Raw genomic sequence first — 57,671 nt, 5'->3', positions numbered from 1 at the left:
CTTCATAATAGGCTTCGTATCAGGCTCACACCACCCCTGACTCGCTTAAACTACGTCCTACTACTACTCGTCCTTTCATAGTCGTTTTGTTGTCACATCTCTGAAACATTTTATTAATGATTATTCTATACAAAAAATAAAGAAAGTCAACAAAAAGTTTTAAAATATTTTTCAATTCTTTATTTTACGGCTTTATTGATTGTTGTTAATTTAACATCTTTACTTTTTCTGCCTCGTCAATCCAAAAAATGTTTCACTGACCGAAACTAACGTATACACAATAATTAATGTGATCGTTCGGAATATAGAATCCGCAGTATTTCTTATTATTTTCATTTTCTTTATAATTCCTTTCAGTTTACTTGCAATTTCATGATATACTATAGCATTCAAGCAGTTTGTTTTTACTTAAAACAAACATAGTCATTTATCCAGAATATTTTTCTAAAACATTGGCTATTATTAAATAAGATTTTTTATATAACGGAGTGATCATATGAGTAAAACGAAAGCAAAACCGAAAAAAGGTGTAGGACAAGGTACAGGAAGTAAAGGATGGAACCGTTGGCAATCAAGTGCAAAGAAAAAGGCAGCTGCCAAACCCTACAAAAGTAAAGGTACAAAGAAGTAATTTAAATAACATTTGATTTCTTTACTTTGTACAAAACAAAATATAATTATTACAACAAAAAAGCTATGCCCTCATAAATTTGAAGGCATAGCTTTTTTATATTAAATCATTAAAATATCTCGAATTTCTTCCTCTGTGATTGAGGACAATTTCTCTTCTCCCGGCTCAATCACTTCAGCGATTAAATTTTTCTTACTTTCTTGCAGTTCATGCATTTTCTCCTCAATTGTTCCCTGAGCTACTAGCTTTATAACTTGCACTGTATTTTTTTGTCCCATTCGATACGCCCTATCGGCCGCTTGTTGTTCAACAGCTGGATTCCACCATAAATCATATAATATTACTGTATCTGCACCAGTTAAATTAAGTCCGGTACCACCAGCTTTTAAAGAAATGAGAAATAGATCTCCTTCTCCTTCGTTAAACCGATCGCACAGCTCTACACGATCCTGCGCTGGTGTACTCCCGTCTAAATAAAAGTATGGAATTGCTTGTCGATTTAACTCACGACCAATAATGGAAAGCATCTTCGTAAATTGAGAAAAAATTAATATTCTCTTCCCTGTACTTCTACATTCCTCTAAAATCTCTAACAGTTGTTCAAATTTAGCTGAACTTCCTTTGTAATCATCAACAAATAAAGCGGGATGACAACAAATTTGTCGCAATCTCGTTAAACCAGCTAAAATTCTAATTTTATTTTTACGTAACGTGTCTTTGTCTAAATGCTTTAACGTTTCTTCCCTTAACTTCGCTAAATAAGCAGCATAGAGACTCTTTTGATCGGGTAATAACTCCGATGATTGTAAGTGCTCTATTTTCTCTGGCAACTCATTTAATACGTCCCCTTTTAATCGTCTTAATACGAATGGTTTCACTCGCTTCGCTATATCTTCACGCCTTAAATCACCGAACTCTTTTCTTCCTGGTAATAATTCCGGGAAGACGACATGGAAGATAGACCATAGCTCTTCTAATGAATTTTCTACAGGTGTACCAGTTAGTCCGAAACGGTATTCAGCTTGAATTGTTTTCACAGCTCTTGCCGTTTGCGTTGTAGGGTTTTTAAACGCCTGTGCTTCATCAAGAAATAGTGTATGAAATGGTCTGGCATATAATCTTATATCTCTTCTCAGTAATGGATATGACGTGATTACGACATCAAATTCCGTTATATCTTTCAAAATTTTCCGGCGCTCTGCTTGGTTTCCATCTGCAATAACTGCTCTAATATGCGGGGCGAATTTTTTCAATTCACTAAACCAATTATAAACAAGAGATGATGGTGAAACGACTAATATTGGCAGTTTCTTTTCTCGAATCTCAGTCAAAACAGAATCTATAAAAGCAATGCTTTGCAACGTTTTTCCAAGTCCCATATCATCTGCTAAAATACCGCCAAAACGGTAATGAGCAAGTGTTTTCATCCATTCGAACCCATATACTTGATACTTTCTCATTTCTGCATTTAAAGTATTTGGCACAGCAAACTTTAATTTTTTCGGGTTTTGAATGTTTTCTACTAACTCTTGAACAGAATCATCCAAACTTAAAACATTGCCTTCATGAAGTCCGTTCATCCATTTTACACTTCGAATAAGCGGAACATTTACCTCTTCTCCATGTAAAAATTCTTTCCGAATACCTGATTCTTTTATAAACTGATTAATTTCATTAAACTCTTTACTCTCTAGCGATAAAAACGAACCATTCGCCAATCGATAATATTTACGTTTCTCTTCAAGGGCCGCTAATACACCTTTAATTTCTGCTTCTGGTATTCCTTTTATATCAAAACGAAATGACAACCAATCAATTCTTTCTTTTCTTCTCACTCTAATAAGAGGAACTGCATCCCCTTTACTAATTCGCAATTTGATTGCTGTCGTCGCATAAATATCAACTAAACCTTTTAATGTTGGCACGACGTGATATAAAAAATTATACTCAGCTTCTTCATTATGCATAAAGTAACCGCCTTCTGTTTTTGCAAAAGCACTTTCACTCATAATGTCTAAAATCTCTTTTTCCTTTTTCTCATCACGATTAAAAACAGACGGCTGTCCATCCTCTTCTAGCGGATTAATCATGACGTTCCCATAGTGAAATTCAAGACCTGCTAATAAGCGATTTTTCACGCGGTCTAAATACAATTTCGCTTTTAGCGAAGGTGTTTCAACACGATCCGATATTACTTCATCAATGTGTACAGTTCCGAGCTTCATTAATCCTGGTACAACTTTCGCGACGAAATGTTCCATCTTACTTTCTGGAATATAAAACTGATTACTATTTGAGCGACTCATCATCTTTTGTAATTCAATAAGTCGCATACAATCTTCAATGTGTAAGTGATATAATTTCCCATCGTAAAGTGCATTGTTATACATATCCATAACTTGTACACGATTTAAACCCTCTATATGAAGTGTAAATCCGCCATTATTTCCCTTCGTAAATTCAAAGTGTAACGGCAACAACCCTTTTGAAACTTGTAATCCCTGAAACAGTTGTTCATTTTGTTTCAGCTGTACATATTCAGCTTTAGAAAGTGAAAAGAGCATATCTTTCCATGAAGCTGGTGGTATAAATATCATACTTTCATCTTGTTTCGCGTGTACTTCTAGCGTATCTTCATACATTTTTTCGTTATGATACATTTTAATGAGCTGCTGAATAATCGCATCCGTTTCTTGTTTAAAACTATGTACATCTGGTGTATATGTAAATTCATTTGAACAATGAAAAGACTCTCTTTTCTCCACCTTAGAAAGAAATTCTCTAATATGATTTATGAAATACACTTTGGCAAGTTTCAATTGAATTCCAAGAAGAGCCCCACCACTTCTCGTAGCAACTGGTGTACATATAAACTCAATATCTAATATTTCACGTGTATCAAAACGGTGTTGTTTACTTTTTGGCCTCAGTGGTTTGTCTGCAAACAGCTGAAACATACCACTTGTCAATTGATCATTTCTGCTACTAGTGGAGCTCATTCCACCTGTTTGTTGATTATAGTTTATTTGTATTAATACTGCTGCAACATGTTGACAGTACGTTTGAAAAGACGCTAATGAAGGACAACTACATTTTGCAACAACATCACCCTTTTTGGCTTTTGCTACTGTAACATGGAAATCCTCGTTCCCTTTTACTGTCGCCTCACAAATTTCTTTATTTTCATCGTAATGATCTATTATCACTTTATTTGATTTATAATAGGCTTCACCTCTTTTATATGAGGTCTCTCCGCACACTTCTTTAATAATCGATTTATTCAATGTGAAACTCATCGCTTTGACACTTCCTTAATATAAAACCATTTTCTCTTACTTAACATTTTACATGCTCCACGAGAAAATATAAAATGTTGATTTAACAAAAGAAGATGCTTATTTATAAGCATCTTCTTCACTCTATCTCCATCAACCTCTTCGCCTCAAAATACAACACTTGAATAAACTTCTTCGTATTAATTCGCGTATGACCAGAAGATGCGAGTTCATCTTTCGTCATTTCTGTCATCCGTTTTCTAACTACGGTAAAATCGAAAAATTTTGGAGCATAGCTTTCAAATTTTGGATTTGAAAAGTCTGTTAATCCTAAAGAAGCCAAATGATTTAACGACTGATAAATAGCTCGACGTACTCTTTGTTCAGACGCTTTTTTCTCTTTATCAATATCCGCCTCTAAAGCTAGATCCCCTAATTTCCTTATCGTAATATGATGAAAAATTTCTTTTAACGCAGGAAAGCCAAACTCAAATGTCTGTGCCTTTTCTTGACCATATAAATATTCCAGCATACTAAGTAAATCTTTACTTCCATTCTCTCCCGCAATACCGAGTTCTGATAGTAAAAAGCGTCCTAAATCCCCTATCTTTTTTCCTTCTTGCACTGGTTCAGTACGCAATTGCGGCTTTTCCCACTGAAACACGTTATTCAATGATTTTTGAATATCATGTATAGAACGCTCCAATCTAATACGCTCCATCACTTTGCGTACAACAGATACAACTTCGATTTTGTTTAATGGTTTTGTAATATAATATTCTACACCAAGTGTATATGCCTCACCTATAAGCTGCTTCGATTCCACTTGAGAAATCATAATGATTTTCCCCGTGAAAGTTGACGCAATGTGACGAACTGTTTCAATTCCGTCCCTCATCGGCATCAACAAATCAATAAATAAAATATCTACTTTTTTAAAATTTAGTTGATCCGCTTCAATAAAAGCTCCGTCATCCGCCTCACCAATTACTTCTCCAAGATCTCCATCTTCAATAATTTGCGAAAGCATCGAACGGAAAACTTCATCATCGTCTACGATATAATAAAACAAATCTATTCCCCTTCCTGCTTTAAACTATCCTCTGGTAAACAAACGATAAACTTACATCCTCTTTTATTTTCTCGGTCTTCTAATTTCACTTCTCCGCCTAGCTCTGTTACCATTTCATTTATGTAAGAAAGCCCAATACCAGTTGACGGTGTTCCCGTTTGATCATACTTGGAAGTAAATCCTGGCTTAAATACTAATTTCTTATACTTTTGTGTAATACCAGGCCCATCGTCAATTACTTCAAAAAATATATGCTGATTTCTTTTATATAGCTTAATAATAACGAAACCTTTATCTTCAATTGCTTCAACTGCATTTGCAACTAAGTTATTAAAAATTGATAGCACTGTATACACGTGGTATGCAGCATGCTCACCTTCTATATGTTTAGAAAAACGTATATCCTTTTCTAGCATTTCAGCATACTTCTCGTTTATTCTAACAATCATCTCTGCTAACTCATGTCCTTCTACATATTCAGCCACATTTTTATCTAATAACAGTTTAGATAATCCTGCAAATATCCTTTGATTATCCTTTTTTATTTCATGCACTTCCCCCGCTATTTTCAATGCTGTTTTACTACTTGAATCAGCGCTTACTTGTAAATTTCGATATAGTTGATATGCTTCTTGTGTAATTAACTCCGCATTTTGTAACGTCTTTTTCAAATGAACAGATTCCACATATAAATTAGAAAGATGCATTAACATATTTTCATTTTCTTTTCGAACTTGCGATTCTTTTAATTTCGTTTCATATAAATTCATCATATTTAAAAAACCAAGTGCAAAGAAACTACGAAAAATAGCAATAATAATAAGTTTATTCACTTCAGAAATCGTTATTGTTGTACCTAGTACTAACATGTGATAAAACGCAAGTTCTGACATACTTGCAACAATTTCAATTGAAATTCCAAGGCATCCAATAATGATTGGTTTCTGATGGAACTTATTTACCCTACAAAGCGAAAAAAAACTGCCATAAATAAAATAATAGAAGAACACAGGATAACGCAAATAAAATGATTCTGTCATATGAAATGAACCTTGCATGATCCAGTCAAGACATACTCGGAATAAGACTACAGATATACCAACAAGAATACCTGCAACTCCTGCTGGTACTCTTCTTAAAAATAATAATAAAAAGAAGAATAGCGGTGTACCGAAGCTAACTCGAAACGTATCATTAAAGGGATGAAAGTTCAGCTCCCCAGCAATCGGAACAACGACCATTAATATAATTAAAAGGGACATATCTTTCTTCCATAATTGATTCCAATTCAAAGGTGACACTTCCTATACTTTTATTCAGTAGTAAAAGCGAAAGCCCGCTTATTGTTATAAACGGGCTTTTTTTCTATATTCTAACCTTTTCTACCGCTTTTATTTGGCGATACTCTGGCTTCCACATTGCTTCTTGCACTGCCATCTTGATATCGTTATCACTTAAGTTCACTCTTGCAACACCTTCTGCAACTGCAACTTTCGCTACTTCAATTGCAACCATTTCTGAGATATTACGTAATTCTTCGACCTCTGGTAAAATAGGTGCTCCTGGCTGACTTGTATCTACCATACTTGCAACTGCTTCAGCAGCCGCTGCGAACATTCCATCCGTCATGACGCTTGCTCGTACTACAATTGTTCCAAGACCAAGCCCTGGGAAAATAAGTGCATTATTTGATTGTCCAATCACATACGTTACACCGTTATATGTAACTGGTTCAAATGGACTTCCTGTTGCAACTAACGCTCTTCCTTCTGTCCACTCGATTAAATCTGCTGGTTTTGCTTCAGCAAGTGGCGTCGGATTCGACATTGGTAAAATGATTGGTCTTTCTACGTGAGAAGCCATTTCTTTAATAATCTCTTCTTTAAATGCACCTGCAACAGTAGATGTACCAATTAAAATTGTCGGTTTTACATGTTTCACAACTTCAGCAAGTCCGATCACATCATTTTCTTTCCACTCACTTACTTCTGCTTCTTTTCTTGCGTACGGAATTTGGAAATCAAGAAGATCTTCCATATTATCTGTAACTAACCCGTTACGATCAATACACCAGAAACGCTTATATGATTCTTCTTCAGATACACCTACGCGGACCATCGCATCTCTAACTTGATCTGCGATACCGATTCCAGCCGTACCAGCACCAAATACAACAACGCGGTGTTCACTTAGCGGTACACCAGAAGCTTTCACTGCCGATAATACTGCCGCAAGTGAAACTGCACCTGTACCTTGAATATCATCATTAAACGTACAAACGTCATGACGGTATTTATCTAAAATTTTTCGTGCGTTACGAGAGCTAAAGTCTTCCCAATGTAAAAGTGCTTTCGGGAATTGTTTATTTACCGCTTGTACAAACGTATCAATAAATTCATCGTAAGCTTCACCTGTTATACGAGGGTGACGATTTCCAATATAAAATGGATTGTTTAATAGTTCCTCACGGTTTGTACCTACATCTAAAATTACCGGTAATACGCGGCTAGGATCGATTCCAACTGCAGCAGTGTAAACAGCTAATTTTCCGATTGCGATGTTAATACCACCAACGCCCCAGTCACCAATTCCTAATATGCCTTCTCCATCTGTTACAACGACTAAATCAATGTTCTCAGCTGTTGCACCGATATTGGTAAATGCTTCTTCGATACCTGATGAATCGTTAATTGATAAATAAACGCCACGTGGTTTACGATATTCATGACTATATCTTTGAATTGCTACACCGACAGTTGGTGTATATACAATCGGTAACATTTCACGTAAATGATCTGTTAATATACGATAAAATAATACTTCATTTCGATCATGTAACGCAGTTAAGTATACATTCTTTAATAAATCATCCGGCTGAGAACTAAATTGTTCGTATGCTCGGCGTGCCTGTTCTTCTAACGTTAAAACCGCTGGCGGTAATAACCCTTTTAAACCTAACTCTTCTCTTTCATTTTGTGTGAAAGCTACCCCTTTATTTAAAAGTGGTGTTGATAATACTTCTGCTCCTCTTAATGTTGTTTCTAATGCACCATTAGAAGCTACTGTAAACTTGCTCATAACATCCCTACCTCTATTCATATATAGCATTTCTATATTGTAAACAAAAAAGAGGGGCTTGTCCCCCCTCTTCTTTTAATTTTTCTTTAAAAGAGTTGCTCCTGCAATCCCTGGATGTGTCATTTCGAATGGATCTAGAATTAACTCTAAGTCTTCTTGTGACAATACACCATTTTTCACACAAAGTTCTCGAACGGATTGGCCTGTTGCAATTGCTTCTTTCGCAACGCGAGCTGCTGCTTCATAACCGATATGAGGGTTCACGGCTGTAATAATTCCTACACTCTTCTCAACATACTCTTTTAAGCGATCTTCATTCGCTTCAATTCCTTTTAAGCAATTATCTGTAAAGGCACGGAAACCGTTATTCATAATGCTAATTGATTGAAGTAAGTTGAAAACAAGTACTGGTTCCATCACGTTTAATTCTAATTGTCCTGCTTCTGAAGCAAGGCAAATTGTATGGTCATTACCAATTACTTGGAACGCAATTTGATTAATAACTTCTGGCATAACAGGGTTTACTTTCCCTGGCATAATAGAAGAACCAGGTTGACGAGCTGGTAGCATAATTTCCGCTAAACCAACGCGTGGACCTGATGCCATTAAGCGAAGGTCATTCGCAATTTTAGACATATTCATCATACATACTTTAAGTGCTGCAGATACTTCTGTGTATGCATCTGTATTTTGCGTTGCATCTACTAAGTCTTCTGCACCAACTAGTGGTAGTTCACTAATTGCAGCTAAATGTTTTACAACTGCTTCAATATATTCTGGGTCTGCATTTAAGCCTGTACCAACTGCAGTTGCTCCCATGTTCACTTCATATAAGTGTTGACGTGATTGTTGAATTCGTTTCATATCACGTTCAAGTACGCGAGAGTATGCTTTAAACTCTTGTCCAAGACGAATTGGCACAGCATCTTGTAAATGTGTACGACCCATTTTAATCACATGATCGAACTGTTCTGCTTTTAATTCAAATACATCATGCATATAACCCATCGTTTGTAATAAGCCTTCTAATGCATTTAACGTTGCGATATGAATCGCCGTTGGGAATGCATCATTTGTTGATTGCGCCATGTTTACATGACTATTTGGACTAATATAGTGATAGTCTCCCTTTTCCATTCCTAATAATTCAAGAGCACGATTGGCAATGACTTCATTTGCATTCATGTTCATTGAAGTACCTGCTCCGCCTTGAATTGGATCTACGATGAAATGATCATGCCATTTTCCATCAAGAATTTCTTGAGCAGCTTCTGCAATCACGCCACCCTTGTTCAATTCCAATCTTCCTACATCTGTATTCGCAAGTGCTGCTGCTTTTTTTACAATTGCGAACGCTCTAATTAAGCCTTCATGGATTTTGTATCCTGTAATTGGGAAATTTTCAACTGCACGCATTGTTTGTACGCCGTAGTATGCATAGTTTGGTACTTCTTTTTCACCTAAAAAATCTTTTTCAATTCGAACACCATTTTTAACTTCAGTTAATGTTGCCATGATTATTCACTCCTTAACGATTTCTTATGCTGCTTTTGTTTCTTTGACTGTTTCTACATATTGTTTTGCTTTCTCATTATCGAATTCGCCTTCCCACTTCGACATAACAATGGCCGCTAATGCATTTCCTAATACATTGACAGATGAGCGAATCATATCTAAAATGCGGTCAATTCCCGCAATTAACGCGATACCTTCTAGTGGTAGCCCCATTGAACCTAACGTTGCTAATACAACAACGAACGATGCACCTGGAACTCCCGCCATACCTTTGGATGTTAACATGAGAACGAATAATAACGTTATTTGCTCCGTTAGTGACATGTGCACACCGTACATTTGTGCAACAAACAATGCCGCTAATGCTTGATAAATAGCCGATCCAGTCAAGTTAAATGTATAACCTGTCGGAATTACGAAAGAGGCAACTGCCTTTGGACAACCGAACTCTTCCATTTTTCTCATTATATTAGGTAAAACAGCTTCTGAACTTGCTGTCGTAAACGAAAGAATCAATTCTTCTTTTAAAATTTTCATTAATGTAAAAATGTTTACTCCAACCATTCGTGCATTAATACCTAATACAATCACAACGAATAGTATAACAGTTACGTATACAGCTAGCACTAGTTTTCCTAGCGGAAGTAATGTCGCTACACCAAATTTTGCAACCGTAACGGCAATTAATGCGAATACACCAAATGGTGCAAATTTCATAACTTGATTTGTAACCCAAAACATCGCTTCGAGTACGCCTTCAAAAAAGTTAAAAACAGGCTTTCCTTTTTCCCCAATTGCCGCAACTCCTAAGCCGAACAATACTGAGAAGAATATAATCGGTAATAGGTCACCTTGTGCAATCGATTCAAATACGTTTTTCGGTACAATGTGAACAATTGTCTCAGCAAAACCTTTCTTCTCTGTTGCATCTGCAGTTTGTTTATAAGAAGAAATATCACTTTGCTGTAAATTACTCATATCAACGCCAGTACCTGGTTGGAATATATTCGCTGCAAGTAATCCCATTAAAATAGCAATCGTCGTAATAATTTCGAAATAAAGAATTGTCTTACCGCCTAGTTTCCCAAGCTTTTTCATATCTCCTACACCAGCTACTGCAACAATTAATGCTGAAATAACAATTGGTACTACAATCATCTTAATTAAGTGAATAAATATATCCCCAATTGGTGTGATATAAGAAATCGCCGTTTTATTGCCATAAAAGACTGCCCCTACTACAATCCCTAAAACAAGCGCGACAAAAATTTGTGTTGCCAATCCGAATTTTTTCATTTATGTTCATCCCCTTCATGCGAACGCTTTCAATTTGAATTTATAAAAGCTACTCACACATCTTATAAGCGAACCTACAAAATCATACAAAAACCTACAAGTTCGTCACAAAAAATTCAAATATTTTTCTTCTTTTTTTCATTGACACCATTTTGTTAAAAAACGATAAAATAAACTTGATAAGCAATCAGATTATTGCGTATAATCAAAAAGATATATACTTACAACAAATCAAAATGAAAAGGAGTGGATGTTATGAAAAACTATACAAAGCAATTCGTTCTATCTTCTTCTTTTCTTTTTCATTTTCTTAAAAAGGAACAAAGGCATTCGCCTTTGTTCCTTTTTTATTGCGATCTATATAGGGGGAATTGTTATGAGACCATATAAACGTGTTTTAATTAAATTAAGCGGCGGTGCACTTGCCGATCAAACTGGAAATAGCTTTAACTCCAAACGATTAGAACATATCGCAAACGAAATTTTATCCATTGTTGATTTAGGTATAGAAGTATCCATCGTCATCGGTGGCGGTAACATTTTTAGGGGGCATCTAGCTGAAGAATGGGGAATCGATCGAGTAGAAGCTGATAATATCGGTACGTTAGGTACAATCATTAACAGCTTAATGCTTCGCGGTGTTTTAACAAGTAAAACAAATAGAGAAGTACGCGTTATGACTTCCATTCCATTTAATGCAGTAGCTGAACCATACATTCGCTTGCGTGCAGTCCACCATTTAGATAACGGTTATATCGTTATCTTTGGAGGCGGAAACGGCCAACCGTTCGTGACGACAGATTATCCAAGTGTACAAAGAGCCATCGAGATGAATAGTGATGCCATATTAGTCGCAAAACAAGGGGTCGATGGCGTCTTTACAAGTGATCCAAAGCATAATAAATCAGCAAAAATGTACAGCAAACTAAACTATAATGATGTCGTTAGACAAAATATACAAGTCATGGATCAAGCGGCATTACTGCTTGCCCGGGACTACAATTTACCAGCACACGTCTTTAACTTTGATGAGCCTGGTGTCATGAAGAAAATATGTTTAGGCGAACATGTGGGGACGTTGATTAATGATGATGTTACGATGCTGGTGCATGAAAAATAATGATTTCCCACCAAAAAAGGGTGCCTTTTGTAGGCACCCTTTCCTAATTCATCCTCACAAATAGAAGTCAACCAATCCCGCCACTTTCTCCTTACAACGCTCCCAAAAAGATAACTTTTCAAAAAACTCTTTCGTCATTTCTTTCGAATCATGAAAATCCTCTGTTAACGCCTTATTAACTTGTCCTACAATAGGACCACCATAAATATAAAAATTCATTTCATCATTTATATTGAAGCTACGCGAAGTAAAGTTTGTTGTACCAATAACGGTTAATTCATTATCAATAAGCATTAATTTACCATGGAACATTCCTTTTTTATAACCATATACAGTAATCCCATTATTAACAGCTTGACGTATGTATGGATACGCCGCTTCTTTTATAAGAGGTAGATCCGGTTTATATGACCAAAGTATTTTTACTGTAACACCACGCTTTTGCGCCGCGATTAAAGCATTCATAGATTCTTTATTTTTCGCTATAAAATACGGTGTTGCAATTACAATGGAGTGCTGAGCTTGTTTTATGAGCTCTATATATTTTTCAGCAACGTAATGCCCATTGTAACTAGTCATAGTATGTAATGTATTCCCTTTACTAGCTTTATTCGTACTTCTCTTTATCTCTTCTTTCGTATCTCGTTTCCAGTCTAAAGCGAATTGCTGTTCTAAATCTTTTGCTCCTTCTCCTTTAAGTCGTACATGATAATCACGCCAATATCCAAATCGCTTATCTTTCCCTAAGTACTCATCTCCTATATTAAATCCGCCTGTATAGCCAATCTCCCCATCAATCGTCGTAATACGGCGATGATTACGATGATGAAGAGAATAAAAGCCGAATGGTAATTCAGGTTTTCTACTATATGTAAAATGCACACCATTTTCCTGCAATTCATTTTTCATCTTTCTTTCAAATGATAAATCATTAATGCGATCAACGGATAAATAGACGTTTACCCCTTCTTTTGCCTTCTCTTTTAATAAGTTTAAAAAAGTATGGCTACTTTTATCATCCGACAAAATGAAGAAATACGTGTAAATGGAGCTTTTCGCTTCTCTTATATCAGTAAATAATTGTTTATAAAAAGACTTCCCTTCTACATATAATTGAAAGTCACTATAATGAGGCGCATACTCTGTCGGCATGTTTTTCCCGGCTTCCATTTTTCTTCCGAGTGTAACGTCAATATGAACCCAAATTAAAATAAAAACGAAAATAGCAATAGCAATAGAAGTAACTCGCAATATTTTTTTAATCATTTTGATTTCCTTCCGATCATTTTCTTTCCACCTTTCTATTTTGTCATTCAAATTTAGATTTCATGCTTCATACAAAAAAGGATGTGACTTAACGTCACATCCTTTTCACATTAAACAAAATTTCTCGCATCATTATTTCTTCCAAACTTATAAATCGCAATTAAGAAGAATGCAATTGCGAAAGCGAATAAAATTAAAATGTTTAAATACAACTCCGAGAATGGTATTCCTTGTTGTAGTTTCGATACTGTGTCTAACAACCAGCGCTGTGGAAGAAAATTAGCTACTTTTTGTACTGCACTTGGCATAATGTCATATGGGAAATAACAACCCGCTAGTAAGCATGTTGGTACAATGACCATGTTTTGCATCGCATTTGCCGATGATGAGTTTTTTGAAAAAGCAACAATTACTAACGACATTCCAATCGCTATTAAAGCAAATATCATCAGTACACCAACCGTAACGATGAAGGGCATATTGATATTCGTATGAAAAACATTCGTTAAGAATAGGATTGTAATCATAATTTGTACTGTTAATATAATCATATTTACCCCGACGTTAGATAATATAAATTTCTTTCCATCTATCGGCGTGGATAATAATCTAAAGTACGTTCTATTCTCTTTTTCTTTTAAAATATAGCCTGATAAGTTCACTGCTGAAAATAACATAAACATAATAAGATAACCCATGGTTTGGTTCGTCATATCTTTATTTTTCGAAGTATCTTCTAACGTCTCAGTCTTCACTTTAAATGAACTTTTTTGATATCCTGCGTACATCGTATCAAATGCACTTTGATCTGTTCCTGCTACTTTACTTATCGCTGCTACATTATCAATATAATTGTACAAATATGACTTAATAAACGCTGTTACTTGATCACCTTTAATCGATGAAATTTCAATATTGCTTGATTTTCCTTCTCGGACACTTTCTGAAAAACCAGACTGTAACGTAATCACTCCATCAAGTTTTTTTGAAGTGAGTTTATCTTCTACTTCAGATTCTTTCACTTTACTTACTTTTACATGATTGATTTCTTCTAAAAATTTCACCGTATCATTTGCTATCGACTCATTTTCTTTATTTATAACTCCGATATTTAACGTCCCTTGCCCCGCATTTCCATATATTGAAAAGGAGATTAACGTTCCTATTATCGGCAAGCTAATAATAATGAGTAACCCTTTTTTATTTTTCAAAAGGACTGATAATGTTTTTTGCATAAGCCATAAAATATCTTTCATACTATAGCCCCTCCCGTCTGCGTAATGCGATAATCGATATGAATAAAAAGAGTGCTGAGATTCCGATATTTAAAGAGATGACTGGTAGTGCCGCCCCTACATCATTTGCATAAATAATTTTCATAACGGCAGTGTTTGCCCACGTTAATGGTGATAAATTCGTAATGAAATTTTCTTCTACTACGAAGTATGCCCCGCCAAAAATAGAAGCTAGTTGTACGATAACTAAAATAATTGCTCTAGATGCTTCACCTGTTTTTGTAATATATCCGATGCCGAGGCCGAAGCTAGTTGCTAAAAGGACTTCTGTTAGTAAAATAAGTAAGACAACTCCAAGATGATCGCCCCAGTTAGCTTGAAAAACAAATTTACTAAATAAAACGACAAGTAGTATGCACAGTGCATTCGCCACCATATTACCCAATATTTTCCCGATAAAAATTTCCGCTTTCGTTATAGGTGCAGCAATGAGACGATCTCCTGTTTTACGTATTCGTTCGCCTCTAATTAAATTACTTGCTCCCATCGCACCATACAAAGCAACCATCGTTGTCATTACAATTGCATAGTAATCCATAGAACCTGGTTTTTTAGTCGCTTGTAATGCCGTTTCTTTAATATACTCATTACGTTCTCCATTCGGAATTATTGTGCTAATTTTACTAGGGTCTACTTTCTCAATCTCAACTACTACATTGTACTTATCAACAAATGTAGTCATCATTCCTTCAACTATGCTACTTTCAATACTACTTCTATCACTTCCGTAAAACTTTACCCCGTCCTTATTCAATTCTACATACGCAGCGTATTTGTTTTGTTTTACTTTTTCTTTTCCATCTATCTCTTCAGAAACTTTCTTAAAGTGAATACCAGATTTACTTACTTCTTTTGCAAATGCTTCAAATGATTGAGAAAACGTACCATTTGCTTCATCTTTGTATATCACTTGTATATCTTTAATAGTATGACTATCGCTATTAAATGCATTACTTAACGCTGTTCCTAACACAAGCATAAGTACAATCGGAAATGCTAACATAAAAACTAAAGTTCTTACGTCTCTAAATTCTCTTTTAATGTGCATAATTGCAATATTGAAGATGTTCAATTGATGAACCTCCCTTTACCTTTTCTTCATTTACCTTTTATTTATCTCGTAAGTTTCTTCCGGTTAAGGTAAGAAATACTGTTTCTAAGTTGGGAGCCTGCTCCTCTAATGAACGAATTTCAATATCATGATTGATACAGTGTTGAATGATTTTATTTAAATTATTTAATCCCGCATCAGAATTCACTTTAATTACGTTTTCTTCAATTTGAACTGCTTTCACACCGTTTATCTCTTTTAATTTTTCTACATCTAAATTCTCTACCGATTTCACTTCAATCCAAATATCTTTCGTGTCAGTAATAATTGCTTTTAACTGTTCTTTCGTACCTTCTGCAATTACTTTACCGTGATCTACTATCGCTATTTTCGTACAAATCTCTTCTACCTCTTCCATGTAGTGACTCGTATAAATAATTGTACTTCCCATTTCATTTAATTTACGTACTGACTGCAAAATGTAGTTTCTTGACTGTGGATCAATTCCAACTGTCGGCTCATCCATAATAATTAACTTCGGTCTATGAGCAATTGCACAAGCGATATTCAGTCTTCGCTTCATCCCACCAGAAAAGTTCTTCGGATAGCTTTTCTGTTTATCACTAAGTCCTACAAATTTAAGAGCTTCCTCTACCCTAGCTTTTAATTCGGCTCCTCGTAACCCGTACAATCCAGCAAAGAATTTCACATTTTCATAGGCAGTTAACTCTTCATAAATCGCAATATCTTGCGGAACAATACCGATATTCATTTTCGCAAATCGATTATGTTTCTTTATATTTTTTCCTAGTATGCTAATCTCACCTTCATTACTTCTTAACAAACCAGCAATCATATTTATCGTTGTACTCTTACCAGCACCATTTGATCCTAAAAAGCCAAATATTTCTCCTTCTTTAATAGATAAAGACATATTATCAACTGCGATGAAATCACCAAATTTTTTCGTTAAATTTTTAATTTCTAATGTATTCATCATTTTCACCCCTATTTCGGTTTCTCTGCTTTTAGTATAAACAAAAAGAATGAACCTGCTCAGTGCAGAAGTTCATTCTTTTCACATGAGAATATTCACTTTTTTCATATGAGATGGTTCATCCTCGTACCATTCTCTTTATATTGGCAACAACATCGTTACTGAAAAACCACTTGTCCCATCTACAATAATTTTTCCGTTTACAGACGCCGTTCGCTCCTCCATCCCCATAATACCGAGACCTTTTTTAACAAGAGCTACCCCTTTTCCGTTATCCTTCACTTGCACCTTAACCATCTTGTTAAGCACATGAATATCTATAGAAATAACTGTCGCATCAGCATATTTCATTGCATTTGTTAGTGCTTCTGTAACATTCTCACCGATAATTTTCCACTGAATGGGAGAAATCATATCTAAGTTCCCTTTGTATACAAAAGGAATATTCACATCATTCTTACCGGCAAATTCCTCTATGAATAATTTCATACGATGAATGCCAATTTGCTCAGTTGGAGGCTTCATATTTTTTAATGTAATGCGAATACTTTCAATTCCATCTTTTGAAATGTGAATTGCATTTTGTAATAACTCCGCAGATTTTTCTTTATCTATTTCCATTAACCTTTTTGCTGCTTCCATTTGAATAAGTGCACCCGTCATCGAGTGACCAATTTTATCATGAATTTCTTGCGATAACCGATTTCTCTCTTCTAGCTTAAATGTGTATTCAGATTGTCTTATGTACTCTTTATTTTCATGTAAGCTTTTCGTAAGTCGTTGCATATCTTTTCGCATCTTATCATTTTGCGATTCAAGCTTTACTACACGCGATATATATCGATCTGCTATAGTTAAAACGAGAAAAGAAAATGCAACAATTAATCCATAAGTCATTCGAATACTTTCATCTGCAATCGTAATTGGGAGCATCATAACAACAAAGCGTGGCCAATTCTTTTCTATGTAATGGAATGTAATTTCGTATAAGTTCAAAGGTAAAAACAAAATAAAAAATGGATGAACCCTCCATGTAAATAACATAATTATGCCAATTGACATACAGATTAATAATTTTTTATACGTATCTTTTTTAAATATAGAAATCATTACGTTTACAGAGAGGTAAATAAGTAAAGTAAATATAACCCAAGGTAAATTTACTACATTTGCGTAAATATAACTAAACACAATATATAAAAAGACAATTAATTTACTTACAGTTAGCCAAAATTCCATATCACTAATCTACTTTCCCTGTTAAGTAATAAATCGCAATTTGTGTGCGATGTTCAAGTCCAGTTTTCCCTAAAACTGACGTAATATAATTTGCAATTGTTCCTTCAGATATAAAAAGCTGTTTCGAAATTTCTTTATTCGAGAAACCTTTTGCAATTAATGCGATAATACTAAGCTCCCTTTCTGTGAAAAGGCTCTTATCAATTTTACATTCTTCCTCTTTACTTTCCATTAAATTAGACTTAATTTTATCGAGGACAACATCTTGCATAACAGTTTGACCGTTATATACTCCTTTTATCGCATCACGAATACGCTCCGGATCGTTATTTTTTAACAAATAACCTTTCGCTCCGTTTTTTACTGCATCCAAAATATATTCATCATCATCAAACGTCGTTAAAATAAGCGGTTTTGTTTTCGTCTCTTCACAAATGAACTTCGTCGCCTCTACCCCGTTCATATTTGGCATGCGAACATCTAAAAGAGCAATATCAACTTCATGCTTTTTACAATATGCTACAGCTTCTTCCCCATCATTTACAGTATCTACTACTTCGAACTCTTCGTATGTATTTAAAATAATTTTCATGCCCTCTCTAATAAAAGAGTTATCATCCGCTATTAATATTTTAATTTTCATGTTTGTTAGTATGGCCCTTCCCCTACTAACATTCACATCCTTTCTCCGTGTAACATTTCCTACTTGCTCATTATATACTTCTCTTTACCATTTTTTCACACCTTTTTTCATCTAGCTCTCCTGCAAAAAATATATTATTCTTTTTTTACAATATGTGTAGGGTGACTTATCATTCTTTACGTCTATATAATAGAATGCGTCAAAAAGGAGGGAGAGACCCATTGAGGAAAAACAATTAATTGAAAAAGCACAGCAAGGAAGCGAGCATGCTTTTCGTATCCTTGTACAAACATATCGTCATTATATTTTTCAAGTTATCTTTTCTATTTTAAGACATGAAGAAGATGCGAAAGATGTTACACAAGAAGTATTCGTAAAAATTCACACCTCTCTCCCAAATTATCAATTTCGCGGATTAAAAACGTGGATGGCGCGTATTGCCACCAATCACGCTATTGATTATAAGAGGAAGAAAGCTAGAGAAAGTGAAGAACTCTCCTTATGTAAAGAAGCTGAGGAAAATATAAAGTCCTCTCATAATATTGAGGCTTTATTATTGACGAAAGAGCAGAAATTACTCATTGCTCAAAAACTGAGAGAACTTCCCGAAAATTACCGTGACGTCGTTCTCGCACATTACTTAGAAGAAAAAAGTTATCAAGAAATTGCTTTACAGGAAAACATCGAAGTAAAAACAGTCGAAATGAAACTGTATCGGGCACGAAAATGGATTAAAAAACATTGGAAGGAGGAAGAGTTTCTATGATGCATTATTCAAAAGAAGATTGGCGCAATTATACATTAGATTTTATAGAAAGCAATGAACGTGAATCTATGGAAGAACATCTTTATGAATGTGATGATTGTTTAGCACTTTATATGGAAAGTATTGATGAACAACATGAAAACCTTCCAATGATAAATGATGATTCATTTACGAACGAAGTTATGACGCAAATTAATTTTGAAACACTACAGTCTAATAAAAATATAAAAACAAACTCACTAAAGCGCACAATCATTCATTACATAATTGCGACTGCGGCTACAATTATTTTTATGGTAAGTGGTTTATTCCAATATATTTTTACAGCGACATCAAATTTCGAGAAATCTTCAAAACATAACGAGTCTTCTATTTCACAACAAATTGTAAACAAATCGGTAGACACATCCAAAAAGGACGGAGGTTCAAAGCATGAATAAAAATCCCTTTTTAGCACTTGTATTAGGGCTAATTCCTGGGCTTGGACATTTATACTTAAAAAAGCTAGGACGGTTTATTTTATATAGCGGAGGATCTTTATTTCTATTCTCCTTTGCAGTATTTTGTACCATAGTAGTAAGAGAACGTGATATTGCTTTTCTTTCTCTATTTTTACTAGCCGTTCTATGGGCAATTAACTTACTAGATTTAGTTATCACCATTATAAAACAAACGAAAAAACAAGAAGCTGGAGAATTGATAAATTCCTCTAAAGAGAGCGAACGATTTTATATCATTCTCCTATCTATCATCCCTGGACTTGGCCATTTCCAATTAGGACTTATGCAACGCGGTCTTACGTTTTTAGTCGCTTGCGCTGGCTTAGGCAGCATGATTATATTTGTGACTTTATTAACATCTCAAGGAAGTTTCCTTATCTTCCTTATTACGTTACCTGTTTTATGGATTTATAATTTCTTTGACGTTGTTCAGCAACTACAGAAAAAAGAACGCGACGAGCAATTAATTGACCGTACTATTTTCGAAGATTTTGAAGAACATCAAGAGCAGGGAAAGAAAAGTAAAACATTTGCTTCTATTTTAGCGATGTTCCCTGGAGCAGGTCATATGTATTTAGGCTTACAACGCCGTGGTCTTCAGCTTATGGCAGCCTTCTTACTATCTATTTATTTACTCGACTTATTAAGACTTTCTGCATTTTTATTTTTAGTACCAATCATTTGGTTCTATAGCTTTTTTGATGCGTTACAGCAAACAGCAAAATACGGAAAAGAACGAGTTCAAGACGAACCCATTATCGATTATTTTATAAATCATCAAAGATGGATCGGTATCGGATTAATTACACTCGGTGGTTATTATTTATTAAATCAAACAGTCCTTCCTATTTTGAATGATTATTTTGCAACTATATTTAATATTCATCTTAGTGAACTATATTATCGCTATTTCCAAACATCTATCGTTGCGCTCCTTTTAATTGGCGGCGGCTTTAAATTGTTACTTGGAAATAAAGAAAACAAAGGTGGGACAAGCGAATGAGGACTTGGCGTGTTGGAACATTCTCAATGGGGCTTTCTATTATATCGTTAGGATGCTTTTTACTATTTTCAGTCGTAAAAGGAATTCAAGTATTAGATACACTAACTGCATGGTGGCCAGTTTTACTTATCATACTTGGAGCCGAAGTTTTACTATACCTTCTATTTTCTAAGAAGGAACAATCATTTATTAAATATGATATTTTTAGTATTTTCTTTATCGGTGTTTTAGGAAGCGTCGGAATTGCTTTTTACTGTTTATTATCAACTGGATTACTAGAAGAAGTTCGTCACTCTATTAACACAACGAGGCAAACGAGTAATATTCCAGATGGACAATTTGATATACCTGAATCTATCAAAAAAATCGTAGTAGATGCAGGACATCAACCTCTAACGATAGAGGGAAATAATACAAATCAAATTCATCTTTTGGGAACTTATGAAATGACAACGAAAGCAAATGAAAAACTCAATTTAAAACGAGATGATTTCCTTTCAGTTCAAACGGCTGGAGAAACGATGTATATCACTTTAAAATCATTACCTGTTCAGCATACGTTATTTAATTCAGCACCACAGGTGAAACCAACGCTTGTTCTTCCACAAAATAAAAATGTGGAAATCCGTGCTTCAAATAACGAACTATCTCTTTATCCAGGTCAATTACAAAATAATTGGTTTGTACAGGAAAGCTCAAGAGTGTCTGTCCATCTTGCAAAAGAAAGTGATGTATCTTTAACAGCAGTAACGAATCAAAAAGAAACACATGGAAGTACACCTTGGGAACAAGTAGAAGATTTAACGAAAAACGAAAATACTTCTTCAGAAGAACATCCAGAATTAAACAACCAAGAACATTGGTATAAAAATTCGATTAAAACTGGAAATGGGACGTACAAGTTAAATATTGAGAAAGCTTATAATTTGAATATGAGTGTTCTCGAAAAATAAAAAACCTTCCGCAATTGCGGAAGGTTTTTCTCATATAATCGCTTTAATTCCTTCTAACACTAATCCAATCATAAATCCGCAAACAGCCCCGTTTACTCGGATCCACTGTAAATCTTTACCGACGTTATTTTCAATCATTTCGATTAACGTCTTATCATCTAACTTATCAAGGTTTTCTTGTACAAGCTTACCAATTTTCGAATGGTTCTTCTCAACAAGACTTACAACTTGTTTTTGTAACCAATCTTCTATTTTTTGAACTGTCTGTTCATCTTCTTTTATTTTATTCATTTGTTTTTGTAAAAATGGAATAACATATTTATCAGCAAATTCTTCATTATTTACAAAAGCAACTGCTCTTTGCTGTACTTGCTCTAGCATCTCTTTTATTTTGTCAGTAGCATTCCAATTGGCAATCCATTTTTCTTTCCAATTTTCTAATTCTTGTAGTAACGCTTCATTTTCTTTTACATTTATAATTTCTTGACGAATTTTCACTAATATAAGTTGTCTCGTACTATTATCTGCATCTTGTAAGCTGTTAATATTGCTAATAATAAACTTCTGCAAAATGCCGCCAATTTTATCTTCATCTACAATATTCATAAACGATTTCAATGTAAACTGTAAGAATCCATCTACTTTTATATTTTCCATCGCCTTCATACCTAAACTTCCAAGCTGGTAGCGTGCTTCATCTTGCGCTGTCCAATCTTTCACTTTTACTAAAATGTAATCAAGTGTCTTCTCATCATATTCTTGCACAACTAATTGATCAACAAGCACTTGTAAGATGTTACTTGTATTAATTGTATGTAAATACGTCTTTAATTCTTTTTCAATAATAACCGCTAATTTTTCTGTATCGATTGAAACAATCGCCTTCTCAGCAATCGTTACAATGCCTTTTTTCACAGCATCAGACTGTATTTCTCTCTCTGCAATTTGTAGCACCATTTGTGCTAGCTGCATTTCTTTTACTTTATTCGTAATACTTTCTTTCGTTAGCCACTCATTTTCTAACGTATTGATGAGCCCTTTCGTTACTCGTTTACGGTTTTTAGGTAACAAAGCTGTATGCGGAATTGGAATTCCCATCGGGTGACGGAATAATGCTGTAACTGCGAACCAATCTGCAAGCCCGCCAACTAACCCAGCTTCAAATCCCCCTTGTATAATCTCTCCAGCTATCGTTCCTTGAAAAGGGATAGAAGCCGCAAAGCCTACACCCATAACCCCAAGCGAAATACCCGCTATATATTTAGTCTGTAATGACATCGTATACACATCCTCTTATTATGTAAAATAAAGCTTTTTGTTGTATTTATTCAATATTAGTTATCCTTTATATATACTATAAAGAACTATTGTGAAAATAACAAAGATTTTTATGTACATGAAAAAATGAGGCTACAACTAGCCTCATTTTTCTTATATCGTTAATTCCAAACCTTTCCTATAATATTCATCCATTATATCTTTTGGAACCATACTTCCACCCGTTCCCCACACAATATGAGTACCTTTTTTCACCTTCTCTGTTAACTGTAGCTTTTGTAAATACTCATCTTCTTTACATACTTTGACTGGCCCTATCATACCTGCTAGTGCAGAAGGCTCTAAATAAATATTCTCCGTATCAGCTAGCTCTTTTAACAATCTATATAACTCTTCATCGCTTACTGTGTAATTCCCACTCAAAAATGGTTCCATCGTTTTACCGACAAATCCAGATGGCCTTCCTACCGCAAGTCCATCCGCATCTGTTACATTATCAATTCCGATATCTTGAACGGAAATTTTGTCATGAAGGCCTGTCATTAAGCCGAGTAACATACAAGGAGAATGTGTTGGCTCTGCAAAGTAACAATGAACATTATCTTTATACAATAACTTTAAACCGAATGCTACTCCGCCAGGTCCTCCTCCTACTCCGCACGGAAGATAAACAAATAAAGGATGATTTTCATCTACTACAACCTCTAACTCTTCTAATTGCTTTTGTAATCGTGATGCTGCTACTGCGTATCCTAAAAATAAATCATGCGAGTTTTCATCGTCTACAAAATAACAGCTAGGATCCGCATCCGCTTGTCTTCTTCCTTCTTCTACTGCTTTGCTATAATCATCTTCATATTCAATAACGTTTACACCTTTACTTCTTAATAAATCTTTCTTCCATTCTTTTGCGTCTGCTGACATATGAACAGTTACATTAAAACCTAGATTCGCACTCATAATCCCTATGCTAAGTCCTAAATTCCCTGTAGAACCTACTGCAATTGAATATTTCGAGAAAAACTCTCTACATGTATCACTATCTAAAACGGAATAATTATCTTCTTCTGTTACCATTCCGTGCTGCAATGCTAGTTGCTCAGCATGTTTCAACACTTCATAAATGCCGCCCCTAGCTTTAATTGATCCTGATATTGGAAGATGACTATCACATTTTAATAATAATTCTCCTAAAATAGGTTGCTCATATTTTCTCTCTAAAGCTTCTTTCATAGAAGGTATTTTCACTAAAGGTGATTCGATTATGCCGTTCGCCCCTTTCGTTTCAGGAAAAACTTTCGCAATATATGGTGCAAAACGCTTTAATCTCTCTTCCGCATCTTTTACATTCTCTTCATTAAGTGGTGAATCTTTTATTGCTGTTTCATACTTTTCTATGTTTGGATTTATCCAAAATACTTCTTCTGTTGCAATAAGCTTATTCACTAATGGATATTCTGCTTGTAATGCCCCTATTTCTTTCATTTTGTTTCCTCCTTATATCCTTGTAGCTCACCATACAATAAATTATAATTAAATTAATTTTAATATAGTTTAACACAAATAATCCCATTAAGTTAATTTTAATTTAATTTATTTAAATATAATTTAATAATTATTAAGGAGATTTTCATTATGGAAAATATAGATATTGGTAAAAAAATTGAAAAACAAAGAAAAGAAAAAGGTTTAACTAGTAAAGAACTAGCAAAGATGGCCGATATTACACCATCAATGTTAAGTCAAATTGAGCGCGGGTCCGCTAACCCTTCTATCCAAACATTAAAAGTGCTTGCTAAAGCTCTTGATGTGCCAACATTTAGCTTTTTACTTGAAGATACAAATACAGACGATTTAATTGTACGTTCCCATAAACGAAAGAAAATGATTATTGATAATTTATCATATGAAATGCTTTCACCTGATTTCACTGGAAATTTAGCAACAGCAATTATGACCGTCCCGCCTAATACAGCTTCATCAGAAAATGTGCTAGAACATAAAGGAGAAGAATTAGCATTTGTCTTAGATGGGAAAATCACATTATATTTAAATGAGGAAGAATACGTATTAGAAACTGGCGACAGTGTAAAGATACCTGCTTATTTAAAGCATAAATGGGTGAATCATTTTGAGAAAAATGCGGTAGTCTTATTTTCTGTTACTCCGCCGATTTTTTAATATATAAATAAAAACAGGTTACTTCTTATGAACTACACCTCCAATTGTTAGACACAGTCTAACAATTGGAGGTGTAGTTTTTTTATAACTAAATTTACTTCAGAAAACAAAATGAATGCAGCAATACATTATCAAGATGGAAGTGAGAGTATAAAAGATATTGCGAACTCATTGAGAGCGAATCACGACGTGGTTCGAATATGTATAAAACAATTTGAATATCATGGAATCCGAGCATTTGAAAAAGGCTATACAACGTATTTTGTACAGTATAAACTAGGCTTACTAAATTATATGTTCGAAAATGGGACGTCTCCAAACGAAACGGCAGTTATTTTTAATATTTCTTCATCTGGACTTATTAGAAAATGGCGTATTCAGCTACGTCAAAAAGGAGTAGACGCCCTTAAATCTAAGAAAAAAGGGCGTCAGCCTATGACTAAGGACAATCAAAAATCAATTAAGAAACAAACACAAACAGAAGAGTCAGTAGAAGCATTACAAGCTGAATTGGAGCGTTTGCGTATGGAGAATGCTTATTTAAAAAAGTTCAACGAATTGTGAAAAAGTTAGGTTTAAAGAGCCTAGTTCGTATGAAAAAATATCGCTCTTATAAAGGGAAAGTAGGTAAGATTACGCCAAATATTTTAGAACGTAACTTTAAGGCTAAAAAGCCAAACGAAAAATGAGTTACAGACATAACAGAATTTAAATTATGCGGCGAGAAGCTCTACTTATCACCGATGTTAGATCTATTTAATTGAGAGATAATCGCTTATACAATTGATTCAAGACCAACCTATTCACTTGTATCAAAGATGTTACGATAATGCGATTATTGAAAGTTTCTTTGGTATTATGAAATCTGAATTTCTTTATCTAAAAGATTTTGAAAGCATAGAACATTTTAAATAAGAATTTGAAAAATATATCGATTATTATAATCACAAACGAATTAAGGCAAAATTAAAAGGCATGAGCCCGGTACAATATCGAACTCATGCCCTAAAAGCTGCCTAATGAAACGACTTGTCAAACTTTCTGGGGTCAGTTCAACTTTTAACGAACCCATACCACTAGTACTCAAAAATTCTTTTCTCTTAACTTTGATATCCCCTTATTTACCGGACATTTTACTTTCACTTCCCAGTGTCCATGTACTGTAACTCTTACCTGAGGATTAAACATTTTGATTTCATCTACACTAAAGATAATGCTTTTCTCCTCAAAATTTTTTTCCTTAGTGTTTACTTTCCCTATGACTTCATTCTGCCAAAACACTTCTAATGAAGCCTCACTTTTAGGATCTCCCAAGTATTTATATACAACTTCAACTTCCCCTGTACGTTCAATTAGTTGAAAAAAACACTTTTTCATATCTATGGGACTATTAAGAACAATATTAGTCCCACAGGTATACGGCTTAAATATTGAGCCATCAAGTTCTGTAAGACAATTGACTTTATGATACCAATTTCCTATATAATCATTCTTAATGACTATTTTATTTGGGTTATACCTGGGATCATAATAAAATATTATATCATGTGGACTATTAAAAACTACTCCATGCACGCGTGTATGAGTTTGCCCTATTGGTGTAGTCAGATCGTTAATCCAAAACACTTTAAATACAGAATCTACCCGCCTGCTTTGGTAGGTATTGATAATGATATAACCTGATTTATTTAAAGGTAATTCATGATAAATTTCTGGAACCGACGTATATAATCTTTCACCACATCCATAGGGTTTTGCAACAGTTCCATCTCCGTCATCAATAATGAATATACCCCCTTCTACCTCTAAATCCATTAAATCTGTCTCCATTGCACAAAAAAATGTACCATCTTCAAAAAAGAACATTACATGATAAAGTTTTTCTACTTCATAATGCCCTGTAAATCCTTTTACAAACTCTCCATCATATTTCAATTCCTTAGTAGGTGGATATATTATACCTTTTAGACCCTTATATGCCCCTTCTTTAACCAGTGCTACTTTCCCAATATTAGGATCTCGGGGATCTAGTTTTGGTCTAGGAGCATTAATAGTACTAATGCTATTACGCGTATTTTCACTTATAACAAAATCAGACAATCTTTTAGCCTCCCACAACATGTAGTTCTATTGATTCATCATTTAATACAGTGCGGTCCACAGCAATAACCATCCCCTCACCAACTTCAATCATAATGAATTTTTCAGTGATGTCTTTTAAACCACCAATATATGCATTTTCTTTACATGTAAGCATAATAGCTTTTCCAATTTGATCTCCCAATTCACAAATCGGATGAGATTTCCAATTACTCTTCATATCATCACCTCTAAACTATTCAAATTGTAATACCCGCTTTATAATTGCTCTTTATAATCAAACCCAAACTACGCAAGAATATAAACAATTAAAGCTTTCCATTATTAAAAAACTACGTGTTTATTGGATTTTATTTAATAGTATTATAGGTAAATTGGATTATTTTTTATCTGAATGTAGAATTATTTTTTATTTCCTTAAAATTCCCCTCAACTTTTTCAGCATATAAAACGATACTTATAATAGAAAGAGGTGTTTTAATTGTATAAAATGATGCCAAATTCAAAAGAAAGAGAATTTATATACAATAGCTCATACAACAAAGGGCATATAAGCATTCCTAGCATGGTAGCTCACTGTATTGGTCTAAGTACTCACGCAAAATTGGTGTATTCTAACATTTTGAATTACATTTATAAAAAAGGAGAATTTGCATTCCCAAGTATTTATAGATTGTCTATATCTTGCTCCTGCTCAATAAATACAATTATTCGTTATATTAATGAATTAGTTGAAAAAGGATTTATAAAAAAAGAGGTCCCAGGTCGTGGAAAAAGTAATCGATACTACATAATAGAATGTGATAAAATTCCACTCCTAAAAGTATCAGAAATAATATGGGAAGTAATAGATACACTTGCAAAAAAATATGGTTGGAAGGATATTATGAAATGTAAGAATTCAATATTGTCTTTTCTTAATCAAAATAAATATTCATTACATCATATGGAGATTCAGCCAAATACAATAAATTACTTAAATGCTTTATTCCTTCATGTTTTAGAAAAAAAAGAATTAAATATTGAAGTATTGACTAGTAATTTTATATTTAAAAATCAATCTATTCTATAACAGTTTTGAAATTATAAAATCATATAAATAATTTATAGGATAATAGGTGGTGTGAATATTGAATGAACCTTATGTTACTTGTACACAATGTGTTGTTAGAGATTGGTGCCAACGTAGAAATGGTACTACTCCCCTGCCACAGGATTATACAATAAATCCTGAGTGTAGCGGTTATATCTTACTTAATCAAGCTTTAAAGCTTTCTCAAATTCCTTTAGAATATCAAAATGCAAATAAAAAAAATTTCTTAATAGACACGGATAACAGAATGTACAAAGACTACATTATAGATACTTTTAATTCAATAGAGGAAATCGTTAAGAATGGAAATAATCTTGCTTTTATACATCCACAAAAAGGAACTGGTAAATCATATACTGCTATAGCCTTTGCAATGGAATATATATTTAAATCAGTAATGAATCCTTCTTTATTTAATTTTGAGTCTCCGCTTGTACTCTATATTAAGTATGGTTCATGGGCAAATGATCTACGGCAAATTTATCAATTAAATGATGAAGATTTCACACAAAGAGTTTTACAACAAGTAAAACTCATGAAGACGGTTCCCCTACTAATACTTGATGATATAGGAAATGGGAGATTTACAAATTATATTAAGGATTTTACTTATGATGTAATTGATTTTCGTAAAGAAAACAAAAAATCAACATTTTTCACTTCTAATCTTACACTCCAACAATTAGAACAAGAGAATTGTCTTGGGGATATTATTACATCTCGTATGTTATTTAATACTGTTGTATATCAATTAGGAGGTCGTGATAGAAGACAAGAAAAAAGTTATATTCTGAAGCCAATTATATAAAGATCTCGTCATGTAACGGGGTCTTTCTAGAATCCATTTAACAATAATATGATAAATATGTAAAAATAGTATTACAATTAATATATTTCCATAGTATACTAATTTACATGATTAAATTTTCAGCTTATGAATTGAGTAGAAATACATTAAATCCTTATATATATAAATATCTGTAAAACAAAAGAAGTTAATCAGAACATAATAAAGCAGCAATATCTGTTTTGGATAGTAAGATGCTTTATTCCATTAGGGTTCTGGTTTAATCTTCTATTCTTTTACGCCCCAAAAACGAACATAAGTTCTTTTATTTTTCGCTAAAAATAGAACATACGTTTTATTTTAAACCACAGAAGAACATAAGTTCTAATTTTTCACCCTAAAAACGAACATAAGTTCCGCGTTTTGTTATTAAAAAAATCGCAACTATTTCCATTATCACATCGATTATTATGTCGAGATTAGATGAAAAGGAGTCTATATTATGCCATCCATTGAAGAATTACAACTATTAAACCATATATTAGAAAACAGAGATTGGTCTTCAATTGATAAAAATGGCCTTGATGAAGAACATTTTCCTATACATAAAGATATTTTTAATTACATTAAAAATTTTAAAAAATTACAAAAACAACTTCCAACAATAGAAACCGTAATGAATATATTTGAAGAATTTGAAATGGTCGAATTAGAAAAAACAGAATTTGTAGTAGATGCTCTTAAAGAAGATTGGTTACATAGAAAATTCAAGCCCTTTCTTCAAAAAGCAGCAAACCTTGTCGCTGAAAAGAAAACTGTAGAAGCTATTTTAGATATTAAATTAAATGCCACGAATATGTTAAAACTTACGAATATTGACAACAAAGGATACTCATATACTGGAATGGCGGATACACGTAAGAGTAAATACTTATCAATTCATGGTAGAGATGAAAATGAAATTTTAGGAGCGACTACAGGCTTTAAAACATTAGATTTAGTGACTAATGGATTAGTAAGTGATGGGCAAGAAACTGATTATTTTCTTGTTTTCGCACCATCTAATATGGGCAAAACATTAATATCCTCATTTATGTTAATGTCCGCTTGGAATAGTAATATCGAGTGGGATTTCCCTGCCTACTTTGCTTTAGAACAACGTGCCGAAGAAATTGCCCGAAATTGGGATCATGTCCTGGCTGGTGTATCAAATCTAGGCATACAACGTGGTACTATGTCAGCTGAACAAAAAGACCGTTATATCTTCTTTTTAGATCAACTAAGGAAAAAGCAAAAAGATATGGTCATCTATGATATTCAAAAAAATGGTGGTCGCCCCTATACAGTTACTGAAATACAACGCATCCTTGAGTCTGAAGGACATACTCGCTTTGTTTTAGATCAATTATCCAAAGTACGTTTAAATAGCTCCAATAATAATTTTGGGGATTTAAGACAAAGATTATTTGATATATCAGCAGCAGTACGTGAAATGATTTTAGGAACAGGAATTCCAGGTTATGTAGTAGCACAAGCTAACAGAGAGTCTGCTAAAAGAATAAAAAAAAGTCTAAATGATAGCACGATGACTGGTGAAGATATCGGGGAAACTTATGCAATTTTTCAAGATGCTAGCAAAGGTATATCTATTATCAAAATAAATGAAACTACCTTTAAAGTACAGGTTATAAAAAATCGTGGCAATGCTAGTGGTCAAAGTTTCATTGTGCGATATAACTTTGATACCGGACTGATTAGTACCATAAACAATCAGGATGAAAAACAGTTCTTCTAGTCTTAATAATGGAGATGAAAATACATGCAAAAAGCAAAAAATATAGAAATTCTCGAAAATACATCACTTGATATACCAAGTCTAATAGATGATTTGCGTTTTAAGTATCAGTATTCCCTTAGATATCAAAGTAACCATGCAGCATTTTCAAAGAAAAATGATAACGGCAATTATATAATGTGTTGCTGTCCGAATCATACAGAAACAAGACCATCATTTGGTATTTCTAAAACCCCTCCCTATCACACACACTGTTTCTGTTGTGGATACTTAGGAACCATAGATTGTGTAATTGAAACCGCTTTTGTTTTAGAACAAGGCAACGGATTAAAAGCCCTATTATCAAATTACTATTTTGAAGACAATCGTAAACCTTTAGACATTACAAAAATCTTAGCTACAAGAAAAAAATGTATAAAAGCAAATACGTTATCCGAAGAAACACTCAAAAAATTGGATGAGGAAAAATTTAAAAATCAAGAAATTTACAATGTAGCAATGTCCTATTTAATTAATCAGCGTGGAATAAACATGAAGACTTTAGATACTTACGAAATAAAAATAGATGTCAGAAATAAATGTATCGTATTTCCGCAACGTACTCGAAACGGGGATCTTCGCTTTTTACAAAAACGAAAAATTGGAAGCAATTATAACGGTTCAAAATTTATCAACGAAGGATTACCAAACAAAAAAGATATTTTATTTGGACTTCATTTAATTAATCAATTACGAACATCAGCCAATCGGATTAAAAGAGTTCGTATCGTAGAATCTCCTATAGATGCAATGAGTAACTATCAAGTAGGTATTCCTGCTGTTGCAATTAACGGAAAATTATTATTTAAAAACCAAATACGCGAATTACATCTAGCAGGTATAGAGATAGTTGATCTATTTTTTGACAATGACAAAGCTGGAAAAGATGCAACACAAAAAGCAACAAAACACTTAATACAGGAAGGATTCACGGTCAATCATACGCTTTATCCACCCCAATTCACTGAAGATTCAAAAATCGACTCCAATGACTTACTTAAGATGGGGTTACTAGATAAATTAAATACAAATTCAATTAGTTTACTAAGCAGTAAATTTTAATTCATTCAAATAAAGGGGATTTATATAATGAACACAGCAACTATAAACTTTCAAGATTTAATAATGGAAATACTAAACTCTGAATCTATAGCTAAAATTTTTAATTTTGAACTATTTAAGGTGAGAAATCAAGATAAAGAAGATGTGAAACAAGATTGTATCTTGCGTATAATGAAATCTCTTCAACAAACAACAGTTCCATCTGAAAAGCTACCTTCATTTTGTCAAACAATTATTAAAAGAACCGTGGTGGATTATTATCGTTATACAAATAGAATGGTAGAACAAAATTCGACTTCTGTATTTTATTGTGATGGATTTATTGAAGACGATTCTAGTGAAAATAATTGCCCTACATTTTGCCAAGAGTCTTACGAACAAGGATATGAATTCTCAATTGTTAAAGCAGATTTTGAAATACATAGAAATAAATTTACCCCGACTGAACAACATGTCATAGAATACATGCTATATGACGGCTTAGGAGTCTGTATGAATTTAGCCGAAATCGCAAACGAACTTAAAATTAATAAATCGCACTCAACAAGAGCATTAAAGAAATTGCGTAGCATTTATTGTTGTTAATATACATAGTTCCCTACTATTTCAAACAACAATCACCTAAAAATATTGTAAAACAATTAAGAACATTTTGTAAACAAAAGCAACTTTTATTTTTATTATAAATTCCGCAACTTTTTAATTAGTTATTACGATAACTATTAATCAGTCTAGTATATACAACTAGTATACAACATCGACAATAATTTTCAAAGGCGTTTTTTATCTGTTTCTTATTAGATTTCAGCCCTCTTTTATATATATAACCATTCATTACATGAACTTTATTGGAAAATTATTAAGCTTAATTATTGATTTGTTACTATTAAATATTGGCTAGATTCATAACTTACAGTCTGCATTTAAAAACTTAGGTTCTATTTATTTATATAAATAGAATAAACAAAATTATTTTAAATAAACCTTTATATCGATATATAACAATTGAATGACGTTATATATCCTGTCAATTTAAGGAGGAAATAAAGTATGACGACAATAAAAGGATTAGATGCAATTTTAAAAGTGGGAAACACCTTTCTTACGTTTAAAGATAAAAAACCACTTACACTTTTATTTATCGATTGGTATGAAAATCTGGTTGGTATTCGCGAGCATTATGAACCTACCTTAAAACCCAAATATATACGTTGCCCAGGGACAGATGTGTGCCCCCTTTGTCACGTTAATCCTAGTAAATATCCGAATTTGAAGATTAAATTACGTGTATATGATCCATTAGATAATAAGATTAAGCTAGTCTCTTTAGCGAAAACTCACATTCAAAAATTACACACAGACTTTAATGTTTACATGATTGATCCTACAAAAGATTTTGTCACTATCTCTAGAAGTGGAACAGGTGCTAATGATACCACTTATTCAGCTAAACCATACCATTATACTTCAGTGGATGAAGAACCTATATTAAAGAAGCCAGACTTTAATGAAATTGAAATGCTTGATATATCAACATATATAACTTCTCATAGTCCTGATGAAATCCAAGAATTTATGAATGCAGCCTCAACAATATACAATTTACAGCAAGCACAGTTTCAATGTAGTTCCCCTACTCTTTCATTAACTACTGAAGGTTTTGATGAAAAGGAACAATTGAGAACTACTAATCATAAATTACCGTTTTAGAAAACCGTATGGAATTTTAATTTCTATTATTAAATATAGAAAGGGACGATTATTTCGTCCCTTTTTGAAGTAAGGAGTTGTAAATTTTGTTTTTTAAATCAAATGAATCCAATCAGGACATTTTTACACTATTAAATAAGCGCGAAGTAAAAGAAAGCACGCAAAAAGCTCGTACAAAAAAAAATGAGAAAAAAAAGATTACGATAAAAAAAAATCAATATGTTCACGGAATTAATAATTCAGTAAAACTACCTTTAAATTACTACTTAATACATACCCCTGAACAATTTAAAGAATTCATTGCCAAGTATAAGGTGTATAAAACCTTACATTCGCAAGCTTATACATTTATTGATACGAAATCCACTGGTTTGAATCCTTTTAAAGACTCAATCATCTCAATTACGATTGGATTTATGGATAACAGTTTTTTTTATATACCTATTAAGCCTTTTAAACATCGATTATCACAGAATATCTCTACATTAAGTCTTGAATACACGATGAAAAAACTCTCACCACTATTAGAGAAAGATACCTTATTAATACTTAGTAACAGTAAGCAACACATTCATGCTCTATATAATTGGTGTAATTTTGACATTACATATAATATCTTTTGGGATACTGAGATAGCTGCAAACCTATTAAATGAGAACCATTCAAAAGGTGTAAAAGAATGGTATAAAGAATATGTATTACCCCGTCTTATTTCAAAAGGAACCATTTTAAATACCATTGATAGAAAAAAATATATGTTTGAAAAGACACTCTATGATCAGCTACAACACCATGTAGCTACCTACTTCGCTTGCTATGATATTTTTATGCTAAAGTCTGTATTCGAGTATCAGAAAAGGATTTTTGAAAACCCTAAATTTAATCTTGTTCCTATATATAAATTATTTAGAGAAATAGAGATGCCTTTAATAGCAGTACTTACTACTGCTGAAAGAAAAGGCATTAAAATTAATGAAGAATTTCTAAGCAATGATGTAAAACAAATACTCCAAGCGAAATTACAATCCGTAAAAAAAGAAATCTTGAATCACCTAGGTTCTACTATCACATTAAATAATTGTGTGCACCCACCTAAGCAACAAAATAAATATAATAGCGTAAATAAATTAACAAGCACTTTGTTTAATATAAATTCTCCAGCCCATTTGGCCCAAAAACTTTATATTGATAACGCTATTCTAAAACCTATCATGGAATATGACAAAGGTTGCAAAAGTGTGATTTCCAAGCTAAAAACAGATAGAAAAACGCTGATACGTAATCTATCAATGCATCCTGTAATTCCTCTAATTCTAGAATATCGTCGCTTAGTGAAATTAATAAGTTCTTTTTGCAACTCCCTACCCAAAGAACAACAAGGTACTATCGATAATAAAATTCATCCTATCTATAACTCTGTAGGAACTAAAACAGGACGTATGAGTTGCTCGTCACCAAACCTAAAGTTGTGGGCTGCATAAAGGTAACTTTATGTGTAAGCAGATCGTTAATTCAGGGAAAGCTAAGGGTAATTACCTATGTCAATCCTGAGCCAAGTCTAATAGGGATATTAGAAAGGTGCAGAGACTACTTAAATTAACCTAGAACAGGTGAAATAAGCACGAAAGCGATCCACCCTTCTACAACAGGGTGATGATATAGTCCGATACTCTTTGAAAAAAGAGAGCAAGGATAAAGAGCCTTGCATTACTACAATGACAACAAGTACCAAGTAAAGCTGATTTTATACGTATGGCCTTTAGAGCAGAAAGAGGTAGATTATTCACCAGTATTGACTTCAGTTTACAAAACGTTGGCTGAAGTCGTTAATCTAAACCTACTCAAAACAGGGAACGCCCTCATGTAACGGTGGAGTGAATCCTGTGCTTCTAGTGACAAGAAGTGCAACGACTGCTTGTTAATTATCATCTTGATTCATAGTTAACAAAATAATGAGTCGTCTATCAACCAAAATTGATAAATCCATCGAACTCATTTATACGGTAGGCTATGGGCTTAGTGGTCACAAAATTTGCCCATTATTTGCAGGAATGCAACAGAAGGTATAGTCTAATCCGGCTCCTTTAAGGAGTGTTCAAATACCATGAAAATGGCGGTATACATACAACAAGAATTACGTTGGCTCGCAATAGTAACACAAGAACCGGTTCTAATTGAAGCCTTTAAGAAAGGTTTAGATGTACATAGTCAAATCACTTGCCAAATTAAGGGGTTTACTTATAACTTGTTTGAGGATATTCGAAATTATAAAAGAGAGACATTAAAAGAGACTCAGCATCATATACAACAGCTTATAAATAAATGGTCAGATACCCCAGAATGTCTATATATCTTGAAGATATATAATATGAAGGAACTAAATAGTACTACCATTCCTTCTCTGGCAAATGCTTTTGAATCGCTTAGAAAAGAAATGAAAAGCATTGTATTCGGTAAAGGGATTGCCGAATTAAAATCTCACTCAAAACAGGGAAACCTAAGTGTATAAGCATATGGTAATCCTGTGCCAAAGCGTTCATATGAATGGCAGGTGCAGAGACTTATAGCGTTCCGCGGTTATATAAACAACCAATCTAACGAGTTCGCTTAATGTGAGAAGTAACTTGAAATAGTTGCTAAGGTATAGTCCACTCCCTTAGGAAACTAAGGGGTTTAAGTGACCTTATATGGTATAACAGAAATCGGTTTATCCGATCAATTAAATATTACAAAAGTAGCAGCGACCTCGTTAATTAATCAATTTAAACAACAATTACCCAACTTTTTAAGATGGGAAGCTGAAACACATAGAGAAGTTTTAACCAATGGTTATGTAAAAGATTTTTTTGGTAGAAAAAGACGTTTTAAAGAAACAATATTAAAAGCTACCAATTCTTCCACCTTTAAGAACAAAAATTCAGATTGGAGATTAGAGAAAATAAAACGGCAAAGTTGTAACTTTAAAATACAAGGAACTTCTGCAACGCAAGTAAAAAAAGCCATGGTAAATTTATTTTATCCCACCCGGCCAGATGGTACAAAATGCTTAGATAGAGATGAATGGCTACAGGAGAATTACAAATCTATACTTGAAGAGCATGATATACACATCGTATTACAGATACATGATGAATTAATCTTTGATGTACCACAAAATGTTTCCCAAGACGTTTTAAAAGAAATTTCAAATATTATGCTAAACGCCATTCCTTCTACCCATTTAGGAGTGACATTCCATTCGGATATTCATACCTCTCCATATTGGGGTGGTACATTTTCAATTGAGGAAATTAAAAAGTTTTCTAATAGGGATTTAGATCTGAACAGATTATTTCATCAACAATTTAAACAGAAAATAAACAACTTCCTGAATTCAACGTTTTAGGTGAATTTAATAGAAAATGAATTAAACATTATAATTGCCACTTTGATTAAATGAGATAATAAAAAAACGTACACTTCTGTACGTTTTTTTATCTTTTTAGCTCCTAATTATCTATACAAAAAATTGAAATACCATTTCAACTTCTGCCTCATTTGTATATTCAACCCTAGGCATGGTGCTCGGATTACCATCAATAGCTAACGATAACGGTGCAATACTAACCATTGGTGTAGGTGTTGTTAATAAAACCTTACATGCAGTTACCCATTCTACGCCATATTTCTGACGTGCCGAATCACTTAATTTCACATCAATTCTAGAAATATTTCCAAAGTTCGTTACTGACTCCCCTGTTTGCCTATTGAACCCTTTAACCGCAATACCATTACGTAACGAGTCATACGATACAATATACTTCTCTGATGCAATTGTAAGGATTTTATACGGCATTGCGCTCTTAACAAATTCAAATACATTTGGTCGTTTGTCGGGCTTTCTAGTACTCATCTCAAATACTTTAATTAACTCAATATCTTTAAGTGATAATTGTCTCTTTTTACCTCCGCAATTGCTTGCTGTATCATATGGTACAGGAGCTATATCATGAGATAATTCACCTGGAATATCAATACAATTAAAGCATCTTTCAATAGATTCTATAATTGTAACAAAGTTTAATAATTCAAAATCTATATTTGTACGTTCTAATTCATATAATTTTTGTTCAAGCATCTCTAATTCTATTTCCAAACGACATTTTGTAATAGAGGAACAATCTGAACTAGCTATATCATCTCTCATACGCTGCATAGCATCTTCAATAGCTAAGATTTCCTCATACAAATCTCCAAATCTAATTGTCATTATCACTTCCTCCTCACTTTTTTTTCGGAGCCTTAGTAGGATCTAATGTCCAAGTGATCCAATCGCTTACATCTTTTAAAGAGCTTACATGGAAGTACTCTCTACACTGTCTAAAGAAAGGAATGATAGGACTATTCCAATTCCCTGGCCCTATTTTCCCAGGTCCTTTTCTTCCTGGAAGAACTGTATATATAGTTTTCATAGGTACTAACGCATAACGATTAAATACTTTAAGGCTATTTAGCTTCCCGTCAACCTGATCGTATGTAACTTCTTTATACAGGCGATGTGAAGGTTCGCTACTGCCCTCTAACTTTTGTCTATCATCTGATACAAGAATAAGAGAATTCTCTACGGGTTTACCATTTATTACACTTTTATCTATCACTTGATCAATCGAATGATAAATTGCAGACATACCAGATTCAGGGAAATCCGATCCTCGATTAAATGTTAGCGTACTAATATCAGAAAATGCTTGTGCTAATCCTTGTACATCTACACTTTTATTCAGTAGAATTTTCCAAAAGTTCGGCCTATTCTTTCCTGCTCTGTCTGTAGGATCAGCATAGGCTACTAATGATACTTTACATGGGATTTTAGCAGCTTTAGCATAACGCTCGATTTCATTTGCTGTGGCAACTAATAAGTTTCTAACACGACCTCCAGGTTCAAGGCCCCCTCCTTCAAACATAGATTCAGAAATATCTACAACGAAAATAATATTAACCCCTGTGACTGTAACGGGTGGTACCCATGGATCCGGTTTTGGATAAGGTAAAACTTGTGGTTTTCGTGCATAAGAAGGTCTTACGCACTCCCTTATACATTCCCTAATTTTATACATTAATGTATCCAAGTTTTCACCAGATTCAAGTCCTGATTCCATGATTACTTCACGTATAGCTTCTAATTCATCTACATATTGCCGTAAAGCATCTACTGAGTATGGATGGCTATGTGCCATACCCTTACGCAAATCTTTAATCATTTTATCTATTTCTTTAACATATCTCATAATACTTTTGAGTTTAGGCATATCGATTGTAACCTCCTAACCAAATATAGTAAGCCCATTATAGGAAAAGGTGTGTCAAATGACACACCTTTGTGGTATTACCTTTTCAAGTTTCTTCTCAATTTAAGGCATCTTTTTCTAATACTTCCTCTTCAGCCTCCATTTGGCTTGCTAATTTACTAGCCTCAATAAATTCCTGAATTTCTTGCTTAGGAGTAAATCCAACTTTCTTTTCAATATTTTTACCATCTTTCATAAACAGAAGCGTTGGAATCGTACTAACTTCACACAATTTAGTGATATCTAAAAATTGATCAGCGTTAACTTGAATAAATTTAATATCGTCAATTTCTTTTGACAATTCCTTAATATCCTGTGCAATCATTTTACAGGGGCCACACCAAGTAGTATAAAAATAAACTAAAACAAACCCTTCTACTATCTTTTCTTTAAATTCTTCAACTGTATTAATTTCAAACATTTTATTCCTACCTCCTGTAAAGTATTTATAAGGAAGAACGCTAATAAATCCTTTATACTGTATATTAATATAAAATAATCATATATTTGCATACATTTATGTCTACTTAATTTCCACCACAGCCGCATCCAACCTTACGAGCTACCGTATATGTATTACCGTCATTCCACTCTTGAGAAATATTTAATGCATTACGAGCAGAACTAGCCCAAACTTCTTTTTCTACATATTTTCCTTCTGCATCATGACCAGAAACCATATATTTTCGCTTGCCTAACAAATTAACCCTCTCCTTAATTACTTTTATAGAAATTACCTAAATGCTCAAAGCGAGGAACTTTTACTCCGCATACCTCAATATCCGCCATAAAAGTACTCTGAGGTTCAATCCAAGTATTCCCTTTAGCATCTTCATAAATTACCATTTCTTCATCAGTTCCTGTTTGTTTTCCCTTACCAGTAACGAGATAAATTCCACCCTTATAATATCTATAGATTTTAACTTTTTTATTATCCATATCTCCTCAACCTAAACATAATCCTCATATAAATTTATTTAATAATTTCCTTCATTTCTTTTAACCAATTTACTAAAACCATTTCTATTTCCTGCAAACGTCTTATAGAAGTACTTTCAGTCATTCTTTTAGATGCTTTATTGCAAATATAGAGACGTTCTTTTTCAATATCAAATACCAAAGAAAGATGGTAATCTTGTAAACCAAGTGAAGTGGAATCATATCTTACCATTCGTTTAATGGAATGCTCGATATGTATCTCCTTTAACTTACTAGCGAGGTTTTCTCTATGCTTTTTCCACTGATCCGTTGTAAATGTATTTAATAGCATATTAAATTATCACCAACCTTAAAATCATATCCTCTAAATCTCATTTATTAACTACACTAAAATTGCTGAATCATAGTCCCCTGATACAATATAATTAATCCCTGAATCATTATGAATTTTAATTATAATCACTTCGTTAATTTGATGATTTATAAACGATCCATAAGGTACCTCAATATCTTTCATTGCATCTATAACATTTTGAATCTCTTTATTCTTAACTTTCATTGCATTTTCTATTTTGCTGCTACTATTAGAAAAATGTAATGGATACTGTAAGTTTTGCTCCGTTACATTTTTTACATTTAGTTGTTTCACTAAATATTTCACATAATCTTCTGCTTTTTTAAGCCGATTCTCCATATTACGATAGTTCTTTTCCAGCTCCGCAATATAAAGATTTCTACTCATATCTGCTTCATTATTAGAATTTGATTCAGAAGTATTCTTAGCCTTTTTATTCAATTGACTTTTTTCCTCATTGTTATCTCTTACTTGCAAATGTTGTACCTCAAGCAAATCTAAATGTTTCAAAGCATTATTTTCACCTTGATCTAATTCTTTTTTTATTGTCTTTTGCAAGTAATTAAACCATTGGACTAACCATGTGTTATCAATGTCACCATGAATAATTTTGTTTTGTTCTTCCATAGAAAAATCCATGTCACAAATTCTAGCAAGTCCGGAATTAATGTCGATACTAATGGACAAATTTTCGCCACTTTGAATTAACTGTACTAATCGACTAATTTTCTTAGATAATTCCATATCGTTTACCTCTCCTATTTCGTACTGGTATTATAGTAGTCGATATATATATCAATTTAGTTGCGAGTTTTTTTATATCCAATTTAAATATTAAATTTGCTATAATACCTGTACTTCCTTATGAAAAATAATGTACTATGTTTTTACATTCACATTAAAAAATCTTAAGTAGTCGATAATTCATCTAATGGTTTATATTGAAATGCATTAGATTTTTCAGACTCTTTACCCTCTAAATTAATTGCCGTCATTTCAATTACAGATACTTTATCATTAAAAATGTTATGATCTAATTTAGCAGGTGAATGCTCAACACCTGTTAAAACTAATACATCATTTACAAAAATGTTATAACTCTCACTATCAGGTGACGTACTATAATCAAATCTAACTTCTACTCCGCTTTCCATATTATCCACAGAAGTAATAGCTGGTGGTTCAGGAGCTTCATTTCCTACGACTGTAATTGGTACTAATACTTCATGCACCCCATTTGTAATGACTATATCTGTTGTTCCTCCGCTAAGGCCTGTTACAATTCCTTCAGGGCTCACCTTTGCTATATATTTATCTTTGACAGAATAAGTAGTGCCTGTACTCGCCCAATATACATAAATTAACCAGTTATCACCAACTTCTTCTTTACCATCTGTTTGGAAAGTAATCCCTAAATAGTCACCTTTTAAATTTACAATTCGATATTCATTTCGTTTATTCGTTGCTATAACTTGTAACCCTTGTGTTTCTCTATCATCACCCACACCAAAACCATTGGTAGTCTTTACAATTTCAACTATTCGTTCTTCAAATTTATAATTACTAATGTCTACCGCTGTAATTAAACCTTTATTATTATATAAATTATCTATATCTTTAAATAACATAGCCGGACGAAGTTCAGCAGTAACATTCTTTGTAATCCCATCACTAGTTAATGCTTCTACATTCAACTGAACTTGATCACCAGTGTTGAGATTTAAATGCTTGTGGGAAACCATTAGAAAAGCTGTTGATGATAAAGGCTCGAATTCTGTATTAAGAAAAGCATCTACTTTCTTCTGGTACTTCTTTAGAGAGTCCTCTAAAACTAACTTTGCTTCTCTATAGGAAGTCTCAATTAATGCAGAACTTACCTCATCTCTCTTTTGCTCTAAAATACCTAACTTTTTTAAAATTTCTTTTGCCCTCATATTTCATCCTCCCTCTTGTATCGCATTCATTATAAGGATTTACAAAATTTTTTATTTAATTTTTTGTAGAATAATTCTAGCCTTTTGTATAGTCATATTGTTTAACTTCCCAAAAGAAAAGTCCTTCATATTCAAATCTATAAAGTAAATTTTCAATGATGCTGCCTTGTTCATTATTATTTTTTAAATGCAGGATGTTCTTGAATACTTCTTGTTGCTTTAGAAACATCTTCTTTCAACTCAGTTGTATCTAGAGAGATATCTTTAGCTAAGCTAACTAACATGGTCATATATTCAACTTCTGCAAAGGATATGATAGAATTTTCACCTTTAGCATTTTTACGAATTATAGTAGTACCATTTTCTTGCCATTCCTTAAACTTACTTTGAAAAAAAACATCTGCTTCCTCTAAGCTAAGACCTTCAGTTAATTCTTGTGTCTCACTCTTTAACTTTTTTACTAATTTATCCTCCAACCAATCAACTTTCTTTGAATTTCCACTTTTAAAATAAAAGACTGCAGAAACATTAAATTTATTTATTTTCATATTTAAATTCCTCCTAGATTATAATCTTTCATCTACACCTGATCTTACTCTAAAGCTTCAATAGATTAATTAGTTTGATATGGAATTTATCCTTACAGTTATATATTTATAGTCGTTTTACTTAACTAGAATGTTGCGAACTTATTTCCTAATAATTAAGAACGAGCCAATATCATGAGAAGCATCTATAGGTATTGATATAGTTCCTTTAATATAAGAATTACTTGATTTACGAATTGAAATACTTCCCTCTAATCGCGATGCACTTGCTACATAAATAGAACTTTTTATCTCTTCAAACATACTCATTCTAATAATAGCTGTTCCACTAAGAGTATAGCTCGCATACTGTCTTGTTAAAATTGTAGACAGTATTTGTGACATATCAGGGTATACCACTAAAATATTGCTATGAATCTCCATAAATTTATAATAAGTACCATCTGCAAATGGTTCCGTATTTAATACTTTTCCAATTAATAAATCGTATGCTGAGCCGCCAATCAAATTAATATCATGATGTTTCTTTGTATCCATGTGCTCAAATACTAATACAGTACGATTATTAGAAAAATCATATACCCCACCTAATTTACAAAACACAGGAATGTTATTATCTCGAAAGATAGTTGTAATCATTTCAGGAAGTTCACTTTCAAATTGCTCATGATAAGTTTTATATTCCCCTGTCTTTAATATGACATTGTATACTATTCCATCAATCTTAATTTCTAAGTTTTCATCTAAAATAGAAATAACATCCTCCAATTTTTTATCACAATATATTCTATAACCATGCGGAGTCAATGCCACTTTCTTCACCTCCTAAGAAAATCCAACTTTTAACAGCTTTATTGCTCTTTAAAAAGTTTTCTTTGCTTTTAGTTTTGTTTAACTGAAATTTAGTTTGAATAAAACAGAATCATTACTCCTCCTTTTTCATAGTAGCTATCGAAATATCCCTAATAATAGTTGTTAGATTTTAAAAATCTAATATAAAATAGTTTTTTCTAACCTCTAATTCCATACTTACAAGTAATCTCCATCTGTTCACTTAATACATCTATATTTTCTTCCCGTTTTAGATCATTCTACTTTTTCCGTCGCAACCTATTAACTTCTCATAACGACAGTTAGTATGCAGATTCAACAAATAGGAGGATTTAAAAATGAAAAAAAACAAGTTACTAAAGACATTATATTTCAATTCAAATACTTTAAATTGGGGCCCATACTTTGATTCATTACATCCACCTTATTTCTTAAAATTAACCAACAGTTTTTTCTTCGTTAATAGAGTTGGGGTGAATTAAAGTGCCTTCCCAAAGATATATTGACCTTAGAGAAGATAATTTACCTGACTTACATAACAATGTGTTATTGAAAGCTTGCCAAGAGGATCCTGATTTACTCTCTGAACTTTTATATGAAAATAAAGAATTTCTCTTCTCAATCATTGCTCACTACAAAGGAAGCATTGAATCCCTGAAAAACAAATTTAACGTGGATGAAGAAGAGTTACTTCAACACGCTTATATAGCTGTCATTACAGCAATTAGAGATTTTGATTTTAATAAAGGAATTAAGTTTACTACTTATATTTATCGGCCAATTATATGGGAAGTTAACCAATTACTCTATAATGATTCTAGACTTGTACGCTTAAGTCGAAGTGCAGTAGATCTACTTAAACAAATGGAGAAAGTTGAAAATGAACTAGGTTATTTTCCAAAAGCTGAAGAATTAGCAAAATTACTTGATGTTACTGTAGAGCGCATTGAAAATGTTCTTCGATTCGCTTCAGAATTAACCTCTTTAAATTCACTTGAAAGCTTTGAACCCGAGGATTACTCAATAGGTTATGAAAGTAAAGTAATGGATAAAATCTATGTAGAAAATCTACTTAAAAACTCCGATTTATCCGAATTTGAAACTCAAGTGATCAATCTTATTATGGATGGTAACAATAACTCACAGATAGCAAAAAAATTAAATGTTTATCCAATGACAGTTAATCGTGCTTTAAACCGTATAAAGAATAAATTAGATAACAACTTTGAGTCAAAACGATTGTCCAAATATGAAAGTGAAATTGGACTAATTGCAGAAGAAATGATCGAATTAAACTGTATAATGAATATAGAACAACTCAAAGATTTATTAGATGTATGTGGTTACAATATAAGCAAGTATAGCTCTCGAGTTTTATATTATATTCGTCAACAAGCTATAAGCCGCTTAGATCAAAACCTATCTGAATGCAATGATTTCTCGCAATAAAACGTAATTAAAAAAGTATATAACATTAAATGACAGAAGATTAAAACTATAAAACTTATTAAAAAATCATTTTAGTTATATATAAAAATAAGCAGATTCTTTAAATAAAGAATCTGCTTATTTATTAAATTTCTTGAATCCACATACCATAGTTAGGAAGAGCTAATTTTAATTTATTAAATGTTTCATCAACCCATGATTTAGTATTAAAATCTCCTACTATAATTCGATAATTATCATTTCCTAAATTCTCCTCCCACAAACCATAACCAGGTAGAATTTCTTTTACTCTATTCATTGTGGCATCCTTCCACTCAGACGTATTAAAGTCACCAAGGTAGATACGATAAAACGTTTTGTTCTCCTCTTCTCCCAAGAACCATTTAAGAGATTTGTCACCATTCAAACGGTTAACATCACAATTCCCAATTCCAGATACATACCCACCTGTTGTATTGTCTGCATATTGCCATAAATCACAACTATATTTCGGCTTATTTCCATAGCGTGGAACCCATAAAAAATCAGCTTTTACATTACTTAACCCATATTTTTCATACATATGATGGCTTACATATAAACCAACTTTCCACCCTTCCGCTTTACATGTATCAATAAATGCTTGAGATGCTGCAGCTAATTTACTTGGTCCACAACTTGCGAGTGTATCATCTTCTACATCTAACACTAAGAATCTAGCATTTGGACTAACTCGTGCCATAAAATCTTTTGCTTCCACAATTGCATCATTAACACTTACATAACACCCATATGCATATGCTGCATGTGGGACGCCATATGCTTCTAATTTTTGTACATGCTGATTATACAATTTATCACGTTTCAATGAACCATATTGAACACGACAAATAGCAAGATCTAGGTTTTTCGCCGCCACAGCCCAATTAATATTATCATTCCATTTTGAAATATCAACAATATATCCCATACTTTAACCCCATCCTTTTTTAACGTAAAATATCAAATTTTTTCAAAAATCCATTCGCATAATTCGCTCCTCTACTTGCCAATAATCCTGCAGATATAATGGATATATATTTTCCATATCCATTCAAGTCAAAGAAGTTTAAATTAAAAGCAAATGCTAAAGAAATACCTACAAAAATAGATAACAGATACGTGAAACGATCTTGAATAGTTCTATTAGGTATCATGTTTTTTAGAATCTCTGTAAGAGATTCTGTTAGAATTGCTAAAATCACTAACAATGCTCCATTCTCTAGCATTGACTGTAAAAGATCATTCATTTTCTATTCCTCCAATTTAAAATAGTGCATACCAAGTTTGCATGCCAACTACACCATCAATAGATAAGAAACTAGAATTACGCTGATACTCTTTAACCTTTTCTTCTGTTTCCTTACCAAATACACCATCAACACTCAATTTTAATGTTCTTTGAATCGCCTCTATATTCCGTCCCCTATCGCCTCGTTTTATAGACTTTCCTGGATATGGTCGAACAGGAGGGCTCCTCATATACTCTTCTAGTTCTAAGTTGATGTAATTCTTGCCTAATTGAGGTGAACCTGGCTCGATTAAAATACTTTGTCCTTCATACAATGCATGGATGTCCAGTTCTGGATTTAATTTTTTTAAACAATCTGCTTTTATACCAAATTGTGTGGTTAAAGACTGAAGTGTATCAGTTGCACGTATTGTATATAACTTTCCATTTTTGACCGATACCTGTTTAGCTATCATATTGGTTTCCTTTGTACAACTTTCAAACTCGTCTACTACATCCATAATGAATTGATTAAAGCTTTTACCTACAAATTCTAGTCCTTTAGCGGGATCACTTCTCAGCTTAGAATCTAGTACATCATGCCCTATAATATCTCGGCGAGGATTTAGTCCAAACTTATAACAAATATAAGCATGCAGCCAAACATAGCGCTTATACGAATCTACCTTATCAATTTTTTCACCGTAGCATAATTCCACTCCGATGGCAGCATTATTAGCACATGTATCATATACTGCATTACTAGTATTAACATCATAAATTACATGAAAGGCATATTCTGGTTCATGTGTCACAGCAGGTACACACTCAATAATTTGTTTATCATCTACGAGAAAATGTACCGCAGTATTTGATTGATTCTGTGTACGTTGATAATAATCTACACTTTCTCTTGCTGTTAAGTTTGGATGCTCTATATCATGCGCAACAATAAATTGAACATAAATACGATTACCAGGACGCTTGGTTGATCCTTCATCCAGATAATCCGTTTCAATTTCAAATTTTTTCTTAAACCCCACATCAAGACCTCCTCATGCCTGAATAAAATGAAGAACATCAATCTCGTATTGCAACACTTGATTTGCATTATTATAAGGAGAATATTTAATGGTTTAACATTTACTTAGAATAATAAATATATTTAATATAAAAACAGATAGAGGTAGTCCTTGCCTTTCAAATAACTAATTATTCTGAATGCATTTTCCAGGAGTCACCTTATTCCGCAATACTATTGCGTCTCCTTTGTACCTCTTCTTTTAATTCTCTATTCGCAGTGGTTAATTCATGCACTTGCGTTTCCAGACTCTCATTACGAGCCGTTAATTGTCTTACTTGTACTTCTAATTGAAGGTTCGCTTTTGTTAATCTAGCAACCTCAAGAGTTAGTTCTTTCACCTGATTTTGATATGTTAACATCATATCTTTGAGTTCAATTCGAAACTGTCTTTCGTCATCAGATAAAGAATGACGGTTAGTACTGGTATCGATACTGGTGTTAGAAGTTGGTTTGTTCTTAGAAGTTAAGTAACCAAAACCTCCTGTAATAAACATGCCTAATACAGAAGCAATTGCAGAAATTAAACTATCTTTCATTAACCGTCACCTACTTTCATCAGCTTAAGATAGAGACCTGCGGCCATAAGTGCCCAAACAAAATAACTTGTACCTGTTGTAGCACTATCACTTAACCATAAGGAAACGGAAACAAATGTCCAAAATCCAATAGAAATTAACAATCCAATACTTCTAATAATCTTATTATCTGTAGCCACCCCATATAATAAGAAGAAAGATATAAATAAGCATTGCATGCCCCATAACTGTTCCGGCATAACTTGCTCCATAGTACTGTAAACAGAATTTTTAAATGTAGCAATGGGAGATAACAATAGAACTGCCCACCACAGTGCTATACTGATCAAACCAATTTCAACAAGATTGTATTTTCTCTGTTTAGGCATATATAATAGCCTCCTACTTTTAGAAATTCTCCCACCTTAGACATAACTTAATGTGAATTATTACAAGGTAAAGAGATGTTACACATGGAATACACTCAAAATTTTTATCTCCATATATTGTCAGAGATAAAACGTATTCCTATTTCATTTATCCTTATAACTTAAGGCAGTTATCACTTTCTATCATTGAGTCTTATCTAGCTTCTTACGTAGAATAGTTAAAACAATTTCATGTCACTATACATAAAACTAACTTTCTACATTGGAAATATTTACGCTATTAAATAATTTAAGTGAAAAATTTATATATTCCCTCTAACATTACTCAAAAATAAAAAGATAACACTTTTCTTAGAGAAACACTATCTACAACACAACACGTTAAGAAAAGTTACTTTAATTAAACCATTGAAAGTTCTTTAGAAAATGAAAATTGATTTTTACAGCAAAATCATAAGAATTTATAGGACTTATATATTTATAAATTTATTATCTTATTCAATAGAAATTATAAGAATTTAATCATAAAAAATAGCCTACCCAGTGAAATGGTAGACTACTTTTCTCTTTTACATTATATAAGCATAAGGATATGCTGTTACAACCTCAATACTACTCTCTAAATTGCTAACACGCTTAATTAAAGCTGTTACCGATATCTGTGATTCATCACTTTGTCTTACAAAGAAATTGTAAGCTTGTAAGTCACTTTTATCAGACTGTCTAACAGCTACTGTTCCAAGTTTATCATATACAGCTGATCGTCTTACTGCAATTGTACTGCTTAAATCTTCCTTATCACTCTGCCTTATAATAACCGTGGAATTTACACTGTAATGTTCAAATACTTCAACTAAACCAACAAGATTACTATTCGAAGACTGTCTTACGGTAATTTCACCATTAAGTAAACCACCATCTGTTTGAGAATCACCCCATACTCGTACAGTAGCGTTCCCGAACAAATTAAAATGATCATAGCAAGCTATTTCACAAGCTAAATCTGCTAAGGCAATTTGTCTTGCAGCAATCTCGGAAGGTAAATCACTAACTTGTTTAGCTTGAATAAATCCATTTAATCCGATTTCAGCACTTCGTCTAATACTAATACTTGATTCTTGATTCTGGTTATCCCATATTCGAACAGCTATTGTTCCATCTAGTTGTCCGCCATCAAGCCAGGAGTCACCCCATACCCTTACTACAATAGAGTTTTCTAGTATCACTGCACCAGTTTGTCTTATTCTAATAGAAGAGGCTAAATCTCTATACCGTGGCTTACTAGCAGTAATGCTAGAGAACAAGTTAACCCAAGGCCTTACATACCCCTTAATCGGAAGCCTATCTTCAGTATTTCGTTTAACTCTTACATAACCTCTAAAATCTATATGACCTATAGCTCTTACAGTGAGTTCTGAATAGAAGTTACCTGAATTTATTTCAAATATACTGTCTAAATCTGAGCTTCTTCTTACTCGCGCATTTAACATGGAAACCAGATTTTTTTGCGCATTAATAGGAATCGTAATAAACGATTGTAAATTACCTGAGTTTACTGTTACAATACCTGGAGCATCATACATCATACGTAGATTAATTGAAGAAGGAATTTCCTCCCACCCACCTAGCGGAATATGAATAGTCGCAGGAAGATTGTTCTCATTATTTTGTCTTACAATTACATGGCCATTTAATAAAGATTTCTCCCAAACATTAATGTACGTTTTTAAATTAGGATTTCCTATGTTACCATAACCTTTTAAATCCACCCTATACTTAACGTACATTTCAGAATGTTGATCGGTACATTCTTCAACCCTAATTCCAATTGTACTATCTAATTCAACTCGCTCTTTAACATCTAAACTACCAGGCAACTCAAAACTACGTGTGATTTCAAATTCCATGAGTAGATTATTTTGCAAGTCAGTATCATTAGACCATACTCTTATATCAAAATTAGAAATGAGATCATCCCTATAAAGAACATAAACACTAGAGACTTTATTATTTTCAGTAATACTCATAGTAGAGGCTATTTGCCCACCATTAACTATAGGGTTCCCCCATACGCGAGCGGTAATATTAGTGTTCAAATCATTTCTATAAAGAACATAAATACTCGAACGTTTTTCTATTTCATTGGCACGAATATAACCATCAAGGTCAGATGCACCTATTGTTTTAATAGCTATTTTTGCAAGAATTTCACTAAAATCTTTTTGTCTAGATACAATACTACCTATAATTTGTGGATGGTTAATCCAAATTCGGGATTCTAACTCCCTAGGTTGATGAATATGTAAACTAGATGATAGATTACCAAATCCTTTATTATCTCTAACAAGAATGTTACCAATTAAATCTTTTACCTTATTCTGAATAATTGTGATTTCTGCTGAAATATACGCATGATCATCAGAATATATCTGCATGTCATAGTATGTAACTTCTAACTCTGGTCTTCGCTCGATTGCTTCTTTTGTATAAAATCCTCTAGATAAATTTTCGGACTCTTCTACTGCCCGCACTAAGAAACCAAGGTTAGGTTTTTCATATATATGCCACTGCTTAACTAACTGCGTAACATCAAACTCTACGTATCCAGCTGCTCCACCTATTACTCTAGTTACAGAAAATCCATCTATTGCAGCTTGAGGTTGGTTAGCCCACGTTACACCTGTTTCATTCCATTGACTATTACTTTCAATGACCTGAACAGACTGAGAACCTTGTCCTCTCCCATCATAATACAGTCGTAAAATAGCTTTACCTATTTCAGTATTTACTGTAGGTATTGTTGAAATATCAAATCCCACAAGGGAACGATATTTCTCAGGAAACGGTGATCCAGTCCTACCTATATACATCTGTGTTTCTGAACCATAGTTTAATTTCGGGAAAAACTCACGAACAAATGCATCCTTATTCGGATACAGTTTTATATTAAACTTTGGCCTTTCCATCATGCCATAACTAGCCCTTAATACGAATGGCTTAGAGACAAACAATTTACATTGTAAATTTTCAGTTACTCTAATCGATAACTCAGATGATAACCACTCAAAATAAATAGGCGCTATTTCATAGGTAGCCATCATACTGTTTTTCAAATTAATGAACATGTCTCCATATAATTCATTCCACTCTTTAATCCCTAAATCCATAGGTAAATCTGCTATAAAGATTGGAGAAATTTCATAACTGGCAGACATTATTCCTTTTACAGCTACCGTTAAGGTACCATCGAGCTCTGAAAGACTAGTAATAGTAATTTTTGAAACCAAATCATCTATAATAATCCCAGACATACCATACTGTGCTCTTATGGATGAACGGGTCGTCACGTTAATGGTAGAGAGAAGTTCCTGTACAGCTCTTACAGTAAGATTTGCAGGGAAATCTCTAATGGTAATACCATCTATTCCATAGGTTACTCTTAGATATGAATTAGTAGAAATGTGTATACTTGATTCCAAGTTATTCGTACCCATTACAAAAATCTCGGAATAAAGATCACTATAATACGAAGGCTCAGTAAAATATGTAGCCCTTACTAATCTATCTACATTTATATTAACTCCAATATTGGAAGGTAAATCTTTAAAATATGTTACAGAAATGGCACCTTTAAAATCATGATATGAAGCTTTGTCCGTTTCATACTTAGCAGACAAATGAATTTCTTTCATATTCACTATAATGTTTGATTTTAAATGTGCAGGATAAGTCAATACATTTACTTCAGAAAGTAAACTTGAAATATATTGTTTATCAATCTCATAATGACCTACTAATTTGGCATAAGGGTTAATAGATATATTTGAAAATAGATTATTATGTGTACATACTCTAATTTCTGATTTTAAATCGCTAGATCCATAACCCTCCATATTATATTCAGAACGCATATAACTGATAGGATTGATATTTAATATACATCTTAAATCTTTTTGGAAATGTGTAACACTAATTGTAGCAACTAAATCTTCTTCTCCAAATTTATCAATCTCATAGTTAGCGGCTATTCTAATACTTGGATTAATTATAATAGAACTTATCATATCTTCAGGTTTCATAATATCTATGAAGCCTTTTAAATTTTGACTATCTACTTTGGCTGTCTCATATTTCGCTATTGCTCGCGACATTATGCTTACATTTAAGGTAGCTGCTATCTCATCACGCCATAATACTAATCCCTTAGAAGATAGTTCACTTTTATTGTCGGTAATAAGAAAACCTGCATTGTAACTATTCGTTACCTCATTCCAACTAAGTGCCCTTTGATATATTCTAAACGTTGCTATATTCCCTTCAAAATAACTATTATTTGCTGTTGATGATTTACCTAATACTAATGGGGCTGTTGTATTAATATATTCCCCCAATACAGGTAAGCTAAAGCCCTGCGGAGCTGCATTGATCATACCCCATAAGCGTTCTCCATCATACAGTAAAGTTATGTGTTGCCAAGCCTTTACGTTAACTTCAGCAAAAACAAAAGACATTTTCTTGGTTTCTGTCGTTATTTGAACCCGAATTTCACGCGTATCTAAGTCAAAATAAAGTGAAAACCCTCGTTCACTCCCCGCACCATAAGATGCGATATAACCTGACTTAACTGGTTTGACCCAAGTTTCAAAAGTAAAACCTGAGTCTGTTGGCAGTAATTCCAAATGATTAGGGATTACCACATAATTGTTAAGGCCGTTAAAGTAAAGTGAATAAGGGTCCGTAGGTATATTCATACCTGTCCAAGTCTTATCTTGCGAGAAGTTAAAATTTATCAAACTTCCGTTATGCCCTTTTCTTGATAAATCAAACCAAGAATTAACAGGGATTGTATTTACACCCTGTGAGTAACCTTGGTTAGCTAACGCAGAGTGTAAATGTAAGGTCAGTCCCTTTAACGGATATGCCATTCTAATCACATCCAATCCCATTGTATTGAGATGAAAAGCTCATTAAGCAGGACTTGCTTTTGCCTTCATATCAAATGTACCACCCTCTGTAACTGTAACTTCGGACAAGAACCTAATATAAAACTGTCTAGCGTCTCCAATAGGTATAGTTCCAGGAAAAGGTATTTCATCTATAGGTACAAAAGGATTGTTTGATAAACTTAGTTGGACTGTAATACCTGGTTTTATTGTAGGTGGATCGACCCACACATTCATATCTTTAACAGGAAAATCAGCATTATTCTGCACCCATACTGGATAAGCCTCAGAGGTACTACCCGCTACCAAAGTTCCATATTCTAAATATCGTAAAATATTACCTGCTTCATCAGTATAGTACAGGCCTATTTCATTTCTAAAACCTAAAATCGGAAGTTTTGGTGGGATATGTTTAATTAATACCGGATCTCCTTCTCGATTCTTTTCATCAAATGCCCAAATATTCACGAAGTCGTAGGCACCGTAAGTGGAAGAATGTCGAATTTCTGGTGTATATTTGGCTTCAAGTGTATTATAAGAGCCTGCACTAGTTTTATTTCTATCATAGAAACTATTATCAAGAATCCATTCACCGATGAAATATCCAGAAGATGGAGTTTCCCCATAGGTATAATCCCATGTCCAATACGATAAAGTTGACGCTCTAGCATAGCCTGTGATAATAACTCTAGAAATTGTTACTCCCCATACTCCCGATTGACCTGTTGTATTAGAATTATAATATTGCTCTTTTCTGCAATGAATTCCACCAATAATACCTGAACTGTTAGATGCATTCGCCATATTAGCGTGAACAACACAATCTTGTATCTTGATACTTTGACTTGATTTACTGTAATAGGGGATATAAGGAATATTACCTACAATTCCTCCCATATACCCGGAAACTTGATCAAAGATACCTGATACTGTACATTTTGAAATTAAAGCTGTCCTATTGGTAGTTCCAACAATTCCTCCAAAATATCCACTTTGTTGCTGCATAGGTGCATCGAAAAGACAGTTTTCAATAGTGGTACCATCATTCATAGTGCCCACCATTCCTCCTGACCCGTTTCCATTTCCTCCTTTAGCAAAGACTTTGTAATTAAATGCGTTAAACATCTTTACACTTACATTAAGTAATTTAGAATAACTGGACATTTTCCCTACTACAATTCCTGATTCATTTCCGACTTCCATGTCAACATCGATAATAATAAGATTTTTTATAATAGCATAACTAGATAATTCATAAAATAGCCCAACATTACTAGCTGAACGTCTATATATATAAAGGTTACCTATAGCCTTATTATTCCCATCAAAAGTACCTTCAAAAACATTAGCCCACCAGCCATTATTATAATTACTCATCCCCATTCCAATTGGCAGCCAACCAGAACCCGACTTGGGATAGTTCAATATAATATCATTTTCCATACGAAAATGTTTATCCGCGAAATGACGGACCTGTTCTAAATCAAATTGATTATAAATTAGGAAGGGATCATTTGAAGTACCTTTACCTTTTCTATACTTAATAAACTTCCTATTCTCAGGATATCCTTTATTAACTTTATAATCACCAATATACCAAAAATTCTGATAATCAAACGAGTATGAAGAAGCTTTTTTCATGTCTGCTTCATTAAGTGCATTGCCTCTACCTTTAGCTACTCCGCCTTGTTTCGTAAGATTGTAATAGCAAGTATATATGCTGCTTCCTGAACCTACAAATCCCCCATGACTTGAAGCATTTTTAGCAACTGTTAAATCAGTAACAGAACCTGTTGAGAAACATTGAGATACAGATCCACCATTAACAGTCCCTACAAAACCACCACAGTTATTACCTGAAGACATCACATCAGCATGACTGTAGCTTCTAAAGATACTCCCTGCATTTTGGTAGCCAACTAAACCTCCTGTATGACCAGCAGAGCTCCCCTCATTTTTAACTGTTCCCGAAATTACGGCACAATCTTCAACATCTCCATCAGACTTTCCTACTAAAGCACCAACCATTGATCCGTTGGCTACAATATTTACGTTAACTAATCGAACACGCTTAATAGTTCCCCCGGTTTGTTCACCAAACAAACCAACATTAGATTGGGAACGATTAATATATAAATCTTTAATATCATATCCCGCACCATCATAGTAACCTTTAAAGCTAGTAATTGGAGCAAAACCAGAACCAGTTTGATAACTAGTCATAATAATATCCTTTGTTTGAGTGTAGTAAGCACCTAAGTTACTCCGGACATTATTTAAATCCTTTTCATCCTCAACTATATAGGGACTAGACTGTGTTCCCCCTCCACCAGAAAAATGGTCAACATATATATATGTCTTACCTTTTTCTTTTACAAAGTATGGTCTTTCTTGATTCTTTTCTGTCTTTTGTTCAATAAAGACAATTAAAGGATTTCCATCTTCGTCCGGATCAGTAGCAATAAATACTTTATCGTAGTCATCTTGTGGTAAAATAATAACGCCACTTGTTTCAGATGCCCCGTCTACCCAAGTAAATTCCCTCGGCAAAACAATACCTGCTTCAGAGATTAAATTAGATAAATCGCGAACTCGTTCACGACTTCGTACAGAAATACCTTTCGGATCATCTGTATCTAAAATAATTTCACTGTCCAGATGAACTTCTTGAAATGTTGAATATACTAGATTTAAATCTTCATCACTTACTACATTTTCAATATCACACCATTCATTTTCTACTAAGATTTGAACTGGTATATTAAATGTTTTTAAGTGAACTTTCTTATCTATAACTTCTATTGTGTAGTTTCGAATCGTTTCAGTATCTTTTACTACACTCCCATCCATGTTATAAGATGTACCATAAAGGGTATTTAGAAGTTGTTCTCTTGTTAACTTTATTGAATGATCCAATTCAATTCACCACCTATATTAGGTTCAAGAGGCGCTTTAGTTTCAAAAGCTACTCGTCCATTTTTTACTACAATCAATTTTCCATCTAATTTCTGATCAGCTACCATTCGTATATTAATCATGGCAGGTTGGTTAAGTGGAAGTTTTACAATGGGTTTAAAATGAAAGTTAATACCCTCTACATTAATATTCGTTTTATAACCCAAGCTGTAATGAGTGATGCGATTCGATAGCATTCCGTTTCCCTGATAACCAGCCACAAGTCCTGATGCTTCTGCATCTTTAAATGTGATAATATCGTTAATGTCATACTTAAAATCACCATTTAAAGGTATAGTTTTTCCATCAAACTCATAAAAGAACTGAATGCGATGACCTGCTATACTGAAAATACCATCACGTTCAAAATAAATTTTATTACCATGACCAATTAATCCGAACCGGAAAAGCTTATTTCTATCAATCTTATAAAAGCTATTCTCTTCTTTTGTATTAAAATCAAATTCTGGGAGATGAGTACCGTCAGGATACTCAGCCACCCAGATAAAATCCTGTGCCACAGGAGAATGTGTATATTTATCATTTTGTAAAATCAATTTGCTTCCCCCTACCTCATTGCATTGAAGTAACTATTTTTTATACGTACTGATATGCAACACGTGTTAAGAATGCTACGTTTCCTGCTGTCGCGTTACCTGGGACATTGGCACGAAGAATAACTTCTGCATAATTTCCTTTTGCATTCGTTTTATTACCATCATTTTTAACACCTAAAATTTCATTTGCATTTGGAGAAAACGTACCATCAGTATTCGTTGAATTTCCTCCCGCCTGAATTGGATGAGTAGAATTACCTCCAATAGGTGTGCGACCAGTTTCAGCTGCCGATGCAACAGTCACCTCAACCCATTTATTTGTTACTAACTCACCCGTATTACCACCTGCACTATCTTTTGTCGTAATAGTACAGTTTGTCATAGTAGATAAATCTGTTGTTCCCGCAAAGTTATTCCAAATTAATACTCCAAAATCAGAGGAAGGTGTTCCTGCATCAATGGTCCCAATATTCCAAGACGGTACAGCTCCTGAGTTGTCTTGTTTTCTCCAATTCACTTGTGGTGCTGGCATATAAATGACCTCCTAATTTTTATTTACACTTTAATTATCGCTACATCTCTTTATAAAGTTGTGATGAATTATTTATTATTCTTCGAGAGCTAATTCAACTACCAACTCTACAGTAATATCCTTTACGCCCTTACCTACCTCTTTGATATTGATTCTAAAGTGATCATCACGATTAACAGCTAGTTGTGATGGTTTAAAAGAATATGGTGTAGAGGACGTACGATTAGATTTGCTCTTTCCATCAATAACAAGTTCATCAGCAAGAATGCTATGCCAAATAGGTCTTGTATCATATGAACTTTGACTGCATCTTTCAATG

Annotated in this window: 54 protein-coding genes, 1 pseudogene and 1 other annotated feature (2 of these 56 running past the window's edge); of the genes and pseudogenes, 19 read left to right on the top strand and 36 right to left on the bottom strand. The window is 33.3% G+C overall.

Annotated features, from left to right (window positions below; genetic code table 11):
• Positions 1-88: a binding site (T-box leader), on the bottom strand (it extends 171 nt beyond the left edge of the window).
• Positions 89-496: 408 nt separating this feature from the next.
• Positions 497-631, top strand: a complete 135-nt coding sequence (locus tag MR112_RS03005) for a DUF3934 domain-containing protein (RefSeq protein WP_000047588.1) — start codon at positions 497-499, stop codon at positions 629-631.
• 101 nt (positions 632-732) lie between these two features.
• Here the strand turns inward: MR112_RS03005 and MR112_RS03000 are convergent, their stop codons facing one another.
• The 6 genes from MR112_RS03000 to MR112_RS02975 all read right to left on the bottom strand — a co-directional run bounded on the left by MR112_RS03000 (position 733) and on the right by MR112_RS02975 (position 10,867).
• A complete protein-coding gene (locus MR112_RS03000; protein WP_074555483.1) occupies positions 733-3,927 on the bottom strand; it encodes an SNF2 helicase associated domain-containing protein in 3,195 nt (1,064 codons plus the stop codon).
• Positions 3,928-4,045: 118 nt separating this feature from the next.
• A complete protein-coding gene (locus tag MR112_RS02995) occupies positions 4,046-4,978 on the bottom strand; it encodes a response regulator (protein WP_000500302.1) in 933 nt (310 codons plus the stop codon).
• A gap of 2 nt (positions 4,979-4,980) precedes the next feature.
• Positions 4,981-6,279: a sensor histidine kinase gene (locus tag MR112_RS02990; protein WP_002023846.1), complete on the bottom strand. Its 1,299-nt coding sequence runs from the start codon at positions 6,277-6,279 to the stop codon at positions 4,981-4,983.
• Positions 6,280-6,343: 64 nt separating this feature from the next.
• Positions 6,344-8,056: an oxaloacetate-decarboxylating malate dehydrogenase gene (gene malS, locus MR112_RS02985; RefSeq protein WP_002195357.1), complete on the bottom strand. Its 1,713-nt coding sequence runs from the start codon at positions 8,054-8,056 to the stop codon at positions 6,344-6,346.
• Between the two features lie 75 nt (positions 8,057-8,131).
• Positions 8,132-9,571 (bottom strand): aspartate ammonia-lyase, encoded by a 1,440-nt coding sequence (aspA, locus tag MR112_RS02980; RefSeq protein ID WP_000224200.1) that lies wholly within the window; start codon positions 9,569-9,571, stop codon positions 8,132-8,134.
• Between the two features lie 24 nt (positions 9,572-9,595).
• Positions 9,596-10,867, bottom strand: a complete 1,272-nt coding sequence (locus MR112_RS02975; RefSeq protein ID WP_000713293.1) for a cation:dicarboxylate symporter family transporter — start codon at positions 10,865-10,867, stop codon at positions 9,596-9,598.
• A gap of 376 nt (positions 10,868-11,243) precedes the next feature.
• Here MR112_RS02975 and pyrH point away from each other — a divergent pair, with 376 nt between their 5' ends.
• Positions 11,244-11,987 carry a UMP kinase gene (gene pyrH / locus MR112_RS02970; RefSeq protein WP_001248059.1) on the top strand — a complete coding sequence of 248 codons (744 nt, stop codon included), beginning with the start codon at positions 11,244-11,246 and terminating at the stop codon, positions 11,985-11,987.
• A gap of 54 nt (positions 11,988-12,041) precedes the next feature.
• On the opposite strand, the gene cls is transcribed toward pyrH, so the two are convergent.
• From cls to MR112_RS02940, 6 genes are all read right to left on the bottom strand, one after another.
• Positions 12,042-13,253 carry a cardiolipin synthase gene (cls, locus tag MR112_RS02965; RefSeq protein WP_000591898.1) on the bottom strand — a complete coding sequence of 404 codons (1,212 nt, stop codon included), beginning with the start codon at positions 13,251-13,253 and terminating at the stop codon, positions 12,042-12,044.
• Between the two features lie 110 nt (positions 13,254-13,363).
• On the bottom strand, positions 13,364-14,509 hold the full coding sequence (locus tag MR112_RS02960; protein WP_242244772.1) for an ABC transporter permease: 1,146 nt from the start codon (positions 14,507-14,509) through the stop codon (positions 13,364-13,366).
• Between the two features lies 1 nt (position 14,510).
• The gene (locus MR112_RS02955; protein WP_242244771.1) at positions 14,511-15,620 is read right to left on the bottom strand and encodes an ABC transporter permease; all 1,110 of its coding nucleotides are present in this window, start codon (positions 15,618-15,620) and stop codon (positions 14,511-14,513) included.
• A gap of 37 nt (positions 15,621-15,657) precedes the next feature.
• Positions 15,658-16,596 (bottom strand): ABC transporter ATP-binding protein, encoded by a 939-nt coding sequence (locus MR112_RS02950; protein WP_001093804.1) that lies wholly within the window; start codon positions 16,594-16,596, stop codon positions 15,658-15,660.
• Between the two features lie 138 nt (positions 16,597-16,734).
• Entirely contained in the window at positions 16,735-17,835 is a 1,101-nt protein-coding gene (locus MR112_RS02945; protein ID WP_000397690.1) for a sensor histidine kinase, read from the bottom strand.
• A gap of 4 nt (positions 17,836-17,839) precedes the next feature.
• Entirely contained in the window at positions 17,840-18,478 is a 639-nt protein-coding gene (locus tag MR112_RS02940) for a response regulator transcription factor (protein WP_000694093.1), read from the bottom strand.
• A 220-nt stretch (positions 18,479-18,698) separates the two neighbouring features.
• On the opposite strand from MR112_RS02940, the gene MR112_RS02935 reads away from it, so the two are divergent.
• From MR112_RS02935 to exsE, 4 genes are read left to right on the top strand one after another with little or no spacing between them, the layout of a single operon-like run.
• Complete coding sequence (locus MR112_RS02935) at positions 18,699-19,244, top strand: RNA polymerase sigma factor (protein ID WP_256737415.1); 546 nt, start codon at positions 18,699-18,701, stop codon at positions 19,242-19,244.
• The gene (locus MR112_RS02930; protein ID WP_000972344.1) at positions 19,241-19,684 is read left to right on the top strand and encodes a hypothetical protein; all 444 of its coding nucleotides are present in this window, start codon (positions 19,241-19,243) and stop codon (positions 19,682-19,684) included. The genes MR112_RS02935 and MR112_RS02930 overlap by 4 nt, the downstream gene beginning before the upstream one ends.
• Positions 19,677-20,747, top strand: a complete 1,071-nt coding sequence (locus MR112_RS02925) for a hypothetical protein (protein WP_001039112.1) — start codon at positions 19,677-19,679, stop codon at positions 20,745-20,747. Before MR112_RS02930 ends, MR112_RS02925 begins: the two co-directional genes overlap by 8 nt.
• Complete coding sequence (gene exsE, locus MR112_RS02920) at positions 20,744-21,700, top strand: exosporium protein ExsE (protein ID WP_001261427.1); 957 nt, start codon at positions 20,744-20,746, stop codon at positions 21,698-21,700. The genes MR112_RS02925 and exsE overlap by 4 nt, the downstream gene beginning before the upstream one ends.
• A 30-nt stretch (positions 21,701-21,730) precedes the next feature.
• On the opposite strand, the gene MR112_RS02915 is transcribed toward exsE, so the two are convergent.
• Together MR112_RS02915 and MR112_RS02910 are read right to left on the bottom strand one after the other, a co-directional pair.
• Positions 21,731-22,978, bottom strand: a complete 1,248-nt coding sequence (locus MR112_RS02915; RefSeq protein WP_000058295.1) for a DUF445 domain-containing protein — start codon at positions 22,976-22,978, stop codon at positions 21,731-21,733.
• 153 nt (positions 22,979-23,131) lie between these two features.
• The gene (locus MR112_RS02910) at positions 23,132-24,463 is read right to left on the bottom strand and encodes a D-serine ammonia-lyase (protein ID WP_098214196.1); all 1,332 of its coding nucleotides are present in this window, start codon (positions 24,461-24,463) and stop codon (positions 23,132-23,134) included.
• A gap of 150 nt (positions 24,464-24,613) precedes the next feature.
• Here MR112_RS02910 and MR112_RS02905 point away from each other — a divergent pair, with 150 nt between their 5' ends.
• The 3 genes and pseudogenes from MR112_RS02905 to MR112_RS29030 all read left to right on the top strand — a co-directional run.
• Positions 24,614-25,159, top strand: a complete 546-nt coding sequence (locus tag MR112_RS02905) for a helix-turn-helix domain-containing protein (RefSeq protein WP_000427638.1) — start codon at positions 24,614-24,616, stop codon at positions 25,157-25,159.
• 111 nt (positions 25,160-25,270) lie between these two features.
• Positions 25,271-25,723, top strand: coding sequence for a hypothetical protein (locus MR112_RS29035; protein ID WP_472926398.1), 453 nt, complete (start codon positions 25,271-25,273; stop codon positions 25,721-25,723).
• Positions 25,702-26,179: pseudogene (locus MR112_RS29030) on the top strand (IS3 family transposase); the annotation flags it as partial. The gene MR112_RS29035 and the pseudogene MR112_RS29030, both read left to right, overlap by 22 nt.
• Before the next feature lie 63 nt (positions 26,180-26,242).
• Here MR112_RS29030 and MR112_RS02895 read toward each other — a convergent pair.
• Both MR112_RS02895 and MR112_RS02890 read right to left on the bottom strand, forming a co-directional pair.
• Entirely contained in the window at positions 26,243-27,259 is a 1,017-nt protein-coding gene (locus tag MR112_RS02895; RefSeq protein WP_098583024.1) for a hypothetical protein, read from the bottom strand.
• A gap of 4 nt (positions 27,260-27,263) precedes the next feature.
• Entirely contained in the window at positions 27,264-27,479 is a 216-nt protein-coding gene (locus MR112_RS02890) for a hypothetical protein (RefSeq protein ID WP_000841662.1), read from the bottom strand.
• A gap of 270 nt (positions 27,480-27,749) precedes the next feature.
• On the opposite strand from MR112_RS02890, the gene MR112_RS02885 reads away from it, so the two are divergent.
• The 9 genes from MR112_RS02885 to MR112_RS02845 all read left to right on the top strand — a co-directional run bounded on the left by MR112_RS02885 (position 27,750) and on the right by MR112_RS02845 (position 37,130).
• Positions 27,750-28,331 carry a helix-turn-helix domain-containing protein gene (locus MR112_RS02885; protein WP_242244843.1) on the top strand — a complete coding sequence of 194 codons (582 nt, stop codon included), beginning with the start codon at positions 27,750-27,752 and terminating at the stop codon, positions 28,329-28,331.
• Positions 28,332-28,389: 58 nt separating this feature from the next.
• The gene (locus MR112_RS02880; RefSeq protein WP_046392598.1) at positions 28,390-29,160 is read left to right on the top strand and encodes an ATP-binding protein; all 771 of its coding nucleotides are present in this window, start codon (positions 28,390-28,392) and stop codon (positions 29,158-29,160) included.
• A gap of 481 nt (positions 29,161-29,641) precedes the next feature.
• Entirely contained in the window at positions 29,642-30,934 is a 1,293-nt protein-coding gene (locus MR112_RS02875; RefSeq protein ID WP_046392597.1) for a DnaB-like helicase C-terminal domain-containing protein, read from the top strand.
• A gap of 24 nt (positions 30,935-30,958) precedes the next feature.
• Positions 30,959-32,035 carry a toprim domain-containing protein gene (locus MR112_RS02870; RefSeq protein ID WP_242244770.1) on the top strand — a complete coding sequence of 359 codons (1,077 nt, stop codon included), beginning with the start codon at positions 30,959-30,961 and terminating at the stop codon, positions 32,033-32,035.
• A gap of 27 nt (positions 32,036-32,062) precedes the next feature.
• Positions 32,063-32,620, top strand: a complete 558-nt coding sequence (locus MR112_RS02865) for a sigma-70 family RNA polymerase sigma factor (RefSeq protein ID WP_001090550.1) — start codon at positions 32,063-32,065, stop codon at positions 32,618-32,620.
• Positions 32,621-33,085: 465 nt separating this feature from the next.
• Positions 33,086-33,745 carry a hypothetical protein gene (locus tag MR112_RS02860; protein WP_000207534.1) on the top strand — a complete coding sequence of 220 codons (660 nt, stop codon included), beginning with the start codon at positions 33,086-33,088 and terminating at the stop codon, positions 33,743-33,745.
• Positions 33,746-33,831: 86 nt separating this feature from the next.
• A complete protein-coding gene (locus MR112_RS02855) occupies positions 33,832-35,226 on the top strand; it encodes a DNA polymerase (protein WP_242244769.1) in 1,395 nt (464 codons plus the stop codon).
• Positions 35,227-35,849: 623 nt separating this feature from the next.
• Positions 35,850-36,254 (top strand): hypothetical protein, encoded by a 405-nt coding sequence (locus MR112_RS02850; RefSeq protein ID WP_000781409.1) that lies wholly within the window; start codon positions 35,850-35,852, stop codon positions 36,252-36,254.
• Positions 36,255-36,422: 168 nt separating this feature from the next.
• On the top strand, positions 36,423-37,130 hold the full coding sequence (locus MR112_RS02845) for a DNA polymerase (RefSeq protein WP_242244768.1): 708 nt from the start codon (positions 36,423-36,425) through the stop codon (positions 37,128-37,130).
• 111 nt (positions 37,131-37,241) lie between these two features.
• Here MR112_RS02845 and MR112_RS02840 read toward each other — a convergent pair whose 3' ends face one another.
• From MR112_RS02840 to MR112_RS02795, 10 genes are all read right to left on the bottom strand, one after another.
• A complete protein-coding gene (locus MR112_RS02840) occupies positions 37,242-37,994 on the bottom strand; it encodes a hypothetical protein (protein ID WP_046392595.1) in 753 nt (250 codons plus the stop codon).
• A gap of 13 nt (positions 37,995-38,007) precedes the next feature.
• Positions 38,008-39,033 (bottom strand): vWA domain-containing protein, encoded by a 1,026-nt coding sequence (locus MR112_RS02835; RefSeq protein ID WP_242244767.1) that lies wholly within the window; start codon positions 39,031-39,033, stop codon positions 38,008-38,010.
• Between the two features lie 97 nt (positions 39,034-39,130).
• Positions 39,131-39,493: a thioredoxin family protein gene (locus MR112_RS02830; protein WP_242244766.1), complete on the bottom strand. Its 363-nt coding sequence runs from the start codon at positions 39,491-39,493 to the stop codon at positions 39,131-39,133.
• 106 nt (positions 39,494-39,599) lie between these two features.
• Positions 39,600-39,773 (bottom strand): hypothetical protein, encoded by a 174-nt coding sequence (locus tag MR112_RS02825; protein ID WP_000900867.1) that lies wholly within the window; start codon positions 39,771-39,773, stop codon positions 39,600-39,602.
• A gap of 13 nt (positions 39,774-39,786) precedes the next feature.
• Positions 39,787-40,011 carry a DUF1653 domain-containing protein gene (locus MR112_RS02820; protein ID WP_000369000.1) on the bottom strand — a complete coding sequence of 75 codons (225 nt, stop codon included), beginning with the start codon at positions 40,009-40,011 and terminating at the stop codon, positions 39,787-39,789.
• 34 nt (positions 40,012-40,045) lie between these two features.
• Positions 40,046-40,342 carry a hypothetical protein gene (locus MR112_RS02815; protein ID WP_046392594.1) on the bottom strand — a complete coding sequence of 99 codons (297 nt, stop codon included), beginning with the start codon at positions 40,340-40,342 and terminating at the stop codon, positions 40,046-40,048.
• A 51-nt stretch (positions 40,343-40,393) separates the two neighbouring features.
• Positions 40,394-41,110: a hypothetical protein gene (locus tag MR112_RS02810; protein ID WP_046392593.1), complete on the bottom strand. Its 717-nt coding sequence runs from the start codon at positions 41,108-41,110 to the stop codon at positions 40,394-40,396.
• A gap of 164 nt (positions 41,111-41,274) precedes the next feature.
• A complete protein-coding gene (locus tag MR112_RS02805; RefSeq protein ID WP_242244765.1) occupies positions 41,275-42,300 on the bottom strand; it encodes a hypothetical protein in 1,026 nt (341 codons plus the stop codon).
• Positions 42,301-42,476: 176 nt separating this feature from the next.
• Positions 42,477-42,848, bottom strand: coding sequence for a hypothetical protein (locus tag MR112_RS02800; RefSeq protein ID WP_046392591.1), 372 nt, complete (start codon positions 42,846-42,848; stop codon positions 42,477-42,479).
• Between the two features lie 141 nt (positions 42,849-42,989).
• The gene (locus MR112_RS02795; protein WP_046392590.1) at positions 42,990-43,661 is read right to left on the bottom strand and encodes a hypothetical protein; all 672 of its coding nucleotides are present in this window, start codon (positions 43,659-43,661) and stop codon (positions 42,990-42,992) included.
• Positions 43,662-44,162: 501 nt separating this feature from the next.
• Between MR112_RS02795 and MR112_RS02790 the strand changes: the two genes are divergently transcribed.
• Entirely contained in the window at positions 44,163-45,128 is a 966-nt protein-coding gene (locus MR112_RS02790; protein ID WP_046392589.1) for a sigma-70 family RNA polymerase sigma factor, read from the top strand.
• Between the two features lie 124 nt (positions 45,129-45,252).
• Here the strand turns inward: MR112_RS02790 and MR112_RS02785 are convergent, their stop codons facing one another.
• From MR112_RS02785 to MR112_RS02740, 10 genes are all read right to left on the bottom strand, one after another.
• Positions 45,253-46,077, bottom strand: a complete 825-nt coding sequence (locus MR112_RS02785; protein WP_242244764.1) for a GH25 family lysozyme — start codon at positions 46,075-46,077, stop codon at positions 45,253-45,255.
• Positions 46,078-46,096: 19 nt separating this feature from the next.
• Positions 46,097-46,396, bottom strand: coding sequence for a hypothetical protein (locus MR112_RS02780; RefSeq protein ID WP_000998963.1), 300 nt, complete (start codon positions 46,394-46,396; stop codon positions 46,097-46,099).
• 16 nt (positions 46,397-46,412) lie between these two features.
• Positions 46,413-47,420, bottom strand: a complete 1,008-nt coding sequence (locus MR112_RS02775) for an N-acetylmuramoyl-L-alanine amidase (protein ID WP_242244763.1) — start codon at positions 47,418-47,420, stop codon at positions 46,413-46,415.
• A 199-nt stretch (positions 47,421-47,619) separates the two neighbouring features.
• On the bottom strand, positions 47,620-47,997 hold the full coding sequence (locus MR112_RS02770; protein ID WP_000655295.1) for a hypothetical protein: 378 nt from the start codon (positions 47,995-47,997) through the stop codon (positions 47,620-47,622).
• Positions 47,997-48,365 carry a hypothetical protein gene (locus MR112_RS02765; protein ID WP_046392586.1) on the bottom strand — a complete coding sequence of 123 codons (369 nt, stop codon included), beginning with the start codon at positions 48,363-48,365 and terminating at the stop codon, positions 47,997-47,999. The genes MR112_RS02770 and MR112_RS02765 overlap by 1 nt, the downstream gene beginning before the upstream one ends.
• Before the next feature lie 569 nt (positions 48,366-48,934).
• Complete coding sequence (locus tag MR112_RS02760) at positions 48,935-53,290, bottom strand: DNRLRE domain-containing protein (RefSeq protein ID WP_242244762.1); 4,356 nt, start codon at positions 53,288-53,290, stop codon at positions 48,935-48,937.
• Between the two features lie 42 nt (positions 53,291-53,332).
• Positions 53,333-56,224 carry a halomucin gene (locus MR112_RS02755; protein ID WP_242244761.1) on the bottom strand — a complete coding sequence of 964 codons (2,892 nt, stop codon included), beginning with the start codon at positions 56,222-56,224 and terminating at the stop codon, positions 53,333-53,335.
• Entirely contained in the window at positions 56,209-56,820 is a 612-nt protein-coding gene (locus MR112_RS02750) for a hypothetical protein (protein ID WP_242244760.1), read from the bottom strand. Before MR112_RS02750 ends, MR112_RS02755 begins: the two co-directional genes overlap by 16 nt.
• Positions 56,821-56,860: 40 nt before the next feature.
• Positions 56,861-57,352: a hypothetical protein gene (locus MR112_RS02745; RefSeq protein WP_001111326.1), complete on the bottom strand. Its 492-nt coding sequence runs from the start codon at positions 57,350-57,352 to the stop codon at positions 56,861-56,863.
• 75 nt (positions 57,353-57,427) lie between these two features.
• Positions 57,428-57,671, bottom strand: partial view of a hypothetical protein gene (locus tag MR112_RS02740; protein ID WP_000345536.1) — the 3' portion only. 200 nt of this gene lie beyond the right edge of the window; 244 of the gene's 444 nt are visible here — the last part of the coding sequence; its start codon lies off the right edge, out of view — the gene reads right to left on this strand; the stop codon is at positions 57,428-57,430.

This window comes from Bacillus cereus group sp. BfR-BA-01330 (genome assembly GCF_022663885.1).
Classification (GTDB): Bacteria; Bacillota; Bacilli; order Bacillales; family Bacillaceae_G; genus Bacillus_A; species Bacillus_A cereus.
Note: the sequence above shows the minus strand (reverse complement) of the source record. Positions and strands in the feature narration are given on the sequence as shown.

What these genes read in the sequence shown, in the direction of transcription:
- MR112_RS03000 (WP_074555483.1), bottom strand. Translation starts at nt 3,927, where the DNA reads ATGAGTTTCACATTGAATAAATCGATTATTAAAGAAGTGTGCGGAGAG.
- aspA (WP_000224200.1), bottom strand. Translation starts at nt 9,571, where the DNA reads ATGGCAACATTAACTGAAGTTAAAAATGGTGTTCGAATTGAAAAAGAT.
- MR112_RS02850 (WP_000781409.1), top strand. Translation starts at nt 35,850, where the DNA reads ATGAAAATGGCGGTATACATACAACAAGAATTACGTTGGCTCGCAATA.
- MR112_RS02835 (WP_242244767.1), bottom strand. Translation starts at nt 39,033, where the DNA reads ATGCCTAAACTCAAAAGTATTATGAGATATGTTAAAGAAATAGATAAA.
- MR112_RS02885 (WP_242244843.1), top strand. Translation starts at nt 27,750, where the DNA reads ATGATGCCAAATTCAAAAGAAAGAGAATTTATATACAATAGCTCATAC.
- MR112_RS02960 (WP_242244772.1), bottom strand. Translation starts at nt 14,509, where the DNA reads ATGAAAGATATTTTATGGCTTATGCAAAAAACATTATCAGTCCTTTTG.
- MR112_RS02865 (WP_001090550.1), top strand. Translation starts at nt 32,063, where the DNA reads ATGAACACAGCAACTATAAACTTTCAAGATTTAATAATGGAAATACTA.
- exsE (WP_001261427.1), top strand. Translation starts at nt 20,744, where the DNA reads ATGAGGACTTGGCGTGTTGGAACATTCTCAATGGGGCTTTCTATTATA.
- MR112_RS02815 (WP_046392594.1), bottom strand. Translation starts at nt 40,342, where the DNA reads ATGCTATTAAATACATTTACAACGGATCAGTGGAAAAAGCATAGAGAA.
- cls (WP_000591898.1), bottom strand. Translation starts at nt 13,253, where the DNA reads ATGATTAAAAAAATATTGCGAGTTACTTCTATTGCTATTGCTATTTTC.
- MR112_RS02765 (WP_046392586.1), bottom strand. Translation starts at nt 48,365, where the DNA reads ATGCCTAAACAGAGAAAATACAATCTTGTTGAAATTGGTTTGATCAGT.
- MR112_RS02870 (WP_242244770.1), top strand. Translation starts at nt 30,959, where the DNA reads ATGCAAAAAGCAAAAAATATAGAAATTCTCGAAAATACATCACTTGAT.
- MR112_RS02915 (WP_000058295.1), bottom strand. Translation starts at nt 22,978, where the DNA reads ATGTCATTACAGACTAAATATATAGCGGGTATTTCGCTTGGGGTTATG.
- MR112_RS02830 (WP_242244766.1), bottom strand. Translation starts at nt 39,493, where the DNA reads ATGTTTGAAATTAATACAGTTGAAGAATTTAAAGAAAAGATAGTAGAA.
- MR112_RS02950 (WP_001093804.1), bottom strand. Translation starts at nt 16,596, where the DNA reads ATGAATACATTAGAAATTAAAAATTTAACGAAAAAATTTGGTGATTTC.
- MR112_RS02905 (WP_000427638.1), top strand. Translation starts at nt 24,614, where the DNA reads ATGGAAAATATAGATATTGGTAAAAAAATTGAAAAACAAAGAAAAGAA.
- MR112_RS02975 (WP_000713293.1), bottom strand. Translation starts at nt 10,867, where the DNA reads ATGAAAAAATTCGGATTGGCAACACAAATTTTTGTCGCGCTTGTTTTA.
- malS (WP_002195357.1), bottom strand. Translation starts at nt 8,056, where the DNA reads ATGAGCAAGTTTACAGTAGCTTCTAATGGTGCATTAGAAACAACATTA.
- MR112_RS02910 (WP_098214196.1), bottom strand. Translation starts at nt 24,463, where the DNA reads ATGAAAGAAATAGGGGCATTACAAGCAGAATATCCATTAGTGAATAAG.
- MR112_RS03005 (WP_000047588.1), top strand. Translation starts at nt 497, where the DNA reads ATGAGTAAAACGAAAGCAAAACCGAAAAAAGGTGTAGGACAAGGTACA.
- MR112_RS02770 (WP_000655295.1), bottom strand. Translation starts at nt 47,997, where the DNA reads ATGAAAGATAGTTTAATTTCTGCAATTGCTTCTGTATTAGGCATGTTT.
- MR112_RS02745 (WP_001111326.1), bottom strand. Translation starts at nt 57,352, where the DNA reads ATGCCAGCACCACAAGTGAATTGGAGAAAACAAGACAACTCAGGAGCT.
- MR112_RS02785 (WP_242244764.1), bottom strand. Translation starts at nt 46,077, where the DNA reads ATGGGATATATTGTTGATATTTCAAAATGGAATGATAATATTAATTGG.
- MR112_RS02940 (WP_000694093.1), bottom strand. Translation starts at nt 18,478, where the DNA reads ATGAAAATTAAAATATTAATAGCGGATGATAACTCTTTTATTAGAGAG.
- pyrH (WP_001248059.1), top strand. Translation starts at nt 11,244, where the DNA reads ATGAGACCATATAAACGTGTTTTAATTAAATTAAGCGGCGGTGCACTT.
- MR112_RS02820 (WP_000369000.1), bottom strand. Translation starts at nt 40,011, where the DNA reads ATGGATAATAAAAAAGTTAAAATCTATAGATATTATAAGGGTGGAATT.
- MR112_RS02890 (WP_000841662.1), bottom strand. Translation starts at nt 27,479, where the DNA reads ATGAAGAGTAATTGGAAATCTCATCCGATTTGTGAATTGGGAGATCAA.
- MR112_RS02875 (WP_046392597.1), top strand. Translation starts at nt 29,642, where the DNA reads ATGCCATCCATTGAAGAATTACAACTATTAAACCATATATTAGAAAAC.
- MR112_RS02840 (WP_046392595.1), bottom strand. Translation starts at nt 37,994, where the DNA reads ATGACAATTAGATTTGGAGATTTGTATGAGGAAATCTTAGCTATTGAA.
- MR112_RS02925 (WP_001039112.1), top strand. Translation starts at nt 19,677, where the DNA reads ATGAATAAAAATCCCTTTTTAGCACTTGTATTAGGGCTAATTCCTGGG.
- MR112_RS02780 (WP_000998963.1), bottom strand. Translation starts at nt 46,396, where the DNA reads ATGAATGATCTTTTACAGTCAATGCTAGAGAATGGAGCATTGTTAGTG.
- MR112_RS02800 (WP_046392591.1), bottom strand. Translation starts at nt 42,848, where the DNA reads ATGAAAATAAATAAATTTAATGTTTCTGCAGTCTTTTATTTTAAAAGT.
- MR112_RS29035 (WP_472926398.1), top strand. Translation starts at nt 25,271, where the DNA reads ATGAATGCAGCAATACATTATCAAGATGGAAGTGAGAGTATAAAAGAT.
- MR112_RS02810 (WP_046392593.1), bottom strand. Translation starts at nt 41,110, where the DNA reads ATGGAATTATCTAAGAAAATTAGTCGATTAGTACAGTTAATTCAAAGT.
- MR112_RS02860 (WP_000207534.1), top strand. Translation starts at nt 33,086, where the DNA reads ATGACGACAATAAAAGGATTAGATGCAATTTTAAAAGTGGGAAACACC.
- MR112_RS02760 (WP_242244762.1), bottom strand. Translation starts at nt 53,290, where the DNA reads ATGGCATATCCGTTAAAGGGACTGACCTTACATTTACACTCTGCGTTA.
- MR112_RS02945 (WP_000397690.1), bottom strand. Translation starts at nt 17,835, where the DNA reads ATGGAATTTTGGCTAACTGTAAGTAAATTAATTGTCTTTTTATATATT.
- MR112_RS02930 (WP_000972344.1), top strand. Translation starts at nt 19,241, where the DNA reads ATGATGCATTATTCAAAAGAAGATTGGCGCAATTATACATTAGATTTT.
- MR112_RS02805 (WP_242244765.1), bottom strand. Translation starts at nt 42,300, where the DNA reads ATGAGGGCAAAAGAAATTTTAAAAAAGTTAGGTATTTTAGAGCAAAAG.